The 55047-nt window shown below is 60.6% G+C and carries 57 protein-coding genes (1 of these 57 cut by a window edge); 35 read left to right on the forward strand and 22 right to left on the reverse strand.

The window, feature by feature from the left end:
• Positions 1 to 29 precede the first annotated feature (29 nt).
• Together CRP40_RS07030 and CRP40_RS07035 are read left to right on the forward strand one after the other, a co-directional pair.
• Positions 30 to 1676 carry a GMC family oxidoreductase N-terminal domain-containing protein gene (locus tag CRP40_RS07030; RefSeq protein ID WP_027913297.1) on the forward strand — a complete coding sequence of 549 codons (1647 nt, stop codon included), beginning with the start codon at positions 30 to 32 and terminating at the stop codon, positions 1674 to 1676.
• A 93-nt stretch (positions 1677 to 1769) separates the two neighbouring features.
• Positions 1770 to 3389, forward strand: coding sequence for an MFS transporter (locus tag CRP40_RS07035; RefSeq protein ID WP_027913296.1), 1620 nt, complete (start codon positions 1770 to 1772; stop codon positions 3387 to 3389).
• 179 nt (positions 3390 to 3568) lie between these two features.
• On the opposite strand, the gene CRP40_RS07040 is transcribed toward CRP40_RS07035, so the two are convergent.
• Genes CRP40_RS07040 through glyQ form a run of 4 tightly spaced genes read right to left on the reverse strand, consistent with a single transcriptional unit; the run spans position 3569 to position 7928 of the window.
• Positions 3569 to 4351, reverse strand: a complete 783-nt coding sequence (locus tag CRP40_RS07040) for a lysophospholipid acyltransferase family protein (RefSeq protein ID WP_027913295.1) — start codon at positions 4349 to 4351, stop codon at positions 3569 to 3571.
• 47 nt (positions 4352 to 4398) lie between these two features.
• On the reverse strand, positions 4399 to 4926 hold the full coding sequence (gene gmhB / locus CRP40_RS07045; protein WP_027913294.1) for a D-glycero-beta-D-manno-heptose 1,7-bisphosphate 7-phosphatase: 528 nt from the start codon (positions 4924 to 4926) through the stop codon (positions 4399 to 4401).
• Positions 4927 to 4929: 3 nt separating this feature from the next.
• Positions 4930 to 6984, reverse strand: coding sequence for a glycine--tRNA ligase subunit beta (gene glyS / locus CRP40_RS07050; RefSeq protein ID WP_027913293.1), 2055 nt, complete (start codon positions 6982 to 6984; stop codon positions 4930 to 4932).
• Positions 6981 to 7928: a glycine--tRNA ligase subunit alpha gene (gene glyQ, locus CRP40_RS07055; RefSeq protein WP_027913292.1), complete on the reverse strand. Its 948-nt coding sequence runs from the start codon at positions 7926 to 7928 to the stop codon at positions 6981 to 6983. Before glyQ ends, glyS begins: the two co-directional genes overlap by 4 nt.
• Before the next feature lie 83 nt (positions 7929 to 8011).
• Here glyQ and CRP40_RS07060 point away from each other — a divergent pair, with 83 nt between their 5' ends.
• Both CRP40_RS07060 and CRP40_RS07065 read left to right on the forward strand, forming a co-directional pair.
• Positions 8012 to 8563, forward strand: coding sequence for a DNA-3-methyladenine glycosylase I (locus CRP40_RS07060; protein ID WP_027913291.1), 552 nt, complete (start codon positions 8012 to 8014; stop codon positions 8561 to 8563).
• A gap of 41 nt (positions 8564 to 8604) precedes the next feature.
• The gene (locus CRP40_RS07065) at positions 8605 to 9492 is read left to right on the forward strand and encodes a lysophospholipid acyltransferase (protein WP_027913290.1); all 888 of its coding nucleotides are present in this window, start codon (positions 8605 to 8607) and stop codon (positions 9490 to 9492) included.
• Positions 9493 to 9547: 55 nt separating this feature from the next.
• Here the strand turns inward: CRP40_RS07065 and CRP40_RS07070 are convergent, their stop codons facing one another.
• The 5 genes from CRP40_RS07070 to def are packed head-to-tail and all read right to left on the reverse strand — an operon-like array spanning position 9548 to position 14065.
• On the reverse strand, positions 9548 to 9856 hold the full coding sequence (locus tag CRP40_RS07070; protein ID WP_027913289.1) for a tetratricopeptide repeat protein: 309 nt from the start codon (positions 9854 to 9856) through the stop codon (positions 9548 to 9550).
• A gap of 10 nt (positions 9857 to 9866) precedes the next feature.
• Entirely contained in the window at positions 9867 to 11240 is a 1374-nt protein-coding gene (gene trkA / locus CRP40_RS07075) for a Trk system potassium transporter TrkA (protein WP_027913288.1), read from the reverse strand.
• Positions 11241 to 11259: 19 nt separating this feature from the next.
• A complete protein-coding gene (gene rsmB, locus CRP40_RS07080) occupies positions 11260 to 12570 on the reverse strand; it encodes a 16S rRNA (cytosine(967)-C(5))-methyltransferase RsmB (RefSeq protein WP_027913287.1) in 1311 nt (436 codons plus the stop codon).
• Positions 12567 to 13499: a methionyl-tRNA formyltransferase gene (fmt, locus tag CRP40_RS07085; RefSeq protein WP_027913286.1), complete on the reverse strand. Its 933-nt coding sequence runs from the start codon at positions 13497 to 13499 to the stop codon at positions 12567 to 12569. Before fmt ends, rsmB begins: the two co-directional genes overlap by 4 nt.
• A 59-nt stretch (positions 13500 to 13558) precedes the next feature.
• On the reverse strand, positions 13559 to 14065 hold the full coding sequence (def, locus tag CRP40_RS07090) for a peptide deformylase (protein ID WP_023532616.1): 507 nt from the start codon (positions 14063 to 14065) through the stop codon (positions 13559 to 13561).
• Between the two features lie 207 nt (positions 14066 to 14272).
• Between def and dprA the strand changes: the two genes are divergently transcribed.
• From dprA to CRP40_RS07105, 3 genes are all read left to right on the forward strand, one after another.
• Positions 14273 to 15370: a DNA-processing protein DprA gene (dprA, locus tag CRP40_RS07095; protein ID WP_027913285.1), complete on the forward strand. Its 1098-nt coding sequence runs from the start codon at positions 14273 to 14275 to the stop codon at positions 15368 to 15370.
• A gap of 41 nt (positions 15371 to 15411) precedes the next feature.
• A complete protein-coding gene (locus CRP40_RS07100) occupies positions 15412 to 15969 on the forward strand; it encodes an L-threonylcarbamoyladenylate synthase (RefSeq protein ID WP_027913284.1) in 558 nt (185 codons plus the stop codon).
• Positions 15970 to 16330: 361 nt separating this feature from the next.
• Complete coding sequence (locus tag CRP40_RS07105; protein WP_027913283.1) at positions 16331 to 16636, forward strand: DUF3077 domain-containing protein; 306 nt, start codon at positions 16331 to 16333, stop codon at positions 16634 to 16636.
• A 340-nt stretch (positions 16637 to 16976) separates the two neighbouring features.
• Here CRP40_RS07105 and CRP40_RS07110 read toward each other — a convergent pair whose 3' ends face one another.
• The gene (locus tag CRP40_RS07110; RefSeq protein WP_027913282.1) at positions 16977 to 17954 is read right to left on the reverse strand and encodes an NADPH:quinone reductase; all 978 of its coding nucleotides are present in this window, start codon (positions 17952 to 17954) and stop codon (positions 16977 to 16979) included.
• 134 nt (positions 17955 to 18088) lie between these two features.
• On the opposite strand from CRP40_RS07110, the gene hemF reads away from it, so the two are divergent.
• Positions 18089 to 19000: an oxygen-dependent coproporphyrinogen oxidase gene (gene hemF / locus CRP40_RS07115; protein ID WP_023532527.1), complete on the forward strand. Its 912-nt coding sequence runs from the start codon at positions 18089 to 18091 to the stop codon at positions 18998 to 19000.
• 25 nt (positions 19001 to 19025) lie between these two features.
• Complete coding sequence (gene aroE / locus CRP40_RS07120) at positions 19026 to 19850, forward strand: shikimate dehydrogenase (RefSeq protein WP_027913281.1); 825 nt, start codon at positions 19026 to 19028, stop codon at positions 19848 to 19850.
• Between the two features lie 39 nt (positions 19851 to 19889).
• On the opposite strand, the gene CRP40_RS07125 is transcribed toward aroE, so the two are convergent.
• The 3 genes from CRP40_RS07125 to betC form a co-directional block, all read right to left on the reverse strand.
• Positions 19890 to 21455 carry a SulP family inorganic anion transporter gene (locus tag CRP40_RS07125; RefSeq protein WP_027913280.1) on the reverse strand — a complete coding sequence of 522 codons (1566 nt, stop codon included), beginning with the start codon at positions 21453 to 21455 and terminating at the stop codon, positions 19890 to 19892.
• 91 nt (positions 21456 to 21546) lie between these two features.
• Positions 21547 to 22476, reverse strand: a complete 930-nt coding sequence (choX, locus tag CRP40_RS07130) for a choline ABC transporter substrate-binding protein (protein WP_027913279.1) — start codon at positions 22474 to 22476, stop codon at positions 21547 to 21549.
• Positions 22477 to 22490: 14 nt separating this feature from the next.
• Positions 22491 to 24008 (reverse strand): choline-sulfatase, encoded by a 1518-nt coding sequence (betC, locus tag CRP40_RS07135; RefSeq protein WP_027913278.1) that lies wholly within the window; start codon positions 24006 to 24008, stop codon positions 22491 to 22493.
• A gap of 108 nt (positions 24009 to 24116) precedes the next feature.
• Here betC and CRP40_RS07140 point away from each other — a divergent pair, with 108 nt between their 5' ends.
• Together CRP40_RS07140 and CRP40_RS07145 are read left to right on the forward strand one after the other, a co-directional pair.
• Positions 24117 to 25016 (forward strand): LysR family transcriptional regulator, encoded by a 900-nt coding sequence (locus tag CRP40_RS07140; RefSeq protein WP_027913277.1) that lies wholly within the window; start codon positions 24117 to 24119, stop codon positions 25014 to 25016.
• A 55-nt stretch (positions 25017 to 25071) separates the two neighbouring features.
• Positions 25072 to 25410, forward strand: a complete 339-nt coding sequence (locus tag CRP40_RS07145) for a DOPA 4,5-dioxygenase family protein (protein ID WP_027913276.1) — start codon at positions 25072 to 25074, stop codon at positions 25408 to 25410.
• A gap of 166 nt (positions 25411 to 25576) precedes the next feature.
• Here the strand turns inward: CRP40_RS07145 and trpA are convergent, their stop codons facing one another.
• A complete protein-coding gene (trpA, locus tag CRP40_RS07150) occupies positions 25577 to 26386 on the reverse strand; it encodes a tryptophan synthase subunit alpha (protein ID WP_027913275.1) in 810 nt (269 codons plus the stop codon).
• Positions 26383 to 27600: a tryptophan synthase subunit beta gene (gene trpB / locus CRP40_RS07155; protein WP_023532832.1), complete on the reverse strand. Its 1218-nt coding sequence runs from the start codon at positions 27598 to 27600 to the stop codon at positions 26383 to 26385. Before trpB ends, trpA begins: the two co-directional genes overlap by 4 nt.
• A gap of 108 nt (positions 27601 to 27708) precedes the next feature.
• Between trpB and CRP40_RS07160 the strand changes: the two genes are divergently transcribed.
• Positions 27709 to 28605 (forward strand): LysR family transcriptional regulator, encoded by an 897-nt coding sequence (locus tag CRP40_RS07160; protein ID WP_027913274.1) that lies wholly within the window; start codon positions 27709 to 27711, stop codon positions 28603 to 28605.
• On the opposite strand, the gene CRP40_RS07165 is transcribed toward CRP40_RS07160, so the two are convergent.
• A complete protein-coding gene (locus CRP40_RS07165; RefSeq protein WP_023532474.1) occupies positions 28602 to 28925 on the reverse strand; it encodes a DUF883 family protein in 324 nt (107 codons plus the stop codon). The two genes, CRP40_RS07160 and CRP40_RS07165, sit on opposite strands and share 4 nt — an antisense overlap.
• A 150-nt stretch (positions 28926 to 29075) precedes the next feature.
• Between CRP40_RS07165 and CRP40_RS07170 the strand changes: the two genes are divergently transcribed.
• Together CRP40_RS07170 and CRP40_RS07175 are read left to right on the forward strand one after the other, a co-directional pair.
• A complete protein-coding gene (locus tag CRP40_RS07170) occupies positions 29076 to 29291 on the forward strand; it encodes a dodecin (RefSeq protein WP_023532741.1) in 216 nt (71 codons plus the stop codon).
• Positions 29292 to 29392: 101 nt separating this feature from the next.
• Positions 29393 to 29614, forward strand: coding sequence for a DUF1161 domain-containing protein (locus CRP40_RS07175; protein ID WP_023532365.1), 222 nt, complete (start codon positions 29393 to 29395; stop codon positions 29612 to 29614).
• Positions 29615 to 29737: 123 nt separating this feature from the next.
• On the opposite strand, the gene CRP40_RS07180 is transcribed toward CRP40_RS07175, so the two are convergent.
• Entirely contained in the window at positions 29738 to 30742 is a 1005-nt protein-coding gene (locus tag CRP40_RS07180) for an LLM class flavin-dependent oxidoreductase (protein ID WP_027913273.1), read from the reverse strand.
• Between the two features lie 151 nt (positions 30743 to 30893).
• On the opposite strand from CRP40_RS07180, the gene CRP40_RS07185 reads away from it, so the two are divergent.
• Positions 30894 to 31319 (forward strand): OsmC family protein, encoded by a 426-nt coding sequence (locus CRP40_RS07185; RefSeq protein ID WP_027913272.1) that lies wholly within the window; start codon positions 30894 to 30896, stop codon positions 31317 to 31319.
• Between the two features lie 71 nt (positions 31320 to 31390).
• Entirely contained in the window at positions 31391 to 31624 is a 234-nt protein-coding gene (locus tag CRP40_RS07190; RefSeq protein WP_027913271.1) for a DUF1161 domain-containing protein, read from the forward strand.
• A 29-nt stretch (positions 31625 to 31653) separates the two neighbouring features.
• On the opposite strand, the gene CRP40_RS07195 is transcribed toward CRP40_RS07190, so the two are convergent.
• On the reverse strand, positions 31654 to 32067 hold the full coding sequence (locus tag CRP40_RS07195; RefSeq protein ID WP_023532343.1) for a hypothetical protein: 414 nt from the start codon (positions 32065 to 32067) through the stop codon (positions 31654 to 31656).
• Positions 32068 to 32124: 57 nt separating this feature from the next.
• Complete coding sequence (locus CRP40_RS07200; RefSeq protein ID WP_027913270.1) at positions 32125 to 32538, reverse strand: hypothetical protein; 414 nt, start codon at positions 32536 to 32538, stop codon at positions 32125 to 32127.
• A 66-nt stretch (positions 32539 to 32604) separates the two neighbouring features.
• Between CRP40_RS07200 and CRP40_RS07205 the strand changes: the two genes are divergently transcribed.
• On the forward strand, positions 32605 to 33696 hold the full coding sequence (locus tag CRP40_RS07205) for an aminopeptidase (protein WP_027913269.1): 1092 nt from the start codon (positions 32605 to 32607) through the stop codon (positions 33694 to 33696).
• A 26-nt stretch (positions 33697 to 33722) separates the two neighbouring features.
• Here the strand turns inward: CRP40_RS07205 and CRP40_RS07210 are convergent, their stop codons facing one another.
• Both CRP40_RS07210 and CRP40_RS07215 read right to left on the reverse strand, forming a co-directional pair.
• Positions 33723 to 34379: an HAD family hydrolase gene (locus CRP40_RS07210; protein WP_027913268.1), complete on the reverse strand. Its 657-nt coding sequence runs from the start codon at positions 34377 to 34379 to the stop codon at positions 33723 to 33725.
• A 74-nt stretch (positions 34380 to 34453) separates the two neighbouring features.
• Positions 34454 to 35002, reverse strand: a complete 549-nt coding sequence (locus tag CRP40_RS07215; RefSeq protein WP_023532446.1) for a gamma carbonic anhydrase family protein — start codon at positions 35000 to 35002, stop codon at positions 34454 to 34456.
• A gap of 66 nt (positions 35003 to 35068) precedes the next feature.
• Here CRP40_RS07215 and prlC point away from each other — a divergent pair, with 66 nt between their 5' ends.
• From prlC to trbL, 15 genes are all read left to right on the forward strand, one after another.
• Positions 35069 to 37156 carry an oligopeptidase A gene (gene prlC / locus CRP40_RS07220; protein WP_027913267.1) on the forward strand — a complete coding sequence of 696 codons (2088 nt, stop codon included), beginning with the start codon at positions 35069 to 35071 and terminating at the stop codon, positions 37154 to 37156.
• Complete coding sequence (locus tag CRP40_RS07225; protein ID WP_027913266.1) at positions 37153 to 37434, forward strand: YheV family putative zinc ribbon protein; 282 nt, start codon at positions 37153 to 37155, stop codon at positions 37432 to 37434. The genes prlC and CRP40_RS07225 overlap by 4 nt, the downstream gene beginning before the upstream one ends.
• Before the next feature lie 121 nt (positions 37435 to 37555).
• Positions 37556 to 39562 (forward strand): M3 family metallopeptidase, encoded by a 2007-nt coding sequence (locus CRP40_RS07230; protein ID WP_027913265.1) that lies wholly within the window; start codon positions 37556 to 37558, stop codon positions 39560 to 39562.
• 61 nt (positions 39563 to 39623) lie between these two features.
• Positions 39624 to 40682 carry a PA0069 family radical SAM protein gene (locus tag CRP40_RS07235; RefSeq protein ID WP_027913264.1) on the forward strand — a complete coding sequence of 353 codons (1059 nt, stop codon included), beginning with the start codon at positions 39624 to 39626 and terminating at the stop codon, positions 40680 to 40682.
• Between the two features lie 541 nt (positions 40683 to 41223).
• Positions 41224 to 42174 carry a P-type conjugative transfer ATPase TrbB gene (gene trbB, locus CRP40_RS07240; RefSeq protein ID WP_305955236.1) on the forward strand — a complete coding sequence of 317 codons (951 nt, stop codon included), beginning with the start codon at positions 41224 to 41226 and terminating at the stop codon, positions 42172 to 42174.
• Between the two features lie 13 nt (positions 42175 to 42187).
• A complete protein-coding gene (locus CRP40_RS07245) occupies positions 42188 to 42589 on the forward strand; it encodes a TrbC/VirB2 family protein (RefSeq protein ID WP_050587287.1) in 402 nt (133 codons plus the stop codon).
• Between the two features lie 3 nt (positions 42590 to 42592).
• Positions 42593 to 42904 carry a conjugal transfer protein TrbD gene (locus tag CRP40_RS07250; protein ID WP_023532470.1) on the forward strand — a complete coding sequence of 104 codons (312 nt, stop codon included), beginning with the start codon at positions 42593 to 42595 and terminating at the stop codon, positions 42902 to 42904.
• The gene (locus CRP40_RS07255; protein ID WP_027913263.1) at positions 42901 to 45459 is read left to right on the forward strand and encodes a VirB4 family type IV secretion/conjugal transfer ATPase; all 2559 of its coding nucleotides are present in this window, start codon (positions 42901 to 42903) and stop codon (positions 45457 to 45459) included. The genes CRP40_RS07250 and CRP40_RS07255 overlap by 4 nt, the downstream gene beginning before the upstream one ends.
• Positions 45456 to 46214: a VirB8/TrbF family protein gene (locus CRP40_RS07260; RefSeq protein WP_027913262.1), complete on the forward strand. Its 759-nt coding sequence runs from the start codon at positions 45456 to 45458 to the stop codon at positions 46212 to 46214. Before CRP40_RS07255 ends, CRP40_RS07260 begins: the two co-directional genes overlap by 4 nt.
• A gap of 10 nt (positions 46215 to 46224) precedes the next feature.
• Positions 46225 to 47115: a P-type conjugative transfer protein TrbG gene (trbG, locus tag CRP40_RS07265; RefSeq protein ID WP_023532808.1), complete on the forward strand. Its 891-nt coding sequence runs from the start codon at positions 46225 to 46227 to the stop codon at positions 47113 to 47115.
• Between the two features lie 2 nt (positions 47116 to 47117).
• A complete protein-coding gene (locus CRP40_RS07270) occupies positions 47118 to 47561 on the forward strand; it encodes a hypothetical protein (protein WP_081728179.1) in 444 nt (147 codons plus the stop codon).
• A gap of 6 nt (positions 47562 to 47567) precedes the next feature.
• Complete coding sequence (locus CRP40_RS07275; RefSeq protein ID WP_027913260.1) at positions 47568 to 48965, forward strand: TrbI/VirB10 family protein; 1398 nt, start codon at positions 47568 to 47570, stop codon at positions 48963 to 48965.
• A gap of 23 nt (positions 48966 to 48988) precedes the next feature.
• Positions 48989 to 49768: a P-type conjugative transfer protein TrbJ gene (gene trbJ, locus CRP40_RS07280; protein ID WP_033694858.1), complete on the forward strand. Its 780-nt coding sequence runs from the start codon at positions 48989 to 48991 to the stop codon at positions 49766 to 49768.
• A 10-nt stretch (positions 49769 to 49778) separates the two neighbouring features.
• Complete coding sequence (gene trbK, locus CRP40_RS07285) at positions 49779 to 50024, forward strand: entry exclusion lipoprotein TrbK (RefSeq protein WP_027913259.1); 246 nt, start codon at positions 49779 to 49781, stop codon at positions 50022 to 50024.
• Positions 50025 to 50039: 15 nt separating this feature from the next.
• Positions 50040 to 51743 (forward strand): P-type conjugative transfer protein TrbL, encoded by a 1704-nt coding sequence (gene trbL / locus CRP40_RS07290; RefSeq protein WP_050587286.1) that lies wholly within the window; start codon positions 50040 to 50042, stop codon positions 51741 to 51743.
• 31 nt (positions 51744 to 51774) lie between these two features.
• Here trbL and CRP40_RS22285 read toward each other — a convergent pair whose 3' ends face one another.
• Positions 51775 to 52086, reverse strand: coding sequence for a hypothetical protein (locus CRP40_RS22285; RefSeq protein ID WP_241194853.1), 312 nt, complete (start codon positions 52084 to 52086; stop codon positions 51775 to 51777).
• On the opposite strand from CRP40_RS22285, the gene CRP40_RS07300 reads away from it, so the two are divergent.
• From CRP40_RS07300 to CRP40_RS07310, 3 genes are all read left to right on the forward strand, one after another.
• Positions 52079 to 52684: a hypothetical protein gene (locus CRP40_RS07300; protein ID WP_027913257.1), complete on the forward strand. Its 606-nt coding sequence runs from the start codon at positions 52079 to 52081 to the stop codon at positions 52682 to 52684. The genes CRP40_RS22285 and CRP40_RS07300 overlap by 8 nt on opposite strands.
• Before the next feature lie 348 nt (positions 52685 to 53032).
• Positions 53033 to 53491: a hypothetical protein gene (locus tag CRP40_RS07305; RefSeq protein WP_027913256.1), complete on the forward strand. Its 459-nt coding sequence runs from the start codon at positions 53033 to 53035 to the stop codon at positions 53489 to 53491.
• A gap of 60 nt (positions 53492 to 53551) precedes the next feature.
• Positions 53552 to 55047: the 5' portion of a DUF2235 domain-containing protein gene (locus tag CRP40_RS07310; protein ID WP_050587285.1), read on the forward strand. It continues 199 nt past the right edge of the window; 1496 of the gene's 1695 nt are visible here — the first part of the coding sequence; it begins with the start codon at positions 53552 to 53554; its stop codon lies off the right edge, out of view.

Genomic DNA, 55047 nt, shown 5'->3' on the forward strand with positions numbered 1-55047 from the left:
AAGAACAAAAACAGGCCCTGAGGTCCTCTATGTCATCAGTCGATTCTGCCTACGACTATGTGATCGTGGGCGCCGGCCCCGCTGGCTGCTTGCTGGCGAACCGGTTGTCTGCCGACCCGTCATGCCGGGTACTGCTACTCGAAGCCGGTGGGCGGGACAACTATCCCTGGATACACGTGCCGGTGGGCTACCTGTACTGCATTGGTAACCCCCGCACGGACTGGTGCTTCAAGACCGAGGCGCAGCCTGGGCTGCAAGGTCGGTCGCTGGGCTACCCCCGTGGCAAGGTCCTGGGCGGGTGCTCCTCCATCAACGGCATGATCTACATGCGTGGCCAGGCGGCTGACTACGATCACTGGGCTAGCCTAGGCAACCGAGGCTGGGCCTGGAAAGACGTGTTGCCGCTGTTCAAGCAAAGCGAAAGCCACCATGGCGGTGCCAGCGAATACCATGGTGCCAGCGGTGAATGGCGTGTAGAGCGCCAGCGCTACAGCTGGCCGATCCTCGACGCCTTCCGCGATGCAGCCGAGCAGGCGGGTGTTGCCAAAATCGATGACTTCAACACCGGCGACAACGAAGGCTGTGGATATTTTCAGGTCAACCAGCGTAGCGGTGTTCGCTGGAACGCATCCAAAGCGTTTCTGCGCCCCATTAAGCACCGCGCCAATCTGACTGTTATGACCGATGTGCAGGTGGATCAAGTGCTGCTAGGCAACACGCGCGCCCGCGCTGTCAAAACCCGTTGGCAGGGCCGCTGGCACGAGTTCTCGGCGCGACGAGAGATTGTGCTATGCGCAGGTGCAGTAGGCTCACCCGGCATCCTGCAACGCTCGGGCATTGGTCCGCAGCAGTTGCTGGAGGACTTGGGTATCGGGGTGCGCCATGCCATGCCGGGTGTAGGCAGCAATCTGCAGGATCACTTGCAGCTACGGCTGATCTACCAGATCGGCAACGCACGTACCCTCAACCAGATGGCCAATAGCCTGTGGGGCAAGATGGGCATGGGCCTGCGCTACCTGTACGATCGCAGCGGTCCGCTGGCCATGGCGCCAAGCCAGCTGGGCGCTTTCGTGCGTTCGAACCCCGACCAGGCCACTGCGAACTTGCAGTACCACGTGCAGCCTCTGTCCCTGGACCGTTTTGGCGAGCCGTTGCATCCGTTTCCAGCCTTCACGGCTTCTGTGTGCAACTTGCGGCCACTGAGCCGCGGGCGTATCGATATTCGCAGTGCAGACATGCACAGCGCGCCGCTCATCGACCCCAACTACCTCAGCGACCCCCAGGACCTGCGTGTCGCCGCCGACGCTATCCGTCTCACCCGGCGCATCGTGCAGGCCCCTGCCCTCGCAGCCTTTGCGCCCGAAGAATATCTGCCTGGACCTGCCCTACAAACTGAAGAACAGCTGCACGAAGCGGCGGCCAAGATAGGCACGACGATTTTCCATCCCGTAGGGACATGCCGCATGGGCAATGGCCCCATGGATGTGGTCGATGACCAGCTTCGTGTCCATGGCATCCCCGGCCTTCGTGTGGCAGACGCATCGATCATGCCCCAGATAACGTCGGGCAATACCTGTTCACCTACCCTGATGATCGCTGAAAAGGCGGCGCAGCTTATTTTGAAAGGAGCAGCCACAACGACCTTCCTCAACCAGGATGCACTACCAACACCCTGAAGGGGTGTGCAATACGGCAGCGCGTAGTCGGACGCTGTCGGCAGTGGAACAACAAGAATAATCACTGTGGCCTGCGGGCCGAGGACAGCAACGATGTCGGATTACATCCAAGAGCAGGATGCGGCCGCCAGCCGCCCCAGTCGTCGTGAAGAGCGCAAGATCATTTTCGCGTCATCGCTCGGTACGGTGTTCGAGTGGTACGACTTTTTCCTCTACGGCGCCCTGGCTGCCGTCATCAGCAAGCAGTTCTTCGCGGGCGTCAACGACACCACCGCGTTCATCTTCGCACTGATGGCGTTTGCCGCCGGCTTCCTGGTGCGACCGTTTGGTGCCCTGGTATTCGGCCGCTTGGGGGACATGATCGGTCGCAAGTACACCTTTCTCATCACCATCGTGCTGATGGGGCTGTCCACGTTCGCCGTTGGCCTTTTGCCCACCTATGCCAGCATTGGCATCGCGGCGCCGATCATCCTGGTCGTGTTGCGCATGCTGCAAGGCCTGGCGCTGGGCGGTGAGTACGGCGGTGCAGCCACCTACGTGGCCGAACATGCGCCACCTGGCAAGCGGGGCTTCCATACTGGGTTCATCCAGTCCACCGCCACCTTGGGACTGTTGCTGTCATTGCTGGTGGTACTGGGCAGCCGTTATGTAAGTGGCGATCAGTTCGAAACCTGGGGCTGGCGCCTGCCGTTTCTGCTGTCCATCGTGCTGCTGGGGATCTCGACCTGGATTCGAATGAGCATGCACGAGTCCCCGGCCTTCGTGAAAATGAAGGCACAGGGCAAGATCAGCAAATCGCCGATTCGTGAGTCGTTTACGTCCTGGCCCAACCTGAAGGTCGTGCTCACTGCGCTGTTCAGTATCAATGCGGGCCAGGCTGTCACCTTCTATACGGCACAGTTCTACGTGCTGTTCTTCATGACCCAGATGTTGAAGATGGACCCGGCCCAGGCCAACACCTTGCTGATCATCAGCGTCGTGATCGGCGCGCCGTTTTTCGTGTTCTTTGGCTGGCTGTCCGATCGGATCGGGCGCAAACCGATATTGATGCTGGGCCTGCTGTTGGCCACGGTGCTCTACTTCCCGTTGTTCAAGGCCCTTAGCTTCTACGCCAACCCGCAGATCGACACCGCCAGCCGCCAGGCCCCCATCGTCGTGACCGCTGACCCGAAAGGCTGCACCTTCCAGTTCGACCCTGTGGGCAAGGCGCGCTTTGATAGCCCCTGCGACAAAGTAAAGACCTTCCTGGTCAAGCAAGGCTTGCCCTATAGCTCGGTAAGCGTTGACGGCAGCGAAGTGGTCGTGAGCATCGGCGACAAGACCATCAATGGCTATGACGAGGCGGCCATGCGCGCGGCGGTCGAGCAGGCAGGGTACCCCGCCAAGGCTGACCCGGCCCAAGTCAACAGCGTGATGGTGGTGGTGTTGATCGTGGCCATGATCCTGATCGCCACGATGACCTACGGACCGCTGGCTGCCGTGATGGTCGAGCTGTTCCCTACGCGTATCCGGTACACCTCCATGTCCTTGCCGTATCACATCGGTAATGGCTGGTTCGGCGGTTTCCTGCCCACGGTATCGTTCGCCCTGGTGGTTTACACCGGCGATATCTTTTACGGGTTGTGGTACCCGGTACTGGTCACGGGCATCAGCCTGATAGTGGGCATCTTCTGTCTCAAAGAGACCAAGGACGTGGATATCGACAAGGTGTGATTCGCTGAACCACCCCACAAAAAAACCGGCTCTAAAAGCCGGTTTTTTTATGCCGTGAAAAAACTTATGCACGTTTTTAGGAAAAATCAACAAAGAGTAAATATGTAGCTAATTCATAGGGTTAGCTTATTTTTGCAACAGCTAATCCATAATTTGCTCACATGTTATCCACAAGCCGCTCAGGCCTCGGCTTGCGTGCTTTCTTCGACCTGCGCAAGCGAGCCCAGGGCCCGTTGGGTGGCTTCGTTCCAGGCCTGGGCGCGGTCATTGAGCTCGGCAATGGCGCGAGGGCCTGTGCCGTTGGCGTACATGGGTTCGCCGATCACCACTTCGATGGTGCCAGCGTGCTTGCCCCACCCATTCTTCGGCCAGTACTTGCCGGCATTATGGGCAATGGGCAACACCGGGAGCCCAGCGTTTACCGCCAGCGCCGTCCCGCCCCGGGAGAACTTGCCCACCGTGCCAAAGGGTACGCGTGTGCCCTCCGGGAAGATCAGAACCCAGGTTTTCTGCTTGAGCAGTTCATCGCCTTTCTTGGCCACTTGGCGCAATGCTTCCTTGGGGTTGTCGCGGTCGATGGCAATGGGACGCAGCATGGCCATGGCCCAGCCGAAGAACGGCACATACAGCAGCTCACGCTTGAGCACCTGGCTGAGCGGAGAGAAATACTGAGACAGGAAAAATGTCTCCCAGGTGCTCTGGTGATTCGACAAAATCACACAGGGCTCGGCTGGCACGTTTTCAGCGCCGGTAATCTTGTAATCGATGCCTACGATGACGCGTGCCAGGAAAATAGCGCAGCGGCACCAGTACACATTGATGAATTTGTAGCGCTTGGGGAACGACAGAAACGGCGCAATGAAGAAGCTCAGCGAGCACCAGAGCAGCGAACTGGTACCCAGCAGCAGGTAAAAAAGAAAGACTCTGATCGCCTGCAGGATCGACATAGTGGTTTGTACCATTGCGGGACCTGCCCGCTTTTAGAAAAGTGCGCCCAAGGGCGCACCGTTTAGATAAGTGCCCTGGCGATGGCAGCCAGATCGTCATAAATCAGGGTTGAAGCCGGAACGCCCTTCTCAAGGGTACGTTCGCCTTTGCCTGTCTTTACCAGAACAGGTTGTGCATCGACGGCCAGCGCAGCCTGTAGGTCACTTTGGCTATCGCCCACGAACCAGATGCCCTCAAGGCTTGCCTGGTAGTGCTCGGCGATGGCCCGCAACAGGCCCGGCTTGGGCTTGCGGCAATCGCAGCCTTCATCGGGGCCATGCGGGCAATACACGATATGCCCCACCTCACCGCCCTGCTCGGCCACCAGCATGCGCAAGCGCGCATGCATGGCCTCAAGGGTCGCGAGCGGGTAATAGCCACGGGCGATACCGGACTGGTTGGTGGCCACGGCCACCGTCCAGCCCGCTTTGCTCAACTGCGCGATCGCCTCGATGGCGCCAGGGATGGGCACCCATTCATCCAGCGACTTGATGTAGGCGTCGGAGTCCTGGTTGATGACCCCGTCACGATCGAGAATCAGCAGTTTCAAGGCTTACCCCAGCAACGAAATGTCGGCCACGCCCAGGAACAGCCCACGCAGACGGCTGAGCAGGGCATATCGGTTGGCACGTACCTTGGCGTCCTCGGCATTGACCATCACAGCCTCGAAGAAGGCATCGACCGGATCACGCAGGGCGGCAAGGCGCGCCAGCGACTCGCTGTACTGACGTGCAGCAGCCATCGGTTGCACAGCCTGATCGGCTTGCTGGATGGCCGAGTACAGCGAGAACTCGTTGGCATTGTCGAAGTACTTGGGCTCGACCTGTTCGGCGATGGCGCCTTCTGCCTTGCTCAACAGGTTCGACACGCGCTTGTTGACGGCGGCCAGTGCCTCGGCTTCGGGCAGCTTGCGGAAGGCCTGGACCGCCTGGACGCGCTGATCGAAGTCCAGTGCGGAACCTGGCTGAAGCGCGCGAACCGCGAGGTAAGTGGCGACGTCGATGCCTTCGTCTTCGTAACGGGCACGCAGCCTGTCGAAGATGAACTCCAGCACCTGGTCAGCCAACCCGGCAGCCTTGACCTTGGCCCCGTACTGCTTGACCGCGAACTGCACGGCACCGGTCAGGTCCAGGTCCAGCTGCTTCTCGATCAGGATGCGCAGCACGCCCAGTGCGGCGCGGCGCAGGGCGTACGGGTCCTTGCTGCCGGTGGGCAGCATGCCGATGCCGAAGATGCCCACCAGGGTATCGAGCTTGTCGGCGATGGCGACGGCAGCACCGGTCAGGGTCTGAGGCAATTCGGCGCCTGCACCGCGCGGCATGTATTGCTCGTTCAGCGCCAGCGCCACATCCTGCGGTTCGTCGTCGTTGAGCGCGTAGTAGTAGCCAGCGACGCCTTGCATCTCTGGGAACTCACCGACCATTTCCGTAGCCAGGTCGCACTTGGACAGCAAGCCGGCACGCGCGGCTCGTTGCGCATCGCCGCCAATCAAGGGCGCAATGAACGCTGCCAGTTTCGATACCCGCTCGGCCTTGTCATAGACCGTACCCAGCTGGGCCTGGAACACCACGTTCTTCAAGCGCTCGTTGAAGGTTTCCAGCGGTTGCTTCTTGTCCTGCTTGAAGAAGAACTCGGCGTCGGTCAGGCGTGGACGCACGACCTTTTCGTTACCCTGCACGATCTGCTTGGGGTCGCGGCTCTCGACGTTGGCCACGGTGATGAAGCGCGGCAGCAACTTGCCTTCGCTGTCGAGCAGGCAGAAGTACTTCTGGTTGTCCTGCATGGTGGTGATCAAGGCTTCTTGCGGCACCTCCAGGAAACGCTCTTCGAACGAGCACACCAGCGGTACCGGCCACTCCACCAGCGCGGTCACTTCGTCCAGCAACGCGGGTGGCACGATGGCGGTGCCTTCCTGCTGCATGGCCAGCTCGGCGGTACGTTTGGCGATCAGGTCGCGACGCTCGCTGAAATCGGCCAGCACATAGGCCTTGCGCATGTCCTCGACATAGTTGGCCGGGGCGCTGATGGTGACGCTTTCCGGATGGTGGAAGCGGTGCCCGCGCGATTGGCGGCCGGCCTTCTGGGACAAGAGGGTGCAGTCGACCACCTGATCGCCCAGCAGCATCACCAGCCATTGGGTCGGACGCACGAACTCTTCACGGCTTGCCGCCCAGCGCATGCGTTTAGGGATAGGCAGGTCGTTGAGCGAGTCTTCGACGATGGTCGGCAGCAGGCCCGCGGTCGCTTTGCCGGGGATGTGCTGGGAGAAGCGCAGCTTGGGGCCGCTACGGTCGATGTCGGCCAGCTCCACACCGCACTTCTTGGCAAAGCCCAGTGCAGCCTGGGTCGGCTCGCCTTCTGCGTTGAAGGCCGCCTGCAGGGGCGGGCCGTCGATGTTGATGCTGCGGTCAGGCTGCTGCACATCGAGTTGGCGGATCAGCACGGCCAGGCGGCGCGGCGCGGCGTAGACCGATTTGCCGGTGTAGTTCAGGCCTGCAGCTTGCAGGCCTTTTTCGATGCCGGCCAGGAACGCGTCGCCCAGGGTCGCAAGGGCCTTGGGTGGCAGCTCTTCGGTGCCCAGTTCTACCAGGAAATCTTGAGCACTCATTGTGCAGCCTCCAGCTTAACCAACACTTCGTCACGCAGTTCGGGGGTCGCCATCGGGAAGCCCATGCGCGCACGGGCCTGCAGGTAGCTTTGCGCCACGTCGCGGGCCAGGGTGCGCACCCGCAGGATGTAACGCTGGCGCTCGGTCACCGAGATGGCACGGCGGGCATCGAGCAGGTTGAACGTATGGGATGCCTTGAGGACCATTTCATAGGTCGGCAATGGCAGTTCCAGCTTGATCAGGCGGTTGGCTTCACTTTCGTAGAAGTCGAACAACTCGAACAGTTTCTCGACGTTGGCGTGCTCGAAGTTGTAGGTCGACTGCTCCACTTCGTTCTGGTGGAACACGTCGCCGTAGCTGACCTTGCCGAACGGACCATCGGCCCATACCAGGTCGTAGACCGAGTCCACGCCCTGGATGTACATGGCCAGGCGCTCCAGACCATAGGTGATTTCACCGGTCACCGGGTAGCACTCGATACCACCGACCTGCTGGAAGTAGGTGAACTGAGTCACTTCCATGCCATTGAGCCAGATTTCCCAGCCCAGGCCCCAGGCCCCGAGGGTTGGCGATTCCCAGTTGTCTTCGACGAAGCGAATATCGTGCACCAGCGGGTCCAGACCGATGGCTTTCAGCGAGCCGAGGTACAGCTCCTGGAAGTTGGCCGGGTTGGGCTTGAGCACTACCTGGAATTGATAATAGTGCTGCAGGCGGTTGGGGTTTTCGCCGTACCGCCCGTCGGCAGGGCGACGGCTTGGCTGCACGTAGGCGGCGTTCCAGGTTTCTGGACCCACCGCGCGCAGGAAGGTGGCGGTGTGGAAAGTGCCGGCGCCTACTTCCATATCGTAGGGCTGAAGCACCACACAACCTTGCTCGGCCCAGTAGTTCTGCAGGGCGAGGATCAGGTCTTGGAAGGTACGCACGGCTGGCGTAGGCTGGCTCACGAAATTCACCTGTATCTGGGGATGCGGATGTAAAGAGCGGGAGTATAACCTGATTCGCCTCGCCCTCTACTCATTGGAGCCTTATGCCACGCTGCTTTTGGTGTACCGACGATCCGTTGTACCAGGCCTACCATGACCAGGAATGGGGAACGCCCCAGCGTGACCCGGCGTTGCTGTTCGAGATGCTTTTGCTCGAAGGGTTCCAGGCAGGCCTTTCCTGGATCACCGTGCTGCGCAAGCGCGAGCGCTATCGTGAAGTGCTGGAGGGTTTTGATCCTGCGAAACTCGCGGTGATGAGCGACGAGCGCATCGAGGCGTTAATGCAGGATGCCGGCATCATCCGCAATCGGCTCAAGCTCAAGGCTGCCAGGCGCAATGCCCAGGCCTGGCTGGCTGTGGATAACCCGGCCGAGTGGCTGTGGTCGTTCGTCGGTGGCGCCCCGAAGATCAACCATTTCAGCACCCGCAGCGAAGTCCCGGCGGTCACCGAACAAGCCCAAGCCATGAGCAAGGCGTTGCGCAAAGCCGGCTTCACCTTCGTCGGCCCGACCATCTGCTATGCCTTCATGCAGGCGACCGGCATGGTCATGGACCACACCACCGACTGTGATCGCTACGCCGACTTGTCCCACTGAAGGGTTACAATGCCCGTCTTGCTGAAATAAGGAACTCGCCTGTGGAAAAGTTCAAGGGCGCCCTGATGGTCGGGGTGCTGCGACTGTTCGCCAAGTTGCCTTGGGGTGCGGTGCAACGCGTCGGGGCCGGCATCGGCTGGCTGATGTGGAAAATACCCAATGGCTCGCGCAACGTGGTGCGCATCAACCTGGCCAAATGCTTCCCCGAGATGGACCCGGTTGCCCGTGAGCAACTGGTCGGCCAGGCCCTGCGGGACATCGGCAAATCCTTCGTCGAAAGCGCCTGCGCCTGGATCTGGCCTCCACACCGCTCGTTGGAGTTGGTCAAGGAAGTGCATGGGCTTGAAGTGCTGGAGCAGGCCCTGGCTTCTGGAAAGGGCGTTGTGGGCATCACCAGCCATTTGGGCAATTGGGAAGTGCTGAACCACTTCTACTGCAACCAGTGCAAGCCGATCATTTTCTACCGGCCCCCCAAACTCAAGGCGGTGGACGACCTGCTGCGCGAGCAGCGTGTGCAGATGGGCAACCGTGTGGCGCCTTCGACCAAGGAAGGCATCCTCAGCGTGATCAAGGAAGTTCGGCGCGGCGGCCAGGTCGGCATCCCGGCCGATCCCGAGCCGGCCGAATCGGCGGGTGTATTCGTTCCCTTCCTGGGCACTGAAGCGCTGACCAGCAAGTTCGTGCCGAACATGCTCGCCGGCGGCAAGGCAGTCGGGGTTTTCCTGCATGCCCTGCGCCTGCCTGACGGGTCAGGCTTCAAGGTGTTTCTGGAAGCCGCGCCGGAGGCGATGTACAGCACCGACGTGAACGAGTCGGCGGCCGCGATGAGCAAGGTGGTCGAGCGCTATGTGCGCGAGTATCCCAGCCAGTACATGTGGAGCATGAAGCGCTTCAAGAAGCGTCCGGCGGGTGAGGCGCGCTGGTATTGAGGCGCGCATCGCCGGCAGCGGCTGTCTGGCAGCCGACGTGTCGGCGACAGCGCACTCAGCGTTTGTCGAGTTTCTTGAGAAACACCGTCATTTCTTTCTCGGCCTGCTTGTCGCCATGGGCCTGCGCCGCCGCGATGCCATCTTCCCAGGCCTTGCGCGCCGCTGGCAGGTCCCCTAGTAACTGGTAGGCCTTGCCCAACAGCTTCCAGGCTGCCGAATAGGTGGGGTCCTGCTCGACACAGCGAGCCAGGTGCACGGCAGCCTGGGCACCATCGCCTTCGTCGAGCCACGCCTTGCCCAGGCCAAAGCGCAACAACGGGTTATCCACACCCTTGGCCAGCATCTTTTCCAACGATTGGCGCATGTCCCGCCTCCTAGAAGAAACTCAAGCCGACGTGGAACAGCTTCTCCACATCCCGAATGTGTTTCTTGTCCACAACGAACAGGATCACATGGTCACCTGATTCGATGACTGTCGTGTCGTGCGCGATCAGCACACTGTCGTGGCGAATGATGGCACCTATGGTCGTCCCCGGGGGCAGGGTAATGTCCTCGATCGCCTTGCCCACCACCTTGCTCGACTTCGCATCACCGTGGGCCACAGCCTCGATGGCTTCGGCTGCACCACGACGCAGCGAGTGCACGCTCACGATATCGCCACGGCGCACATGCGCCAGCAAGGTACCGATGGTGGCCAATTGCGGGCTGATGGCGATGTCGATTTCACCGCCCTGCACCAGGTCCACATAGGCCGGGTTGTTGATGATCGTCATGACCTTGCGCGCACCCAGGCGCTTGGCCAGCAGGGACGACATGATGTTGGCTTCGTCATCGTTGGTCAGGGCCAGGAAGATATCGGTGTCGGCGATGTTCTCTTCCAGCATCAGGTCTTTATCCGATGCGCTGCCCTGCAGCACCACGGTACTGTCCAGCGTATCGGACAGGTACCGGCAGCGTGCCGGGTTCATCTCGATGATCTTCACCTGGTAGCGGCTTTCGATGGCTTCGGCCAGGCGCTCGCCTATCTGCCCGCCGCCGGCGATGACGACACGCTTGTTGGTTTCATCGATACGGCGCAGCTCGCCCATGACCGCCCGGATGTCCTTCTTGGCGGCGATGAAGAACACCTCGTCATCGGCCTCGATCACCGTATCACCGCGCGGTGTGATCGAACGGTCACGGCGGAAGATCGCCGCCACCCGGGTTTCCACATTGGGCATGTGCGCGCGTATCTGGCGCAGCTGCTGGCCGACCAGCGGGCCGCCGTAATAGGCCTTCACGGCCACTAGCTGCGCCTTGCCCTGGGCGAAGTCGATCACCTGCAACGAACCGGGCTGTTCGATCAGGCGCTTGATGTAGTGGGTGACGACCTGCTCCGGGCTGATCAGCACATCGACCGGAATGTGGTCGTTGTCGAACAGCTCTTCACGGGTCAGGTAGGCCGACTCGCGCACCCGGGCGATCTTGGTCGGTGTGTGAAACAGCGAGTAGGCCACCTGGCACGCGACCATGTTGGTCTCGTCGCTGTTGGTCACGGCAACCAGCATGTCGGCGTCCTCGGCGCCGGCCTGACGCAACACCGTCGGCAGCGACCCGCGCCCCTGCACGGTGCGGATATCCAGGCGATCACCCAGGTCGCGCAGGCGGTCGCCATCGGTGTCGACCACGGTGATGTCGTTGGCCTCGCTGGCCAGGTGCTCTGCAAGCGTCCCGCCCACCTGGCCGGCGCCCAGGATGATGATCTTCATCCGCTACTCTCCAGTGTGCTCAACCGCGCGAGGCGGCAATCTTGATCAGCTTGGCATAGTAGAAACCGTCGTGGCCGCCTTCCTGAGCCAACAACTGGCGTCCATGCGCCTGGCGCAGGCCCGCTTCGGTGGCCAGGTCCAGCTCGCGTGCGCCTGGCGTGCGTGCCAGGAACGCGCCGATGACCTTGGTATTCTCGGTCGGCAGGCTGGAGCAGGTGGCGTACAGGAGCATGCCGCCCACCTCCAATGTCGGCCACAGGGCATCGAGCAACTCGCCTTGCAAGGCCGCCAGCGGCGCGATGTCTTCGGCCTGGCGGGTGAGCTTGATGTCTGGATGACGACGGATGACGCCAGTCGCCGAGCAAGGCGCGTCCAGCAGGATGCGCTGGAACGGTTTGCCGTCCCACCAGCTGGCCGTGTCGCGGGCATCGCAGGCGATCAGCTCGGCGTCGAGCTTCAGGCGGTCGAGGTTTTCCCGCACGCGTACCAGGCGCTTGGCTTCAAGGTCGATGGCCACCACGTGAGAGAGCCCGGCTTGGGCTTCAAGCACATGGCAGGTCTTGCCCCCAGGGGCGCAGCATGCGTCGAGCACGCGTTGACCGGGCGCCAGGTCCAGCAGGTCGGCGGCCAGTTGCGCGGCTTCGTCCTGGACACTGATCCAGCCCTCGGCAAAGCCTGGCAGACCGCGTACGTCCCGCGGTTCGGCCAGCACGATACCGTCACGGCTGTACGCGCAGGCCTGGGCCTGGACGCCTGCATCGGCGAGCAGCTTCAGATAGCCGTCGCGGCTGTGGTGGCGGCGGTTGACGCGCAGGATCATCGGCGGGTGCGCATTGTTGGCGGCGCAGATGGCTTCCCACTGATCCGGCCAGAAGGCCTTGAGCGCCTTCTGCAGCCAGCGTGGGTGCGCCGTGCGCACCACAGGGTCGCGCTCCATGTCGGCCAGCATCGCTTCGCCGTCGCGCTGAGCACGGCGCAGCACGGCGTTCAGCAGCCCCTTGGCCCAGGGTTTTTTCAGCTTGTCGGCGCAGCCTACGGTTTCACCAATGGCGGCGTGAGCCGGGATGCGTGTATAGAACAACTGGTACAAGCCAATCAGCAACAATGCCTGCACGTCGGCATCGGCGGCCTTGAAGGGCTTTTGCAACAGCTGCGCTGCCAGCAGGTCCAGGCGCGGCTGCCAACGCGCGGTACCAAAGGCCAGGTCTTGGGTCAGCCCGCGGTCGCGGTCCTCGACCTTGTCCAGTTGCGCGGGCAGGGAGCTGTTCAGGGAGGCCTTGCCGCTGAGCACAGCGGCAAGGGCACGGGCGGCAGCCAGGCGTGGGTTCATTGGCCGAGCACCTTGCCTGGCGTGAATTTCTCTTTGCGGCTGTTGAACAGGTCAGCGAAGGCCAAGGCTTTACCGCCAGGCAACTGCAGGCGGGTCAGGCTGAGCGCCTGCTCGCCGCAAGCCACCACCAGGCCGTCTTTGCTGGCCGCCAGGATTTCACCGGGTGCGCCCTGCCCTGTGGCCAGGCACGCACCCAGCACCTTCACGGTTTCCCCGTCGAGCGTGCTGTGGCAAATCGGCCAGGGGTTGAATGCCCGGATCAGGCGCTCCAGCTGTTCAGCGGGCAGCGACCAGTCCAGACGCGCCTCGTCCTTGTTCAGCTTGTGCGCATAGGTGGCCAGGGCATCGTCCTGTACCTCGCCGTGCAAGGTGCCATCGGCCAGCCCGGCGATGGCCTGGATGACGGCCGGCGGTCCCATTTGCGCCAGGCGATCGTGCAGGCTGCCGCCGGTATCAATGGCGTTGATCGGGGTGACGACCTTGAGCAGCATGGGGCCGGTGTCCAGGCCCGCTTCCATGCGCATGACGGTTACGCCGCTTTCGGCATCGCCCGCCTGCACGGCCCGCTGAATCGGGGCCGCCCCGCGCCAGCGTGGCAGCAGGGACGCATGGCTGTTGATGCAGCCAAGGCGCGGGATGTCGAGCACCGCCTGGGGCAGGATCAGGCCGTAGGCAACCACGACCATCAGGTCGGGTTCCAATGCTGCTAATTGTGCCTGGGCCTCGGCATTGCGCAGGCTCGGCGGCTGCATCACCGGGATGTCATGGGTTACGGCCAGCGCCTTGACGGCGCTGGGCATCAGCTTTTGACCGCGGCCTGCCGGGCGATCGGGCTGCGTGTAGACGGCCACGACTTCGTAAGGGCTGTCGAGCAGGGCCTTGAGGTGTTCGGCGGCAAACTCGGGAGTGCCTGCAAAGACGATGCGCATGGTGTTCTCGCTGCAAAAAGAAAAAGGCTTGCCGGAGCAAGCCTTCTGGGAGGTGGGAATCAGGCTTGCTGGCGGTGCTGTTTTTCCAGCTTCTTCTTGATTCGATCCCGCTTGAGCTGCGACAGGTAGTCGACGAACAGCTTGCCATTGAGGTGATCGAATTCGTGCTGCACGCACACCGCCAGCAGGCCTTCGCATTCCAGCTCGAACGGTGTGCCGTCGCGATCCTGGGCCTTGACCCTGACACGCAGGGGCCGGTCTACGTTCTCGTAGAAGCCCGGCACCGACAGGCAGCCTTCCTGGTACTGGCCCATGTCATCGGTCAGTTCCTCGACCGACGGGTTGATGAAGACGCGTGGCTCGCTGCGGTCTTCGCTGAGGTCCATCACCACGACTTGCTGGTGCACGTTGACCTGGGTCGCAGCCAGGCCGATGCCAGGGGCTTCGTACATGGTTTCAAACATGTCGTCGATCAGCTGGCGCAGGGCGTCGTCGAACGCCGTCACCGGTTTGGCGATGGTGCGCAGGCGCGGGTCCGGGAATTCGAGAATGTTCAAAATGGCCATAAGGTCAGGCAGTCACTGTGCGTTTGGTTGAAAACTGAACACACATAATAAAGGGAAACGCGGACTTCGGCACCTGGCAAGCTCGTCTAGGGTGACTATTGGCGTGATAGCCCCCAGCCAATGGACAGCTTTTCAAAGTGTTACTCACAGAGTTATCCACAGGCTGCGCAGCCTGAATCAACCGTTTTGCATCAAGGATGATTGCCGATGTCTGATTGCTCCTTATCCACTTGCCCACCTGCGGAACTGGAGGCGCGCTTGCGCCTGCATTGCCTTCCCGAGACCGGCTTGCGACGCTTTTCTACGCTGATCGAGGCCTTCGGAAGTGCCTCATCGGCGCTCAGTGCCCCCGGCTCGGCCTGGCGCGCACTGGGCATTCCCCATGCCAGTATCGATGCAAGGCGCAGCCCTGAAGTGCGGGATGCGGCCAGTGCCGCAATGCGCTGGCTAGAGCGTCCGGGCCAGCAATTGCTGATGTGGGACAGCCCAGACTACCCCCCGCTGCTCGCCGAAATCGACGACGCCCCGCCGCTGCTGTTCGTGACGGGGAACGCATCGCTGCTCAGCCGCCCGCAGTTGGCGATCGTGGGCAGCCGCCGCGCGACGCCGCCGGCGGTGGACACGGCTGGAGCGTTTGCCAGGTACCTTGCCCAGGCAGGCTTCGTCGTCACCAGCGGCCTGGCAGTAGGCATTGATGGCGCCGCTCACCGCGCCGCGCTGCAGGCTGGAGGGGCCACGATAGGCGTACTGGGCACAGGGCTCGAAAAACTTTATCCACAGCGGCACAAGCAGTTGGCCGAGGCGATGATCGACAACGGCAGTGCACTGGTGTCGGAGTACCCGCTCAACGCCGGGCCGCTGCCGGCTAACTTCCCCCGGCGCAACCGCATCATCAGCGGTCTTTCGTTGGGTGTGCTGGTGGTCGAGGCCAGCTTGGCCAGTGGCTCGCTGATCACGGCGCGGCTCGCCGCCGAGCAGGGCCGGGAGGTCTATGCCATTCCAGGCTCCATTCACCATCCCGGCGCCAAGGGTTGTCACCAGCTGATCCGCGACGGCGCACTGCTCGTCGAAAGCGTCGGGCAGATACTCGAAACCCTGCAAGGCTGGCAGAACCTGCCCCCGGCCCGTGCGGACACGTTCGATCACCCGCTGCTGGCGCTATTGCACGCTGCACCGCAGACCACCGAAAGCCTGGCCCATTGCAGTGAGCAGCCGCTGGCAGAGGTGCTGGCGCAGCTCACCGAACTGGAGCTCGATGGCCGGGTCAGCAATCAAGCGGGGCGTTGGTTTGCCCGCTCGGGCTGAGTAAACTGCGCCCAGGCAACATTCCCAGTGGAGAAACATCAATGGTGAGCAGTTTTCGTGTGCAACAAGCCGCACGTGAGATCCGGGCAGGCGCAGTGATCGCCTACCCGACGGAGGCGGTCTGGGGCCTGGGCTGCGACCCATGGAACGAGGATGCGGTCTATCGGCTGCTGGCACTGAAGTCGCGGCCTGTGGATAAAGGGTTGATCCTGGTCGCCGACAACATCCGCCAGTTCGACTTCCTGTTCGAAGACTTCCCCGAAGACTGGATCGACCGAATGGCCAGCACCTGGCCTGGGCCCAACACCTGGCTGGTGCCGCATCAGGATCTACTGCCTGAATGGGTGACCGGGCAGCACGACACCGTAGCGCTTCGCGTCAGCGACCATCCGGTGGTACGCGAGCTGTGCGCCTTGGTCGGGCCGCTGATCTCCACGTCGTGCAACCCTGGCGGGCGCCCTGCGGCGAAGACCCGGCTGCGGGTGGAGCAGTACTTCCATGGGCAACTGGATCTGGTACTGGGCGGGGCATTGGGTGGGCGGAAGAACCCGAGCCTGATTCGCAATCTGGCTACCGGCGAGGTAGTACGGCCGGGTTGATGCACTTGCTGACCAGGCTTGGGCCGAGTGCCTGAGCCATCCCCACATAACCCCTTGGTTTTTTCTGATTTTTGCCAAGGCGGTTGTTTGATATTCGGTTTGGGAAATATCCTACGAGCCGCGTCCCCTGCCATCACCTTCTCAGTAGGAACCTCTCCCCATAGGCTTCAGCTGTCGCCAAATACCTTGGTGATCGGGTGTGGTAGCCCGGATGCATTCTTTCTATGACAGTCTATGGCGACTGTGCGTGGGAGGCTTTCGAGCCTGCCTGGATTGGAAAATGCCCGGGTCTACCACCCCGCGTACAGTCGCCACCTATTCGCGTGGTAGTGGTACGTGGCGGCGTTAGGAGCATTTTCCAATGAAAAAAATAGTCCCTGATCCACCCCTTCCTTCAACTTCCACCCACCCATTCGGCCGCTGCGACGCAGGTCACCGGCCGCTGTTTGCGGTTAACCCAGACATCTCCGCTGAAGACGCCCTGGTGCATGTCGCCCTGTATCTGCGCTGTGCGTACGAAGCCGGCTACAAGGCCCTGGACCATATGCGCGAAGAAGGTCGTGGCCTGTTCTGGTCCAATCTGCATGCCGTTGAAATGGCAGAAGGTGTGGTCGAGGCCATCTTGAATGGCATCGAGTCGAATCCGCCGTCGCAGAAGAAGGTGTGAGGGCTGACAGGTGTCCGCCTTTAGTTTTTAGCGCCTGTGAGATCGAGCGCCGCCCGCGCGGCGCTTCGCGGGACAAGCCCGCTCCCACATTTGTTGCAACGTGCCGAACCTGTCAGGCCATGGTTGCCCGCCTTGATGTATAGCTTGAGGCAGGCGGCGGCATCAATGCCCGCCTTGAAATCCAGTCATGCCAGCAAGGCTGACAACCATGGACTTACAGGCGTGGTCGCGTTGCAACGGATGTAGGAGCGGGCTTGTCCCGCGAAGCGCCGCGTGGGCGGCGCTCGATCTACAAAAACCAAGGCAAGCACCTGGTCGCCATAACGCGACCTTCTGCCAATCAAGGCAACAAAATAGTAGACCCCACGGTCCGCCGCGCCGACAGCTCGCTCTGGGCCTTGGCCGCTTCGCTGAGCGGGTAGCGTTGCTGGATATCCACCGTCAGTTGGCCGCTGGCAATCATGGCAAAGAGGTCATCGGCCATGGCCTGGGTGTTCTCGGCGTTGTTGGCGTAAGTCGCCAGGGTCGGCCGAGTGACGTACAGCGAGCCCTTCTGCGCCAGAATCCCCAGGTTCACCCCACTCACCGCGCCCGAGGCATTGCCGAAGCTTACCATCAACCCCCGCGGTTGCAGGCAATCGAGCGACGTCAGCCAGGTGTCGGCGCCCACGCCGTCATACACGACTGGGCATTTCTTGCCGTCGGTCAGCTCCAGCACCCGTTTGGCGACATCCTCGTGGCTGTAGTCGATGGTGGCCCAGGCGCCCAAGGCCTTGGCCCGCTCGGCCTTTCCGGCAGAGCTCACGGTGCCGATGAGCTTGGCGCCCAGCGCTTTTGCCCACTGGCAGGCCAGCGAACCAACGCCGCCTGCGGCCGCATGGAACAGGATCACATCGCCAGGCTGCACAGCGTAGGTCTGCTTGAGCAGGTACTGCACGGTCATGCCCTTGAGCATGACGGCGGCAGCCTGCTCGAAGCTGATGGCCTCTGGCAATTTGACCAGGTTGGCCTCAGGCAGCGTGTGCACCTCGCCATAGGCGCCCAATGGGCCCCCGCCATACGCCACACGGTCGCCGACCTTCAACCGTGACACGCCCTGGCCCACGGCCTCGACCACCCCTGCGCCTTCGGTGCCCAGGCCCGAAGGCAGGGACGGCGGCGCGTACAACCCGCTGCGGAAATAGGTATCGATGAAGTTCAAGCCCACAGCATGGTTGCGCACGCGCACGTGCTGAGGCCCAAGGTCGGCGGGTTCGAAGTCCACCCACTGCAGCACTTCGGGGCCGCCGTGCTGGCTGAACTGGATACGCTTGGCCATCTCGTACTCCTGGATTGGGGATCGGGAAAGGGGCTTCTATCGGACGCCTTTGCTTGACTGCCGTCAACTGCGGGGCGCTGGCAGGCGGTGTTATGCTACGCGCCACTTGTTTCCTGCCCGCTCCTGGTGACCCGATGATTAGCCGCACCGAGGCTGTGAAAGCCTATCTGCTCGATTTGCAAGACCGCATCTGCTCAGCCCTGGAACGCGAAGACGGCGGCGCCCGCTTCGTCGAGGACGCCTGGGTGCGCGAAGCCGGTGGCGGGGGCCGTACGCGGGTGATCGGCGAAGGCACCGTCATCGAAAAAGGCGGGGTGAACTTCTCCCATGTGTTCGGCACCGGGTTGCCGCCTTCGGCCAGCGCCCATCGGCCGGAGTTGGCTGGGCGCGGTTTCCAGGCGCTCGGGGTGTCGCTGGTGATCCACCCGCACAACCCGCACGTGCCTACTTCCCACGCCAACGTTCGGTTTTTCATCGCCGAAAAGGAAGGCGAAGAGCCTGTCTGGTGGTTCGGCGGTGGCTTCGATCTGACGCCGTATTACGGCGTGGAGGAAGACTGCGTGCACTGGCATCGAATCGCTGAACAGGCCTGCGCCCCCTTCGGCGCCGATGTGTACCCACGCTACAAGGCCTGGTGCGACCGGTATTTCCATCTCAAGCACCGGGGTGAGCCCCGTGGCATCGGCGGGCTGTTCTTCGATGACTTGAACGAATGGGACTTCGATACTTGCTTCGCCTTCATCCGTGCCATCGGCGACGCGTACATCGACGCGTACCTGCCCATCGTGCAGCGCCGAAAAGGGACGGCCTATACCCCACAGCAACGTGAATTCCAGGAGTTTCGCCGGGGCCGCTACGTCGAGTTCAACCTGGTCTATGACCGTGGCACGCTATTCGGGCTGCAGTCTGGTGGGCGCACCGAGTCCATCCTCATGTCGCTGCCACCGCAGGTACGCTGGGGCTACGACTGGAAACCCGCGCCAGGCAGCGAAGAGGCACGGCTGACCGAGTACTTCCTGCAAGACCGTGACTGGCTCGGCCAGTAAGCCTGTAACCATTCAAGGAGCCGTCATGGACCAGTACGTCGTTTTTGGCAACCCGATCGGCCACAGCAAGTCGCCGCTGATTCACCGCCTGTTCGCCGAACAGACCGGCCAGGAGCTGGAGTACGCCACGCTGCTGGCGCCGCTGGATGACTTCAGTGACTGCGCGCGCGGCTTCTTCAAGCAAGGCAGCGGTGGCAACGTTACCGTGCCATTCAAGGAAGAAGCCTATCGCCTGTGCGACAGCCTTACCCCGCGCGCACGTCGCGCAGGTGCGGTGAACACGCTCAGCAAGCTGGCCGACGGTACCTTGCAGGGTGACAACACCGACGGCGCGGGGCTGGTCCGTGACCTCACCGTCAATGCCGGTGTTGAACTGGCAGGTAAACGCATCCTTGTCCTAGGTGCCGGCGGCGCCGTGCGCGGGGTGCTGGAGCCGCTGCTGGCACACAACCCGCAGTCACTGGTGATCGCCAACCGCACGGTGGAGAAGGCCGAACGCCTGGCCGAGGCGTTCGATGAACTGGGGCCGGTGGTGGCCAGTGGGTTCGCCTGGTTGCAAGAGCCAGTGGACCTGATCATCAATGCAACCTCGGCCAGCCTGGCCGGTGAGCTGCCACCGATTGCCAGCAGCCTGATCGAACCCGGGCGCACGGTGTGCTACGACATGATGTATGGCAAGGCGCCAACGCCGTTCTGCCAGTGGGCCGCCCAACATGGCGCCGCCAAGGTGCTGGACGGCCTGGGGATGCTGGCCGAACAAGCAGCCGAAGCCTTTTATGTGTGGCGCGGCGTGCGGCCGGACACTGCACCGGTTCTCGCTGAACTGCGCCGCCAACTGGCGCGGGGCTGACCGCCAGTTGGGCTATTGAGCGGCGCTGGGTGTGGCTGCTCAGTCCTCGAACCGGATTGGGCAACGCGCCGGGCCTTCGAGCTTGTGCAGCTCTTCGATCACCTGTGGCCTGGCGCCGCGCAAGGTCAGGCTACCGCCTGTTCGCGCCAGCCGCCTCGCCTCGCGGTGCAGCATGTCCACCCCTGAATAGTCGATGAAGTTCACCTGCCGCGCATCCATGACCACCTGCGGGCCTTGGCAGCCTTGCAGGCGTACTTGCAGGTAATGCGCAGCACCGAAGAAGATCGACCCGCCTACACGCAAGATGTCCGCATCGCCTTCGCGGCTCTGGTGAATCCGCGGGCGCGAGGTGCGCTTGAGGTAGAAGAACAGGGAAACCAGCACACCGGCATAGATGGCCGTCTGTAATTCCAAGAGCAAGGTGGCCGCTGCCGTCAGCGCCATGACTGCGAACTCGGCACGGCTGACACGCAGCAATGCGCCAATGGCCTTGCGATCAATCAGCCCCCAGCAAATCAACAGGATGCTGCCTGCCATCGCCGGAATCGGCAGGTGCGCGATCAGGCCGGCACCGGCGACAGCGAACACCGCTACCCACAGCGCCGAGAACACGCCGGCCATGGGCGAGCGTGCGCCTGCGTCATAGTTCAGGCCCGATCGGGTGAACGAGCCCGATGAGAGGTAGCCGGAAAAGAACGCACCGACGATGTTGGAGAGCCCTTGGGCACGTATTTCCTGGTCGGCGTCAATCAGTTGCTCGGAGCGCGCAGACAACGAACGTGCGATGGACAAGCTGGTCACCAGCCCCAGCATGCCAACGGCCACGGCGCTGGGGAGCAGACGCAGTATCAGGTCCACGTCCAGCAGCGGCACGGCACTCAAGGGGGGCAGGCGCCCCTCGAACGCCGGTACACGCGGCACGTGCCCGAACACGCCGGGCAGCAGCCACGCCAGCAGGCTGACGGCCAACAGACTTATCAACAGGCTGGGCCAGCGGGGACGCCATAGTTTCAGCGCTATGCCCATTACCACGGTGAGCGCTCCCAGTATCAAGGACGGCACGTCCATCTCACCGGCATGGCTGGCCAGGTCTTGAGCTGTCTTCAAGGCGGTGGCCTGGCTGGGCAAGTCCAGCCCAAGCAGGTTGGGCAGCTGCCCCAGCGCGATGACCACGGCGGCCCCGAGGGTGAAGCCGATCACTACCGAATGCGAGACGAAATTGACCAAGGCCCCGAAACGCAAAAGCCCCAGCAGTAGCTGGAAGACACCGCCTAAAAAGGTCAGCAGCAGCACAAGGGTGATGTAGTCATCGCTGCCCGCGACCGCCAACGGGCTGACACTGGCGTACAGCACGATGGAAATGGCCGCCGTCGGCCCGCAGATCAGGTGCCAGGAGGATCCCCACAGGCAGGCGACCAGCACGGGGACGATGGCCGCGTACAGCCCATATGCTGCTGGCAGGCCGGCGATCAGGGCGTACGCGATGGATTGCGGCAGCGCAAGGATGGCGCCGCTCAAACCCACCAGCAGGTCCTGACGCAAACTGTGGCGCGTCTGGCGCGGCAGCCAGCCCAGAAAGGGCAGCAGACGTATGAGGCGATGCATAGTGCGATCAAAATCCCCCGAATGGGTCTGTTCTGGAGAAGCGATCTATTTCACGAATCAACCGCAGACAGACCCGCTCCCCATTAACGCGTTACAGCGTTCTTCTTACGGCCGCAACGGCGTCCGCACCCTCTTTGGTGGTCACGCCGGTCAGCCAACCATCCAGTGCTTCGGGATGTGCTCTCACCCAGGCCTTGGCGGCATCGTCGAAGCTGATCTTCTTATCCACAACCTCGGCCATGATGGTGTTTTCCATGTCCAGCGTGAAGCTCAAGTTGCTCAGCAACTTTGCCGCGTTCGGGCAGGCTTGTGGATAACCCTTGCGTGTCAGCGTGAACACGTCGCCTTTGCTGCCGAACCACTTCTCTCCACCGGTCAAGTAATGCATGTTCAGCTTCACGTTCATGGGGTGAGGCGTCCAGCCGAGGAAGGCGATGTACTGCTGTTTCTTGACCGCTCGGTCCACCTGGGCCAGCATGGCCTGCTCACTGGACTCCACCAGCTTCCATTTGCCCAGGCCGAAGGCATCATCCTTGATGATCGCTTGTAGCGAGAGGTTGGCCGGCGCGCCTGAGCCAATGCCGTAGAGCTTCCTGCCAAACTGATCGGCGTGTTTGTTCAGGTCTGCGAAATCGCGTACCCCGCCATTCCACACGTAGTCCGGCACCGCCAGGGTGAATTCGGTTCCTTGCAGATTGCGCGAGAGCTGCTGCACATCCCCGTTGGCGACGAATTTGTCATGGAAGCCTTGGTGCGCAGGCATCCAGCTTCCAAGAAAGGCATCGACCTGGCCGTCCTTGAGCCCGCCATAGATGATCGGCACCGCCAGGCTGTCCACCTTGACCTGGTACCCCAGGGGTTCAAGCAGCAGGCGGGCCACTGCGTTGGTGGTGGCGATGTCACTCCACCCAGGGTCGGCCAGCTTGACGGTTGAGCACTGCGCGTTGTCATCGGCGGCCTGGGCGCTCAGTGTGCCCAGGCTGACGGCTAGCGCGAACAAGGTAGCAGCGAACGTATGCATGGCGGGCTCTCTTTTCAATCCAGTGGGGCGGGCTGTGGATAACGTGCCTTGCGCTCAAGGTCATCAAGATCGATGTGGTTGCGCATGTACTGCTGACTGGCGTCCACCCAAGGTTGGTGGTCCCAGCTGCTCAACTTGCCAATGGCCAGTGCCTGGGCCACCAGACGGCGACGTCGCTGGCTGGCCAGCACTTGCTGGCGCAGGCCGGGTATGTCCCAGCGCTGGCGCGCCTCGGTGACGAACGCCTGCATCAATGCCTGATGATCCGGGCTGGTAGCCAGATTCTCCCGCTCGTACGGGTCGCGGCTCAGGTCATAGAGTAGACAGGGGTCGTCCTCGCTGTACACGAACTTGTAGGAACCACGGCGAATCATCATGAGCGGGCCGACGGTACCCTCGGCCATGTATTCACCAATGACCTCGTCGTGACCGCCCTGCCCTTGCAAATGACCAAGCAGAGAGCGGCCATCCAGGTGAAGGGATTTATCCACAGCCCCACCTGCCAACTCGACCAGGGTGGGCAGCAAGTCGCAGGTCGAGACGGACGCACTCACGCGTCCGGGCGCGAAGCGCTGCGGGGCATGGATCAGTAGCGGTACACGGGCTGACATCTCGAACCAGTGCATCTTGTACCAGAGGCCACGCTCACCCAGCATGTCGCCATGGTCGCCCGAGAACACGATCAAAGTATCGTCGGCGAGGTTGCATTCCTCGAGGGTTTGCAGCAATTGACCGATATTGTCGTCGATATAGCTGCATGCGCCGAAGTAGGCCCGCCGAGCATCGCGGATTTTGTCCACAGGAAGCGGTTTGTTCCAAAGGTCGTAGACCTTGAGCAATCGCTGGGAGTGGGGATCGAGTGACGCCTGGCTATCGGTGTGCCTGGGCAACGGAATATCCACACCTTCGTAGCGATCCCAGTAGCGTTTGGGAATGGTGTAAGGGTCGTGGGGGTGGGTCATGGACACTGTCAGACAGAACGGACGGCCGTCGTTTTCACGGACATGGTCATACAAATACTGACGCGCCTTGAACACCACTTCCTCGTCGAAATCCAGCTGGTTCGTACGCACGCATGGCCCTGCCTGCAGCACCGAGGACATGTTGTGGTACCAGCTTGGTCGCACGTCAGGCTCATCCCAGTTCACGGCCCAGCCGTAGTCGGCCGGGTAGATATCACTGGTCAGGCGTTCCTCGTAGCCGTGCAATTGATCAGGCCCACAGAAGTGCATCTTGCCTGACAGTGCCGTTCGGTAACCCAGGCGGCGCAGATAATGGGCGTAGGTGGGGATATCGGCGGGGAAATCTGCTGCATTGTCATAGGCCCCAATGCGGCTGGGGAGCTGACCGCTGACGAGGGTGAAGCGCGAGGGCGCGCACAGCGGGCTGTTGCAGTAAGCCGAATCGAACACCACGGCCTGAGCGGCCAGGCGAGTGAGGTGAGGCATTTGAAGGGGTGAGTCAGCGTAGATGGGCAGCAGCGGCGCTGCCATCTGGTCGGCCATGATGAACAGGATATTAGGGCGTTTCATGCAAGCTTCCATCGTTGAAGGTTATGCGGAATGCTTGCCTACCACGATGAGGCGGTGCATAACGGGGGTAAAGCCCCTGTCGGGCAATGTGTGGGATTAGCCAGGCTTATGTTCGAGCACCTTGCGGGATTGTCGTTGGATACGTTGCGCGTGTTCGAGGCCGCCGCGCGCTTGCGCAGCTTTACGGCAGCTGCCTTGGAGCTGGGCACCACGCAGCCGGCGATCAGTCAGCAGATAAAACGCCTGGAGGCGCAGCTGGGCACGCGGCTGTTCGACCGTATCTACCGGGGCATCGAGCTGACCGAAGCGGGCCAGGTGTTGTTGGAATATGTCGGCCAGGGGCTGCACACCATGGACGATGGCGTGGCCCGCGCAAGCGGGCGCACACAGCGTGAAGTCCTACAGGTGGCAACGGATTTTGCGTTCGCTGCGTTCTGGTTGATGCCCCGACTGCAGCGCTTTCATGAAGCGTATCCTCAGGTCGATGTGAGCCTGGTGACAGGTGAGCGAAGCCAAGGCATGTTGCGCCCGGATATCGACGTGGCGGTGCTGTTCGGCGATGGGCGTTTTCATCAAGGCGAGAGCCGTTGGCTGTTCGACGAGGAAGTTTTCCCGGTATGCAGCCCTCGTCTGATCCATGGCAAATCCTTGTCTGCTGCGGCCTTGCAGCGTTTGCCGCTGCTGCATCTCAAGGGTGAACAGGCCAGCCGGTGGTTCGACTGGGCAGGTGTATTTCGCGGCTTAGGGGTGACCAGCGCACCGCCTGCGGGGCAGCTACGGTTCGACAACTACACGTTGTTGATCCAGGCTGCCATCGCGGGCCAGGGCATGGCGATTGGCTGGCGGCATCTGGTGGATGGGCTGGTCGATCAAGGGTTGTTGTGTCGACCGTTGGAGGGCAGCTTACGGTCGGCGCGTGGCTATTACGCCGTACTGCCGCCGCGCAAGCGTCGCGGGGCGTTGATCGGACGCTTCGTGGATTGGCTTGAGCACGAGCGTAGCCTCTGAGATGCTGGGCCCGCTTGTTGCATGTTGTCAGAATCGACGCACATCAGGAGTAGCTGTGCAGAGAATCAAGGGTTATCACGCCCACGTGTACTACGATGCCTCGACCCAGGAGCAGGCGCGAGCCTTGTGCGAGGAGGCAGCGGCGCTGTTCCCGGTCGTCATGGGGCGTATGCACACCAGGGCGGTAGGGCCGCATCCCGACTGGAGCTGCCAGCTGGCGTTCGAGCCGGAGCTCATTGGCGTGGTGCTGCCCTGGTTGGCGCTGCACCGCAAGGGGCTGGTGGTGTTTCTGCACCCGCTGACCGGGGATGAGCTGGCAGACCACCGCGATCATGCGATCTGGATGGGAGCGTTGCGGCCTCTGGACTTGTCGGGCTTTGGCGAAGGGCGTTGATTGGGCGATCCCAATCTCAGGAACGTTCTTGCCGGGGCGCCGGACTGGCGCCGATGAGTCGCGGAGCGTGTCCGGAAACCTCTGTGGAAAGTTGAAATCCTGGGACTGCAAAGCAGTCCCAGGATAGCTTCGGGCACCGAGCAACCCTTGAAGCGACAACCATCGGTTAGCGCCGAGCGCCACGCACCCCTTCTGCCAACGCCGAGCACAGGCTCAACACATCGTCTACCGCCTGACCGGGGTTCTGCGCGTGGGCAATCTTGTCGACCAGGGCCGAGCCTACCACCACACCGTCGGCAAGGCGGGCGATATTGGCCGCCTGCTCGGGGGTGCGAATGCCGAACCCTACACTGATCGGCAAATCCGTATGGCGACGCAAGCGTGCAATGGCTTCGGTCACATGTTCGGTAGTCGCCGAGCCTGCACCGGTCACACCGGCCACCGACACGTAGTAGACGAAGCCGGAGCTACGCTGCAGCACGCGGGGCAGGCGCGCGTCGTCGGTGGTCGGGGTCGTCAGGCGAATGAAGTCGATACCCGCAGCCTGGGCCGGGCTGGCCAGTTCGTCGTCATGCTCAGGTGGCAGGTCGACGATGATCAGGCCATCGACACCGGCTTCGTTGGCCTGGGCCACGAACGCTTCCACGCCAAAGCGGTGGATCGGGTTGTAGTAACCCATCAGCACGATCGGCGTGGTCTGGTCATCCACTCGGAATTCGCGGACCATCTGGAGCGTCTTGGCCAAGGTCTGGCCAGCCTCAAGCGCGCGCAGGGTGGCCAGTTGGATGGCCACGCCGTCGGCCATGGGGTCGGTGAATGGCATGCCCAGTTCGATCACATCGGCACCTGCCGCTGGCAGGCCCTTGAGAATCTGGAGCGAGGCGTCATAGCCTGGATCACCTGCGGTGACGAAGGTGACCAGTGCTGCGCGGCCTTCGGTTTTCAGCTCGGCGAAACGTTGTTCAAGACGGCTCATGCCTGTTTCTCCTGGGCGGCCATGTGGTTCATGACGGTGTGCATATCCTTGTCTCCGCGCCCCGACAGGCAGATCACCATCAGGTGGTCCTTGGGCAAGGACGGAGCGCGCTTGATGGCTTCGGCCAGCGCGTGGGCGCTTTCCAGCGCTGGAATGATGCCTTCGAGCCGGCAGGATGCGTGGAAGGCATCCAGGGCCTCGTCATCGGTGATGCTGACGTATTCGACCCGCTTCACTTCGTGCAGGTAGGCGTGCTCGGGGCCGATGCCCGGATAGTCCAGGCCTGCAGAGATCGAATGGGCATCGGTGATCTGGCCGTCGGCATCCTGCAGCAAGTAGGTACGGTTGCCGTGCAGTACCCCAGGCACCCCGCCGTTCAGGCTGGCTGCGTGCTTGTCGGTCTGCACGCCGTGCCCGCCCGCCTCGACACCGATGATCTGAACGCTCGGCTCTTCGAGAAACTCGTGGAACAGGCCCATGGCATTGGACCCGCCACCCACGCATGCCACCAGGCTGTCCGGCAGGCGGCCTTCCTTTTCCTGCATCTGGGCGCGGGTTTCCTTGCCGATGATCGACTGGAAGTCCCGGACCATGGCTGGATAGGGGTGCGGGCCGGCCACGGTGCCGATCAGGTAGAAGGTGTCGTCGACATTGGTGACCCAGTCGCGCAGAGCCTCGTTCATGGCGTCTTTCAAGGTGCCGGTGCCAGCGGTGACCGGCACGATTTCAGCGCCCAGCAGTTTCATGCGGAACACGTTGGCCTGCTGCCGCTCGATGTCGGTAGCGCCCATGTAAATCACGCAAGGCAACCCGAAACGCGCCGCCACGGTGGCGGTCGCGACGCCATGCATGCCGGCACCGGTTTCAGCGATCAGGCGCTTCTTGCCCATGCGCTTGGCCAGCAATACCTGACCGATGCAATTGTTCACCTTGTGCGCGCCGGTGTGGTTGAGTTCCTCGCGCTTGAAGTAGATTTTGGCGCCACCGCAGTGCTCGGTCAGGCGCTCGGCGAAGTACAACGGGTTGGGACGGCCGATGTAGTCGCGTTGAAAATAAGCCAGCTCTTCGAGAAATGCAGGGTCTGCCTTGGCCGCTTCGTATTCACGGGCCAGGTCCAGTACCAGTGGCATCAGGGTTTCGGCCACGTAGCGGCCGCCGAACGAGCCGAACAGGCCATTGGCATCGGGGCCGGGGCGATATTGGGACTGGGTCATGAGACGCTCCAAGGCATAACGAATGAGTGATGGGCTTTACTGTAACCATGACCTGCCCCGATGAAAACCGATAAGATTGCTCTGACTTGTCAGGAAAACTCACACGTAATGGCCAGTGATCTCCCTCCTCTCAATGCGTTGCGCGCCTTCGAGGCAACTGCCCGGCTCAACAGCGTCAGCCAGGCAGCCGAGGCGCTGCACGTCACCCACGGCGCAGTTAGCCGGCAAATCAAAGCGCTCGAAGCGCACCTTGGCGTGGCCCTGTTCGCCAAGGATGGGCGAGGTGTCAAACTCACAGATGCAGGCGCCAGGTTGCGTGACGTCAGTGGTGAGGTCTTTGATCGGCTGCGTGGGGTATGCCGGGAGCTGACCCGCGAAGTGGAGCACGCCCCTTTCGTGCTTGGCTGTTCCGGAAGCTTGCTGGCGCGTTGGTTCATCCCGCGCCTGGGACGGCTGAATGCCGACTTGCCTGAGCTTCGCCTGCATCTTTCTGCCGGTGAGGGTGACCTGGACCCGCGTCGCCCTGGGCTGGATGCGTTGCTGGTCTATGCCGAACCGCCGTGGCCAGCGGACATGCAGGTTCATGTACTGGCGCAGGAACGTATCGGTCCAGTCGTCAGCCCGCACTTCGAGGGCGCTGGGCGACTGCGCAAAGCGGCTGTCAGCCAGCTATTGGAAGAATCCTTGCTGCACACCACCTCGCGCCCGCAAGCCTGGCCTACCTGGGCGTTGGCCAATGACCTCGATGCCCAGGCAGTAAAGTATGGGCAGTCGTTCGAGCACCTGTATTACTTGTTGGAAGCCGCAGTCGCAGGATTGGGGGTGGCCATCGCGCCGGAGCCACTGGTGGCCGATGACTTGCGTGCAGGGCGCCTGATCGCGCCATGGGGCTTTAGCGCAACGCCTGCAGCGTTGGCGCTGTGGGTGCCACGGCGCGCCGCGGATGGGCGCGCCGAGCAGCTGGCGCAGTGGTTACGCGCCGAGTTGGCTGGGCAGAGCGTTTAGTTGCGCTTGCACAGCAGGTAGGCAGCCAGCAGGCCCAGTGCGCCTACTGCCACGCCAGCGGTGGTGTAGGGGTGTTCCTGGGCATAGTCGCGAGTAGCGATGCTGGTCTTGACCGTGCGGTCTTTGACTTCTTCGTAAGCGTCGCTCAGTAGGCTGCGCGAGTGCTTCAGGGCCGTCTCGGCATTGCTGCGGATAGCCTTGAGGGACTTCTGGGATTCCTCGGAGGCGTCGTTCTTGAGGCTTTCCAGGCTCTTCAGGAGGCTCTCGATCTCGGCTTCCATGCTTTCCAGTGATGTTTTACGCAGCGAGTTGCGGGGCATGTTGACTCTCCTTCGCGTTATGGGCTCTAGAGAGTGCGACTATCAAGCGAAGCGAAAGTGCGATCGAACTTTCTGCCGCTGCGCCTGCTCGCAGGTAAACGAGCACTGCGCTGCTAGGCTCAACGTTATCGCCATCCAAGGAGTCAACACATGTCCGATCACCACACGTACAAAATGCTCGAACTGGTAGGTTCTTCCACCACCGGTATCGAAGATGCAATCCAGAATGCCCTGGCCGAAGCCTCCAAAAGCGTGCAGATGATGGAGTGGTTCGAAGTCGTCAGCACCCGCGGCCATATTCGCGACAACAAAGTCGAGCACTTCCAGGTGACCCTGAAGGTCGGCTTCCGTATCACCAACAGCTGATACAGGTCCGGGCTGGATGTGCCTGGCGCCATGGGGTAAGACTTAGACGAGGCGCCTGATGGGCGCCTTTTGCGATTTCATCTGCACAAGGGAAGCAAGTGATGAACAAAGTGGTTCTGGCGTTGGGCCTGATGACCCTGGCGGGCGGCGCGATGGCGGCCGGCAAGCCGTGCGAAGAGCTGAAAGCGGAAATCGCTGCCAAGCTCGATGCCAAGGGCGTGCAAAATTACACGCTGACGGTCGTGGACAAGGGTGATCCCGCTGGCAAGGTGGTGGGCAGTTGTGAAGGCGGTACCAAGGAAATCGTTTACAGCCGCAACTAAGGGCCACCGAACCCCGTGGGTTGACCACGGGGTTCGGGCATACGGCCGTTTGCTCGGCTACCGGCCACCCATCAAGAGGCCAGCCCAGCCCAGTTTCGCTCCACGGCGCGCCCTGCTCAACCGCTAGGCTGGCTGCAGTGCCTGAGCCAGCAACTCGTAGGAGCGTATCCGGTCTGCGTGCTCGTACAGGTCGCAGGTAAAGATCAGTTCATCGGCCCCTGTCTGCTCCAGCAACACGTCGACTTTGGTACGGACCTTGTCTGGGCTCCCGATCATCGCCAGCCCCATGAAGCTGCCCACTGCATCGCGCTCATGCGGCAACCACAAGCCATTCATGGTTTCTACCGGGGGCTTCTGCATCAGGCTCTGACCGCGAATTAGGGCCAGGATGCGTTGATAAACCGATGTGGCCAGGTACTCGGCTTTCTCATCGGTCTCGGCCACTACCATGGGGATGCCGAGCATGACGTAGGGCTTGTCCAGCGTGGTAGAGGGCTTGAAGTGGTTGCGGTAGACCCGAATGGCCTCGTGCATGTAGCGCGGCGCAAAATGCGATGCGAAGGCATAGGGCATACCACGCATGCCGGCCAGCTGGGCACTGAACAAGCTAGAGCCCAGCAACCAGATAGGCACTTCGGTGTCGTATCCCGGTACGGCAATCACCTTCTGATCATCGGTGCGTGGGCCCAGGTAGCGCGACAACTCTTCGACGTCATCCGGGAAATCATCCGCACTGCCGGCGCGGTCGCGGCGCAGTGCATGGGCGGTCATCTGGTCGGACCCTGGAGCGCGGCCCAGGCCCAAGTCGATACGGCCGGGGTAGAGGCTGGCCAGGGTGCCAAACTGCTCGGCCACAACGAGCGGCGCGTGGTTGGGCAGCATGACGCCCCCGGAACCTACCCTGATACGCGATGTACCGCCTGCGAGGTAACCGATCAGCACTGAGGTGGCCGAGCTGGCGATGCCGTCCATGTTGTGGTGCTCGGCTACCCAGAAACGGTTGTAACCGAAACGCTCGACCTGTTGCGCCAGGTCCAGCGAATTGCGCAGTGATTGCGCGGGCCCTTGGTCGGCGCGCACTGGCACCAGATCAAGGGTGGATATTTTCAGATTTCGCAACTGCGTCATGAAGCCTCCGCAATGATGGTTGGCCTGAGGCCTTTTGACTCTGTATGGGCGCAATCGTTGGATTCAATGTCCCCTGTCGGATTGAGCTGAACTCTCATCAGGCTACCAGCCTCTGAATAGATAGGTACTTAACCAATGACCGGGAGGCATCATGAAGAAGACAGCATCGGCAATCTGGGAAGGTGGTCTCAAGGACGGCAAGGGCCAGATCTCCACTGAAAGCGGCGCGCTCAAGAACAATCCTTATGGGTTCAACACCCGTTTCGAAGATACGCCGGGCACCAACCCGGAAGAACTGATCGGCGCCGCCCACGCTGGGTGCTTCTCGATGGCGCTGTCGATGATGCTGGGCGAAGCCAAGCTGACGCCCGAGCGTATCGACACAGCGGCAGAAGTCACCTTGGACAAGCAAAGCGATGGTTTTGCCATCACCGCAGTGCACTTGGTGCTCCGCGCCAAGGTACCAGGGGCGAGCGAAGAGCAGTTCCAGGAAATCGCCAATAAGGCCAAGCAAGGCTGCCCCGTGTCCAAGGTGCTCAACGCCGACATTACCCTGGATGCCAAGCTGGTAAGCTGATCGCTCCAGCCGTGGGCGGTTTGCGGTAATCTGAAAACCCGGCAGCCTCGCTGCCTTTACTGGAGCCGCCCATGATTCGCATCGCTACAACTTTACTGGTCTCCCTGATGACAACTTCGGCACTGGCAGCAATCAAGCCATGCGAGGAGTTGAAGGCAGAAATCGAGGCCAAGATCCAGGCCCAGGGCGTGCCGTCCTATACCCTTGAAATCGTGCCCAACAGCGAAGTGCAGGACCCTAATATGGTGGTCGGCAGCTGCGATGGCGGTGCCCGCAAGATCATTTATCAGAAGAATGATCAGTAAGCCTGCCAACAGCGGGTCATTAAGGAAACCTAAGGAATGCAGAAGACCCTGCTAGGTTCGTTGACGACCACGGTCCTGGCTGAGTCATACAGCAGCACCTGTGGCTCCATCACCGGCGCTCTTGCCTCAAGCCGATAACGCTCCCCTGCCTCGAAGTGATCGTAACGCACCGTCAGGTAGCACGTACGGTCCCTGGGGTCGGTAGAGAACCCGCCCGCGTAGATCTCATAGTCGAAACGTACGATCAGTTCGTGCTTGCCGGGCGTCACCTGAAAATAACGGCCATCGTCCAGGCGCTTGCCATCGAGGCGATCGGCCATGATGACCCTGCCGGGTGTCATGGTGTATAGGTCTACCCAGGCCTGTTTGGGATCTTTGGGCGGTAGGGGGCTGGCACAAGCTCCCAGTGCACTGAGGGCGATCAGCATCATGGGCTGGCGCATGGCAGGGTTTTCCACTTGCAGTGAATATGTGACAAGCATAGCGCTGTTTTGGATGCTTTACGTCCGTTGGCAGCCTGCCGGTTCGCCCTGGCTGACCAGTTTCTGTTGCTGATCATAGAGCTTGATCCAGGGACGGAAGCCGATGCTGCCAGCCTGCAGTTGGTAACGCTCGCCAGCATCGAAGCCCTTGAAGGCTACCTTGACCTGGCAATCACGCCATAGCGGGGCGTCGACGGGACCGATGTTGCTGGGCGCCACCGGGAATTGATAGCGCACGGTCAGCTCATGGTTGCCAGGCGGTACCTGGAAATAACGGTTGTCGTCCCAGTCGCGTGCGTCGACTTTCACCGCGTCCAGGGAGGTCTGCTGGCCTGGTTCAAGGTCGACCCACGCCTGAGAGGGGTCGGGGTCGGGCAATGTCGAACAGGCCGTTGTCAGCAGCAAGGAACCGGTAACCCACAATGCGCGCATGGCGAAACTCCCCTTCGGCACGATAATCTTTAGGCGAATGGGGTTGAGCGAATAAGACGGTAAACGATGCTTGGAATAGTGCTTGCGCAGCGCTCAGACCCTGGGGCACTCGACCGTGTTTTCACCCGGTTTGTTCCGCTACTGGTCGCCGCGCTGCTCAACGGTTGCAGCAGCGCTGGCTACTATGGCCAGCTGGCAGCCGGCCAGTGGGAGCTGCTGCAGGCGCGTCGGCCCGTGACGAAGGTGATGGCTGATCCTGCCACGTCTGTGCCATTGCGCGCTCGGCTGGAGTACGCCCAACAAGCGCGAGCGTTCGCCACCCAGCAGCTGAAATTGCCCGACAACCGAAGCTACACGATGTACGCCGACTTGGGCCGCCCCTACGTCGTGTGGAATGTTTTCGCCACCCCCGAGTTGTCGCTTCAGCCAGTCACCCACTGTTTTCCCATTGCCGGGTGCGTGGCTTACCGCGGCTATTATCGTCAGGACGCAGCACGGGGTGCAGCGGCGTTGATGCGCCAGCAGCACCTTGACGTCTATGTGGGCGGCGTTGAAACCTATTCGACCCTGGGCTGGTTCGATGACCCCATCCTGTCATCGATGATGGGCTGGGGTGAAGAGCGCCTGGCCACACTGATCTTTCACGAGCTGGCTCATCAGCGTGTCTATGTGCAAGACGATACGGCCTTCAACGAGTCATTCGCGTCGTTCGTGGAGCAGCAAGGCACGCGGCAATGGCGGCTCAGCCGTGGGCTGGCGGCCACCGGCGACGACCATGGTCCGCAGCGCGAGCAGTTCATTCGCTTGGTGCTGGCCACGCGGGCACGGCTACAGGCCCTTTATGCGGCGCCCACCGATGATCAAACCAAGCGCTTGGCCAAGCGGGCCGAGTTCGAGCGGTTGCGGCGCGATTACCATTCGCTGCGCGATGGCCCATGGGGAGGCGACAGGCGTTACGACGCTTGGGTCTATGGGCCGATGAACAATGCGAAATTGCTGCCATTCGGACTGTACGACCAGTGGGTGCCTGCTTTTTCGGTTTTGTTTCGCCAGGTCGAAGGTGACTGGGAACGCTTTTATGAGCGCGTCGGGCAACTGGCTTCATTGCCCCTCGCAGCGCGTACTGCAGCCTTGCAAGGGTTGATGCCCAAGGGCTAGGTCGCGCTAGCCGGTTGCCCAGCCCTTCAGCGAGGTTGCCTGTTGAACGCCTCGTGCATCTCGGCCAGGGAGGCGAAATGGAACGCCGGCGCTTCTGCCATCAGTTCCTCGCGGCTTCCGAACCCATACCCTACTGCCACGGCCTGCAAACCGTTGCTACGGGCTCCGATCAGGTCATGCTTGCGATCGCCGATCATGAGCGTGTGCGCCGGGTCCAGCCCTTCTTCGTCCAGCAAGTGGCGAATCAGCTCGACCTTGTTGGTTCGCGTACCGTCCAGCTCGCTGCCGTAGATCATTTTGAAATGCTGATCGAAGGCGAAGTGGCGGGCAATTTCGCGCGCGAATTCCCACGGCTTGGAAGTCGCTATGTAGAGCGTGCGGCCTTGGCCATTGAGGGTCTCGAGCAGCTGCGGCACCCCGTCGAACACGAGGTTTTCGTACAGGCCCGTGACGCGAAAGCGCTCACGGTAGAAGTTGACCGCCTCCCAGGCCTTGGCTTCGTCGAAACCGTAGAACTGCATGAACGCCTGCAACAACGGTGGGCCGATGAAGTGTTCAAGGCGTGAGAGGTCTGGCTCGTCGATACCCAGTTTCGCCAAGGCGTACTGGATGGAGCGGGTGATACCCAGGCGTGGGTCGGTCAGGGTGCCATCAAGGTCGAACAAAATGTTTTGCTGGTGCATAGGGAAGGTTTCCGCTTGAGTGCTGCGCCGCATGCTGGCGGGCAAGCCGTGCCCGCATGGCTGTGGAAAAACGATCAGTCTGGCTGATCGAAGCCCTCGGCCAGGTGCTGGTCCTTGAGCTTCACATAGTTGCCAGCGCTGTAGGCGAAGAAGGCACGTTCCTGGTCGTTCAACAACCGGACCTGCCTGACTGGGCTGCCCATGTACAGGTAGCCACTGACCAGGCGCTTGCCCGGTGGCACCAGGCTGGCGGCGCCAATGATCACCTCGTCCTCGACGATGGCGCCGTCCATGACGGTACTGCCCATGCCAACCAGGATGCGGTTGCCCAATGTGCAGCCGTGCAGCATGACCTTGTGCCCGATGGTGACTTCGTCACCGATGATCAGCGCAAAGCCATCAGGGTTGAACGGGCTGGCGTGGGTGATGTGCAGCACACTGGCGTCCTGCACACTGGTCCGCGCGCCGATACGGATGCGGTGCATGTCGCCTCGCACGACCACCAATGGCCAGACCGAACTGTCTTCGCCGATCTCCACATCGCCCAGTACCACCGCCGAGCGGTCGACGAAGGCCCGCGCTCCGAGCTTGGGATGGTGTTGCTGGAAGCTTCGAATGGCCATGATAGTGTTCCTCATGTGTGCCGATAGGCTGGCTGGCTGCTGCGGTCGGCGTCGATTGTAATTAAGATGGGGCCGTGTTTCTTCTGCCAAGGTATCCAAACCGTGACTGCGAACAACCCGCTTCTGCAATCCCACGATCTGCCGCCCTTCTCGCAAATCCGTGCAGAGCACGTGCTGCCGGCGATCGAAGCGATCCTGGCCGACAACCGTAAAGCCATTGCCAGGATTCTTGAAGAACAAGGCGCAGCGCCTACATGGGCAGGCCTGGTGCTGGCGATGGACGAACTGAACGACCGCCTCGGGGCCGCCTGGAGCCCGGTGAGCCACCTCAATGCGGTGTGCAATAGCCCAGCGTTGCGTGAAGCCTATGAGGCCTGCCTGCCAGCGCTGAGTGCCTACTCCACGGAGCTTGGGCAGAACCGCGCGCTGTTCGATGCCTACCAGGCACTGGCTGCAAGCCCTGAAGCTGCCTCGTTCGATGTGGCGCAAAAGACCATCCTTGAACATGCATTGCGCGACTTCCGCCTGTCGGGCATCGACCTGCCCGCCGCAGAACAGCAGCGCTACGCTGAGGTGCAGAGCAAACTCAGCGAGCTGGGCAGCCGTTTCTCCAACCAGCTGTTGGATGCCACCCAGGCATGGAGCAAGCACGTCACCGACGAAACCACGCTCGACGGCCTGCCCGACTCGGCCAAGGCCCAGATGGCCGCCGCTGCCGCCGCCAAGGACCTCGAGGGCTGGCTGATCACGCTAGAGTTCCCCAGCTATTACGCGGTGATGACCTACGCCAGCGACCGCGCGCTGCGCGAAGAGCTGTATGCGGCCTACTGTACCCGCGCTTCGGATCAGGGCCCGAACGCGGGGCAGTTCGATAACGGTCCGGTGATGCAGCAGATTCTCGATCTGCGCCAGGAGCTTGCCGAATTACTGGGCTACAAGAACTACGCCGAGCTCAGCCTGGCGACCAAGATGGCCGAGTCCAGCGACCAGGTGTTGAGCTTCCTGCGCGATCTGGCCAAGCGCTCCAAGCCCTTCGCCGCCCGCGACCTGGCCCAGCTCAAGGCCTATGCTGCCGAACAGGGTTGTCCTGAGCTGGCCAGCTGGGATGCCGGCTACTTTGGCGAGAAGCTGCGAGAGCAGCGCTACAGCGTGTCCCAGGAAGCACTGCGCGCCTACTTCCCCATCGACAAGGTGCTAGGCGGTCTGTTCAGCATCGTGCAGCGCCTGTACGGCATCGAGATCAACGAGCTCAAGCAGTTCGATGCCTGGCACCCGGATGTACGTCTGTTCGAGATCAAGGAGAACGGCCAGCATGTGGGGCGTTTCTTCTTCGACCTCTATGCCCGCGCCAACAAGCGTGGCGGTGCCTGGATGGACGGTGCGCGTGACCGTCGCGTAACGGCTCAGGGCAAACTGCAAAGCCCGGTGGCCAACCTGGTGTGCAACTTCACCCCTGCCGCGCCGGGCAAACCTGCCTTGCTGACCCATGACGAGGTCACGACGCTGTTCCATGAGTTCGGCCATGGCTTGCACCACCTGTTGACCCGCATCGACCACGCGGGAGTGTCCGGCATCAACGGCGTGGCATGGGATGCGGTAGAACTGCCCAGCCAGTTCATGGAGAACTGGTGCTGGGAGCCCGAAGGCCTTGCCTTGATCTCCGGCCATTACGAAACTGGCGAGGCGCTGCCGCAGGACCTGCTGGACAAGATGCTGGCTGCGAAGAACTTCCAGTCGGGCATGATGATGGTGCGCCAGCTCGAGTTCTCGCTGTTCGACTTTGAGCTTCACGCCAGCCACGGTGACGGCCGTACGGTACTGCAGGTGCTCGAAGGGGTGCGCGATGAAGTGTCGGTCATGCGCCCACCGGCCTATAACCGCTTCCCCAACAGTTTTGCGCACATCTTCGCGGGCGGTTATGCCGCAGGCTACTACAGCTATAAATGGGCTGAAGTGTTGTCGGCCGATGCCTTCTCGCGGTTCGAGGAAGAAGGCGTTTTCAATGCCGAAACAGGCCGGGCGTTCCGCGAAGCGGTGCTGGCACGCGGCGGCTCGCGTGCGCCGATGGTATTGTTCGTCGACTTCCGCGGTCGCGAGCCGTCCATTGACGCCTTGCTGCGCCACAGCGGTCTGGCCGAAGAGTCGGCAGCATGAGCGAGGATGCCGTGAACAAGACCAAGAAGCGCTTCATCGCCGGCGCGGTATGCCCGGCGTGCAGTGAAGCTGACAAGCTGACGATGTGGAACGAAGACGGTGTGCCGCACCGCGAGTGCGTGGCGTGTGGTTTTACCGATACGCTCAATGAGCAGGGCTTGTCGGTACCCAGTGAACTGGGCACGCGGGTCAACCAACAAGCGCCCAAGCCGGCAGCGGCGAAAGTGCAGACCGTGCAGTTCTTTCCCAATCCGAAGCTGAAGAAACCGGCCGATTGACCACCGCACCGCCCGGGTGCAAGGCCCGGGCGGTGGCGGCTGGTGGTAATTAAGAGCGACCTGCACGCTTGCGCAGTCGTCCACGCTTGCATGCTCCCATCATTGAGCAAGGTAACGCGTGATGAGCAACCCGCTTCTGCAAGACGGCAATGTGCCCGTCGACTACCCCTCCATTACAGTCGAAAGCATGCAGGATGCGTTCGACCAGGTCCTTGAGCAGTATGCACAGGGCATTGAGCGCGTGATCAACAGCCAGCCATCGATGCCAACATGGGATGACCTGGTGCTGGCCATGGATGATCTGGACGCCCAGGTGTACGCAGTGCTTTATGGGGTAATGCCCTTTCTGGGCAAAGGGCAGACCTGGAGTGACCCTATCCTGGCGTTTCATATCGCGGCCAGCGCTGCGTTGGACTCAAGGTTTAGCAACGAGCAGCTTCAATCGCTGTATGAACAGCTGGCGCACAGCGATATCGGCGTTAACCTCGATGATCGCCAGCGGGCAACACTGCGCTGGCACTTGGAAAGGTTTCGCGTGAGTGGCGCTTCCCTGCCCACGAGCGACAAGGCGCGGCTGCTCGACCTGCAACGTCGGATAACCGAGCTTGAAGAGCAGTATCTGATTAATCTCGACCAGCCGGACATGATCGTCGATGACGTCACTCAGCTGCGTGGTCTGTCCCAACGCAGTCTCGATGAGTTGAGCGAGCGAGCAAGGCAGCGTGGCAGTAACGGATGGTCCATACCTTGCGAAAGCTGGGCTGCCGAGCGTGTGCTGGAAGAGGCCGAGCTGGGTGCTCTCCGTGAGCAGGTGTATCAGGCTTTTCATGGACGTGGCGTCAATACCGACCTGTCGCAAGATAATGGTCAAGTGCTGCAGCAACTGGCCCTTCTGCGCCATGAACGAGCGACGCTATTGGCGTTCTCCGATCACATGACCCTGAGCTTGGCGCGTAAAAGTGCTGGTTCGCCAGACCAGGTTCGCGCCTTCCTGCAAAGCTTGGCTGCTGGCATGAAGCCCGTGATGCTGCAGTGGCGCTCAGACTTTGAGCGTGACGCTCAGGCATTGGGGCTGGAAGACATGCAGCCCTGGGACCTACGCTTTGCCCAAAAGCAACTGCGAGACGCGGCCAAGATAGTGCCAAAGGACGCGCTGCGCGAATTTTTCCCGATGGCTGCCGTCATCGACGCGTTGGTCCAGCTGGCCAAGCGGCTCTTTGACCTGGAGTTGAGGCCAACCCCTGCCCCCGTATGGGCACCCTCGGTACTGGTGTTCGAGGCATTCCAGGACGACGCACGGATTGGCTTGCTCTACCTCGATGCCGTGCAGCACGCCGGTAAGCAGGCAGAGGCGGTGTTCACAACGTATGTGCGTAACCGCCGGATCGACGCGGAAGGTATTTTCCAGCAAGCGGTGGTGATCGTCTTCAGCGATGTGCCCGAAGGTAGTGCAGGTGCGCAGCCACTGTTGGATCACCTCGCGTTGCGCAAGCTGTATCACGAGTTCGGCCATGCCTTGCACCACCTCTTGGTGCGCACGGACAATCAGATCCAGTCGGGCGTAGTCGAACTCGGTACGGACGGTACGGAGCTCTTCGGCAAGCTGTTCGAACGTTGGGTGTGGAACGCCGCCTATCTCGTCAGCATTTCCTCGCACTATTCGGATGGGCGTCAGATTGACAGGGCGCAGGTCGAGCAGTGCGTCGAGCGCTACAGACGCGAAGCCATCGGCGAAGCCGCGCTTGAGCTGAGCAAGGCCTTGTTCGATGTGGATCTGCACACGAACCCAGCTGACGGGAAAACCCTTCGCCAGCGATTTACTCGATCGCGCGAGCAATGTGGTTACTGGCCTTTGAACGCCCTAGAGCACCCAGCCCACGCCTTCGACCACCTGGTTACCGGCTATGACGCCGGTTATTACGCGTACCTCTGGGCAGATGTATGTGCTGTGGATATCTTCACCCGCTTCGAGCAAACAGGGCTACTTGATCGTGCACTTGGACAGGCGCTGTTCGAGTCATTGATTGCCCCCGGAGCATCGCGCCCATTGCGTGAAGGAGTGATGCAGTTTCTTGGCCGTGAGACAAACCTACACCCCTACCTCCAGTGGCTTCAGGCCGTCGGATGATCGGGCTGGCAATTAGTCGCCAGGCCCTTTACTGTACATGCATACAGTAAAGGGTGTAGCCATGTCATATTCACCTCCGTTGAAGGGCCGCGGCACTGCGCATAACCCGCATAACCGCTTCGGCCCTACCCACTCTTCGCATGAGGACGATGGCTGGTACCAAGATGTACCGGTCACGCAAGGGACCGAAGTGCGGATCGAGACGGCCAAGACGGTTATCAGCCGCAATACCTCACCCGATCTGCCCTTCGACCGGTCGATAAACCCTTATCGCGGTTGCGAGCACGGGTGCATCTACTGCTATGCACGCCCTTCGCACGCCTATTGGGATTTGTCGCCTGGTCTGGATTTCGAAACCAAGCTGATTGCCAAGACCAATGCAGCCGATGTGCTGGCGCAACAGCTGAGCAAACCTGGGTACGTGTGTGCGCCAATCAACCTGGGGGCGAACACCGACCCTTATCAGCCCATAGAGCGCGAATACATGCTGACCCGGCGTTTGCTGGAGGTACTGCTGAAGTTTCGCCACCCAGTGACCATCGTTACCAAGGGCGCCTTGGTTCTGCGTGACCTTGACCTGTTGACTGAAATGGCCAGCTTGCGGCTCGTGCGCGTGATGATCAGCCATACCACCCTTGATGCCGGCCTCAAGCGCATTCTGGAGCCCCGTGCCGCTTCGCCTGCTGCACGCTTGCGGGCCATACGCCTGCTGCGCGATGCCGGCGTACCCGTAGGCGTCCTGTGCTCGCCGATCATTCCCATGATCAACGACTGTGAACTGGAGCAGTTGCTGGAGTCGGCGCAAGAGGCTGGGGCGCAAAGCGCAGCCTACATGATGCTTCGCTTACCGCTTGAGGTGGCCCCTCTGTTTGAGCAGTGGTTGCACGATCACTACCCGCAGCGTGCAGCCCATGTAATCAGCCTTATTCGGCAAAGCCGGGGTGGAGCGCTTTATGACAGCCGTTTCGGTGCTCGTATGCAGGGCGAGGGTATTTTTGCGCAGTTGTTGGCGCAGCGTTTTGACAGGGCTGTACGCAAGCTGAACCTGGAGGGCCGTGAATCTCTGCAACTTGATTGCTCATTGTTCAGCCCACCCGGCAGACAACTTCAATTGCTTTGAACCAATTAACGTAGATGCTGTCTGGCTTGCTCGTTGATATCTAAGTGCCATCATCGTATGGCTGTCTTATATCAACTCACAGCCAACAGAAGCGATGTTTGCGCAGGAGGCAATTGTGAACTGGGCCACAAAAAAATGTTTTGGCTAATTGTGAATTGCCTCTCATTTTTTGTGAAAGGCGATCAGTCAGCGGTAGTGGCGTTTAGCTGCCAGCATTACTGGCGCTCATGGTAGAGACCAGCTACGGCGCGGGTTTCAGAGGCACGCGTGCGGTCAATTCGAAGAACGCTCGTACCAATTTTGTAGGAAAAGACTTACATGGCTGTAAGAGATTTACCATTTCGTTAGCAATTGTTGCTCCGGTAACCTCCGCGCCATTGTGGATCGCCTCTCGTAACTTGAAAGCATCTGGTCAGCCCAGGTGGATATTTCGAGCGAGGCGCGTTTTGCCCCTCATCAGTAGTTGAAGATCTGTAACACACGCTCGGTGGAATACCTTGCGATTGGGTCAGCGTTTAATTCATGGACGAATAGTGTGGATATTGCAGAAACTGTCAGCCTGAAAGATCGCGCCAAGAAAAAACTTGAACGCGATGCCGGCCCGCTGATTATCGACGCGCTCAACCATCCGCAGACCGTCGAGTTGATGTGTAACGGCGACGGTAAGCTGTGGCTCGAACAATTGGGCCAACCGATGAGGCACATTGGCGACCTGCGCCCGGCGCAGGCCGAGTCCATCATCAAGACCGTGGCCGGCTTCCATGGCAAGGAAGTGACCCGCAGCAAACCGCTGCTCGAAGGCGAATGGCCCCTCGATGGGTCGCGCTTCGCGGGCCAGCTTCCGCCAGTGGTGCGCGCCGCCACGTTTGCGATCCGAAAAAAAGCGGTCGCCATCTACACCCTGGACCAGTATGTGGAGTCGGCGATCATGACGCCGGCCCAGTGCGATGCCATCAAGCGGGCCATCCGCGATCACCGCAATATCCTCGTTATCGGCGGTACGGGTACCGGCAAGACCACCCTGGTCAACGCGGTCATCAACGAGATGGTCATCGAGTTTCCCAGTGAGCGGGTATTCATCATCGAGGACACCGGTGAGATTCAGTGCGCTGCCAAGAACTTCGTGCAGTACCACACCACCGTCGACGTAAGCATGACCCACCTGCTCAAGACCTCCTTGCGCATGCGGCCTGACCGCATCTTGGTCGGTGAGGTGCGTGGCGAAGAGGCACTCGACCTGATCGACGCCTGGAACACTGGTCACCCTGGCGGTGCTGCGACCTTGCATGCCAACAGCGCCAGTGAAGGGCTGACCCGTCTTAAATCCCTGGTTTCTCGCAACAAGTCGGCCCCGGCCGACATCGAGCCGCTGATTGGCGAAGCGGTTCACGTCGTCATCTCCATCGCCAGAACCCCAGAAGGCCGCCGCATCCAGGAAATCCTCGAGGTTTCCGGGTACGAAAACGGCCGTTACATCATGCGCAACCTCTAGGAAAACATCGCACATGCAAGCCAACATTTCTCTGTCCCGCATCAATGCCCAAACGTTTGGCTACCTGGCGCTCTGCCTGTTGATGCTCTACGTAATGGTCACCCCGGAAAATGCATTCGCCTCTACTGCCGGTAGCGGCAGCTTGCCCTACGAGAGCTGGTTGGAGTCTCTGCAGAAATCGGTGACTGGCCCAGTCGCCTTTGCCCTGTCGCTGATCGGCATCGTGGTCGCAGGCGGCGTGCTGATCTTCGGTGGCGACCTCAACGGCTTCTTCCGCACGCTGATCTTCCTGGTGCTGGTTATGGCACTGATCGTGGGCGCCAACAACATCATGCAGAAATTCTTCGGCACCTCGGCTGAACTGGCCCAATCGGTACCGATGATGACTGCCCACTCGGTACAAGGGCAGGTCTGAACCATGGCGCTGCGCACCATCCCTATTCGCCGTGCGGGAAACCGCGACAATCTGTTCATGGGTGGCGACCGCGAGCTGGTGATGTTCTCCGGCCTGCTGGCATTCGCCCTGATCTTCAGCGCCCAGGAATTGCGCGCCACGGTAGTCGGGCTGGTGCTGTGGTTTGCCGCACTTTTCATTCTGCGGGTCATGGCCAAGGCCGACCCGAAGATGCGCCCGGTGTACCTGCGTCATCGACGCTACAAGTCTTACTACCCGGCGCGTAGTACCCCGTACAGGGACAACCCGCCAAGTCAGGGAAATCAATACAAATGATCGAAGGTATTGCGTATGCCATCGCAGCCCTCGGTGCGTTGCTGGTCCTGCTGCTGGTCCAGCGTCTCCTGCAGGTCGATGCCGAGCTCAAGCTCAAAAAGCACCGCTCCAAAGATGCGGGCCTCTCAGATCTGCTGAACCATGCGGCGCTGGTCGACGACGGTGTGATCGTCGGCAAGAACGGCGCATTCATGGCTGCGTGGTTGTATCGAGGTGACGATAACGCCAGCAGCACCGACGCCCAGCGCGAGTTGGTATCGCTGCGTATCAACCAGGCCTTGGTTGGGTTGGGCAGTGGGTGGATGATCCACGTCGATGCCGTGCGGCGTCCTGCGGTCAATTATTCCAGCAAGGGTTTCTCGCATTTCCCGGATCGGCTCACCGAAGCGATGGACGAAGAGCGACGCAGCTTCTTCGAGTCATTGGGATCGTTGTATGAAGGTTATTTCGTCCTGACGCTGACTTACTTCCCACCCATGCTGGCGCAGCAGAAGTTCGTCGAGCTGATGTTCGACGATGACACACCGCCGCCAGACCACAAGGCGCGCACGCGTAACCTTATCGAGCAATTCAAGCGCGATTGCACCAGTGTCGAGGGCAGCCTGTCGTCGGTGCTCAAGATGACACGTTTGAAGGCCAATACGCTGGTGACAGAGGAAGGCGCACAGATCACCCATGAGGATCTGCTCAGCTGGGTCCAGTTCTGCGTGACCGGTATAAGCCAACCCGTACAGTTACCAAGCAACCCCATGTACCTGGATGCCATTCTTGGCGGCAAGGAACTGTGGGGGGGCGTGGTACCGAAGATCGGCCGCAACTTCATTCAGGTGGTGGCGATAGAAGGTTTTCCGCTGGAGTCTGCGCCCGGCATCCTGGCCGCGCTTGCCGAGCTGCCCTGCGAATACCGGTGGTCCAGTCGCTTCATATTCATGGATACCCATGAGGCCGTGCGACACCTGGATAAATACCGCAAGAAATGGAAGCAGAAGGTTCGTGGCTTTTTCGATCAAGTCTTCAACACAAACAGCGGCAATATCGACCAGGACGCGCTCTCGATGGTGCAGGATGCGGCTGACGCGATCGCCGAGGTCAACAGTGGCTTGATCGCTCAGGGCTATTACACCAGCGTCGTCGTCTTGATGGATGAGGACCGCCAGCAACTTGAAGAAGCCGCCCGTGGTGTGGAGAAGGCCATCGAGCGGCTTGGCTTTGCCGCTCGTATCGAGACCATCAATACGCTGGACGCGTATCTGGGAAGCCTGCCGGGCCATGGCGTTGAAAACGTCCGTCGCCCGTTGATGAATACGCTGAACCTGGCTGACATGCTGCCCACCAGCAGCATCTGGACAGGCAGCGCCGAAGCCCCCTGCCCACTCTACCCGCCGCTTTCGCCGGCGCTGATGCACTGTGTAACCAGCGGTGCCACGCCGTTCCGTCTGAATCTGCACGTGCGCGATCTGGGTCACACATTCATGTTCGGCCCCACGGGTGCGGGTAAGTCCACGCACCTGGCGCTGATCGCTGCACAACTGCGCCGCTACCAGGGCATGTCGATTTTCGCCTTCGACAAAGGCATGTCCATGTACCCCCTCGCAGCAGGTATCCGGGCAGAAAGTGCCGGGAGCTCCGGGCTTCACTTCACCGTAGCGGCCGACGACGAGCGTCTTGCCTTCTGCCCGCTGCAGTTCCTGGAAACCAAGGGTGACCGCGCGTGGGCGATGGAATGGCTCGATACCATACTGGCGCTGAACGGCCTTGAGACCACCGCTGCACAGCGTAACGAAATTGGCCATGCGGTGATGAGCATGTACCGCGACGGTTCGCGCACCCTCTCCGAGTTCTGCCTGGTGGTGCAGGACGAGAACGTGCGTGAAACCCTGCGCCAGTACACCGTCGACGGAACCATGGGGCACCTGCTCGATGCCGATGAGGATGGTTTGACACTGTCCGACTTCACCGTCTTCGAGATCGAAGAACTGATGAACCTGGGCGACAAGTACGCCTTGCCAGTGCTGCTTTATCTGTTCCGCCGTATCGAACGCGCGCTCAAGGGGCAGCCGGCGGTGATCATTCTCGACGAAGCCTGGCTGATGCTTGGCCACCCCGCTTTCCGCGAGAAAATCCGTGAGTGGCTCAAAGTGTTGCGTAAGGCCAACTGCCTGGTACTGATGGCTACCCAGAGCCTGTCGGATGCCGCCAACTCCGGCATTCTCGATGTCATCGTCGAGTCGACGGCCACCAAGATCTTCCTGCCTAACGTCTATGCACGTGATGAAGACACTTCGTTGCTGTACCGGCGCATGGGCTTGAACGCCCGGCAGATCGAAATCCTCGCCACCGCCGTACCCAAGCGTCAGTACTACTACGTCTCGGAAAACGGCCGCCGGTTATATGACCTTGCCCTGGGTCCGCTCGCCCTGGCGTTCGTCGGCGCCTCCGACAAAGAGTCGGTGGCCGCCATCAAGCGACTGGAAGCCAAGTATGGCAACGGTTGGGTGGACGAATGGCTGGCCGCCCGTGGCCTCAGACTGAATGATTATGGAGTGGCCGCATGAGCTTCGCTGAACGCATGAAAGCGATGGTGCGCAAACGCCCCGCTGAATCTGTCGATACCGTTACCGGCGCCCCGTCGCCGCAAGGCGCAGTACTCGACAACCCCTACCTGACGGCCCGCCGTACCTGGAATGACCATGTCGGCAGCGTCGTGACCTCGCGCCTGATGTGGCAGGTGGTTGCGATCCTGTCGATGATGATCGCCCTGGCCTGTGTGGGCGGGCTGATTCATATCGGCAGCCAGTCCAAGTTCGTGCCCTACGTGGTTGAAGTGGACAAGCTTGGGCAGCCATTGGCGGTAGCGCCGGCGCAGGTGGCGCAGCCAGTCGATCAACGCGTTGTGAAATCGCAAATCGCCAGCTTCATTGCCGATGCCCGCACCGTCACGCCGGACGTGGCGCTGTTGCGCAAATCGATCTTCCGCATTTATGCGCTGCTCAGCCAGAACGATCCGGCTACGCAGAAAATGAACGAATGGCTCAACGGCACCAAGGACTCGAGCCCGTTCGTGCGCGCTGCAGAGGAAACCGTCAGCGTCGACATCCGTTCGGTCATGCAGCAGACCCCGGAGACATGGCAGGTGGACTGGGAAGAAGTCACTCGTGATCGGCAAGGCCTGGTCAAGAGCAAAGTCAACTGGCGTGCCCTGGTAACCACCTATACCGCCGAACCCACTACTCAAACCAGCGAAGAGCAACTGCGGATGAACCCGATCGGGACCTATGTGCGCGACTTCTCCTGGTCTAAGCAACTCTGAAGGACCGACCATGAACCGTTATCTTTGCGCTTTGCTCGCCGCCGCACTGCCTGCGTTCGTTCAGGCCGCGCCCGGCACCAGTCAGGCCGACCTGTACTTCTCGGACGCCAACCCCACCTTGACCCCGCAGGAAAAGGCCGCCCTGGCCATTTCCCAGCGTTGGCAGCAGGCCAGTGCCACTGGCATCAAGCCGGTCGATGGCGGCGATGGTACTGCCCGCTTCATCTTCGGTGCCCAGCAGCCGAGCATCGTCTGCGCCGTGTTGCAGGTGTGCGACATCGCCCTGCAAGCCGGTGAGCAGGTCAACTCGATCAACCTGGGTGACACTGCACGCTGGACCGTCGAGCCGGCCATCACCGGTGTGGGCCCGAGCGAAGTACAACACCTGATCATCAAGCCCATGGACGTGGGGCTGGAGACGTCGCTGGTGGTCACCACCAACCGCCGCACCTACCACTTCAAGCTCCGCTCGCACCGCACCCAGTACATGCCGCAGGTGGCCTTCACCTATCCGGAAGAAGCGCTGGCGAAGTGGAACATGATCAAGCAGCGCGAAACCACCGAGCGCAAGCGCGCGACCATCCCCGAAACCGGCGAATACCTGGGTAACCTGAGCTTCGACTACACCGTCGAAGGCGACACTGCCTGGAAACCCGTGCGGGTTTATAACGATGGCAGCAAGACCATCATCCAGATGCCGCAAACCGTAGCCCAAACCGAGGCCCCGTCGCTGATGGTGGTGCGCAAGGACGGCGGCTGGTTCCGGGATGATGAGACCGTGATGGTCAACTACCGCATCCAGGGCGACCGTTACATTGTTGACACCGTGTTCGACAAAGCCATCCTGATTGCCGGCGTGGGCAAGTCCCAGGACCGTGTCACCATCCAGCGGGGTAAATGAGCATGCGCGCTTGTCTAGCACTGTTCGCCACCCTGTGGCTGGCCGCCTGTGCCAACGGGCCTTATGGCAACTTCGCCGAGCGCACATCGCCTGCGGTCAACCAGCAGCTGGCGCAGGCCACCGTTCGCCAGTTGGCGGTGGTGCACCCGCCTGCCAGCACCCGCTTGCGGTTTGCTCAGGAAACCCGTGATGGCTTCGGTACTGCCCTGTTGAGCACTCTGCGCGCCTCGGGCTATTCCGTGCAGGAGTTCGACCCCAAGGCGCAGCCAGCGCCTGCTGCGCGCGGCGTGGTACCTGCGCTGCCGCTGAACTACGTGGTCGACACCCCCAAAGACACCCAGCTACTGCGGGTGATCCTGCGGGTCGGCCCTGAAACCCTGAGCCGTGCCTATGGCGTACAGAACGATCGCCTGCTGGCTGCTGGCGTCTGGGTTCGCAAGGAGTGACATGGGATGAGTAAAGCTAACGATGCCATGTCCCCGGATGCCTCCCCTGGCAAGCTGAACCGCAGCAGCGGTGTGCGCCGCGTGAACAACTGGCCGATGTACATCATCGGTGCTGCGACCGCTATCTTCCTGCTGATCATGATGCTGGTGGCAGCGGATCGGTCGGGTGAGCAGAGCGAGCCGAAGGACAAGAAGAGTGAAAAAACGGGCAACAGTAGCCTGTTTGCCAGTCAGATCAGCGGTATGGACTCGGACGGGATCATCCCAAGCAAGGCAGAACCGCCAAAAGTGCCAGTGCTCGACAACGCGCCCGCGCGCGAACCTGAGCGGCTTCAGGTGGTGCGCCCGGACAACCTTGATGCGCCGCCATTGCCTCCGCGTGCGTCGCAGCCAGATGTGAATGCGGACGAGTTGCAACGCATTCGCGTAATGAAGGCGCAGCAGTTCCAGGAGGCAGTGCGGGCCAGGAGCACCGTTCAGGTGCAAGCACCGCGTAGCGCAGCATCCTCTCAACCGACTCATGGTCCGCTGGGCCCTCAGGACGCGCTCGCAAACATTGCGGCTGCACGCCAACGGTTGGATGAACAGGCGCGAAGTGATCCAAACAGCGCCTTCAAGGCCCGCATGGCCGAACTGCGTCGTGCAGGCATGGGCGGCGTCGGTGGTGGCGCTGACGGCGACGATGACTCGCCGTTTAGAGTAACGCCTTCATCCGCTCGCAATGCGGGCTACGACCAGTTCGCCGCAGGTGGGAGCGAAGACCGTTGGGCACTGAATTCGAAAGTGGAGGCACCGAGAAGCCCTTACGAGTTGCGCGCCGGCTTCATTATTCCCGCGATGCTGGTGTCTGGGATCAACTCCGACTTGCCAGGGCAGATCATTGGGCAGGTCACTCAGGGCGTCTATGACACTGCGACCGGCAAGCACTTGTTGGTGCCTCAGGGCGCGCGGCTGGTGGGGTCGTACTCCAGCGAGGTGGCCTATGGTCAGGCGCGAGTACTGGTTGCCTGGCAGCGCATCATTTTTCCAGATGGCAAGGCGATGGATATCGGCGCGATGCCTGGAGCGGACGGCCTGGGCTATTCCGGTCTGAGCGATCAAGTCAATAACCACTATGTGCGACTCTTCGGGTCTGCCTTCCTGATGTCCGGCGTAGTGGCCGGGATCAGCTTGAGCCAAGACCAGAACAACAGCAGCAGTTTTGGTGGCGGCAATCAGCGCGAGAGTGCCAGCAGCGCCATGAGCGAAGCACTGGGTCAGCAGTTGGGTCAGGTGACGGCCCAGATGATCGCCAAGAACCTGAATATCGCCCCCACCCTCGAGATTCGCCCTGGATTCCGTTTCAACGTGATGGTCACCAAAGACCTTACGTTTTCCAAGCCTTATCAATCGTTTGACTACTGATGGACTAAGTCAAGGAGAGGACTATGAACAGACCTACCGCGTTTAAATCGGCTCTGGGCTTAGTGGCTGGTATCGGGCTCGCCCTGCAAGCCCATGCTGGGATTCCAGTGATCGATGGAGCGAATGTGGCGCTTAATAAGGTCACTTCTATTGAAAGCATTGCCCAGACTGCAAAGCAGATCGAAGAGTATGCAACGCAGGTTAACCAATACAAGACACAGCTTGATCAGTACGAAAACATGATCAAGAATACTGTCGCCCCTGCAGCTTATATCTGGGATGAAGCGAACAACACGATCAACAAACTGATGCGTGCCCAGGATATGCTGGACTACTACACCAATCAGGCGGGTAGTTTCGATTCCTATTTGGATAAGTTCCAGGATACAAGCTACTACAGGAACTCCCCCTGCTATGGGAGCGGCGGATGCTCAGCTGAAGACGAGGCGGCCATTCAGAAACAACAGGACATGGCCACTGCATCCCAGAAAAACGCAAACGATGGGATGTTCAAGAGCATCAAACAGCAGCAAGAAAACCTGAAAGCGGACGCTCGGCAGCTTGAGAGGCTCCAACAGGCTGCCACCACTGCCGATGGACAAGTGAAGGCCATTCAATATGCCAACCAACTGTCTAGCCAGCAGGCCAATCAGCTACTTCAACTGCGTACCTTGATGCTGGCGCAGCAAACCGCCGAAGCCAACCGTCATGCTGCAGAGCTCGATGAGCGAGCACGTGGCGAAGCCCAGAATCGCAGGCTCACCGATTGGACTTATAAAAAGAGCCCTAAAGATGATTTTTAATGGAGAAGTTATGGAAGTGTTTAGCGTAAAAGCTGCCCTCGTGCTGGTCACTGCCGGGTTGCTGGCAGGTTGCTTTGGCGAAGACGTACCGCAGGCTACGGCTGAAAACTGCTCGCCCGTTATGTACGAAAAAGTCCTTGCAGAACTTTCGAAAGAGGCCAGTAAAAATGAGTTCAAAGCCAACTGTGATAGTTTCTTGTCTTCCAAAAAAATGACGGATTGGGAATTTAAGAAAAGTCCGAAAGACGATTTCTAGTAAGGAATGAGTTTTATGCTTGGCAAACGTCGGGATTTGTTCGTAAACGCCTTGGCTATCCTCGCCATTCTGTCAATCCCGGCGGTGGCTCAAGCGGCGGGCCCCGGGTTAGGCAGCTCGGGAATCATGAACGAAGTGCTCCATCGCTTCCGTGATGCCACCCAGGAATGGTTGCCCGCCATTCAGGCTGCTGCTGAACGGCTGTTTTTGGCACTGACCGTGATTTCCATGGTGTGGACGTTTGGGCTCATGCTGCTCAAAAAAGCCGACATTGGCGAGTTTTTCGCAGAGCTGATCCGGTTTCTGGTGGTGTTCGGGTTGTTTTGGTGGTTACTGAGAAATGCCATGCAGGGCCTCCAATTGGCTGAGAGCATCGTGAGATCATTGAGCGAACTGGGATCGACAACCGGTAATATTGGTACTACTGATCTCCAGCCGTCTACCATTGTCGACATAGGGTTCGAACTCTATGACCGGACAGTTAAAGCGACTGATAAGCTGAGCTGGTACCAAATGGGCCGGCAGATCACTATGGAACTAATGGCAATCGTTGTTCTGGTCGTCCTGGCCGTAGTGGGTATCAACCTGCTAATACTTCTGGCATCGAGTTGGTTCTTATTGTATGCCGGTGTGTTTTTCTTGGGCTTCGGCGGCTCGCGATGGACTTCTGATATCGCCTTGAACTATTACCGAGCGGTATTAGGTGTCGGGGCCCAGCTGTTTTCGATGGTCCTTCTTGTCGCCATTGGCAAACGTTTCATTGAAGACTTCGCTAACCGCATTAGCGACAAAATGGCAGTGCAAGAGCTGGCTGTGATGCTCGTAGTCTCTGTGCTGCTACTTTTACTTGTTCACAAAATTCCGCCCATGATTGCAGCGCTGGTAGGTGGCGCAGGCAGTGCTTCATCGGGCATCGGAAACTTTAGCGCAGGCGCGGTAGTGGGTGCGGCAACTACCGCTGTTTCGATGGCTGGAAAGGGTGCATCTGCAGTCGCCAGCGGCGGGGCAAACCTGATAGGTGGTGCGCAGGCTGTGCATGCCGCATTCAAAGGAGCGCAATCAAGCGTCGCATCTGGCTCCGACATTGGCTCGCGCATGGCTAGCGGTCTTTCCGGCATGTTGGGTGGCGGCACCAATGGGGGCCAAGCGGGTTCACCTGGCGGCAAAAGTAGTAGTTCGGAATCAAGTCCTCTCAGCTCAGTGATGGGCCTGTCCTCATCATCGAGTGCGGGAAGCGTACAAAGCGCCTCCTCTAGCGGAGGCGAACAGTCCTTGACCAGTGCAGGTGCAGAGTCGTTTGGTTCATCTGCTGGCGGGGCGCAAGAGAGTGTCGCTGACGCTGGAGGTGGAAGCACAGCTGGGGGCAGTAACGACTCTGCAACCGCCGCTGGCGCTGCGGTTGCTCAGGGGGCTAGCACCTCTTCCGCCTCAAAAGACGCTGCAGGCAGCACCGCTGGCAGCGGTTCAGCTCAGACCTCCTCAAGTAAGTTGGGTAATGCGGGACGTGTCGCTTTGCAAACCACAGCGAATCTAATCTCAGGTTCAGGCCGTGTGGCGCAGGCGCGCGTAGACAAAAGCTCGGGCGGTAAGCTGGCTCAGGCAGTGAGCAATAGCGGCCAGCGTACATCAGGCAACTTGGACACGCAGTCAAAAAGCCGTGACTTCAACCCCGACGCAGAAGTGAAGAGCTTCAGCGAGCGCAAACAAGATTTGTCCTGACCTGGAGGTCGTTGTGAAGAACTCAATACGCTCAACTCAAATACTGTTGGCCGCCACGCTTGCACTGGCTGTTGTGAGCCCAGCCCAAGCCGGTGACCCATGCGCCACAGTACTGTGCATGTTCGGCAAGCTCAAAGGCGCCGGTGTCGTTGAAGGCTGCGAGGGTCCAGTAGCCGACTATTTCAATATCGTTAAGAGAAAAAAGCATGGTGGTATCAAGTGGAACGATACCGCTAACGCCAGGCAGTCTTTCCTGGATAGCTGCCCAGCAGCTGACTCGGATAAGACCAAAGAAATTAACAACAAATTTGGCAAAGTGATCTAGGCCTACGCGCATGCCCATCGACGCCCCGCCTCCGCTCCCGCCACTCGAAGAGCCGATCGTGTGCTCGGTCATGGCCGCCGTTAAGTACGAGCTGCCCGTGAACATCGTGCTCGCGGTGGCAGCTCAGGAAGGCGGCAAGCCGGGCCAATGGGTGCGCAATACCAATGGCACCTACGACGTAGGCCCCATGCAGTTCAACACCAGCTACCTACGCGAGCTCGCCCGTTACGGCATCACTGCCCAGGATGTGGAGCAAGGTGGCTGCTATGCCTACGACTTGGCGGCTTGGCGCTTGCGCGGCCATGTGCGCAACGACCGTGGCGACTTGTGGACGCGGGTCGCCAACTACCACTCGCGCACCCCCGCCATCAATGCCCGTTATCGCCAGCAAGTGATGCGTCGGGCGGCCTGGTGGGCCGATTGGCTGGATGAGCGCTTCGCCACGCAGCAAGTAGCACAAGGCGCCGTCTTGTCTACTGCCCCGGGCCAAGCGCCTGTCGTTGCGGCGAGCACCTCTTTTGAAGCGACGCCGGTCGTTGAAACGCAGCCAGCCGTGGCCCAGCCTAAGGCAACGACCGCGTATGTGCCGCGAGGTCTGGTGCTGGGCGGCAAATGATAGTGAATGTACTGTGCGGTGACATTTCAATCAGCGCAAACCGTGAGTTGTTCACGTTGTTGGATACGCGTGTAGTGGCCCCAATTTCGGGATTTATCAGTATTCTTCGATCAACTTAGCCGGATGACCCATGCGAATACAACCTGTCAAGAGCCATCCGGAGACGGAGGTCACGGAGGATAAATGAGTAGAACCGACATTCTGAGTACATGGGTTCCCGCCGCTGCAAATAGCGCCATTCAAGGCTGCTGGTCTCGCCTGCGTCTGAGCTGGCTCGCCACGCTGGTCCTGGGAGCGTTCGTGCTCCTGCCGGCTACTTCCTCTGCACTCCAAGCCAAGGAGATTTCCATGCAAGACAATCAAGGCCAATACCAACCCTACACACCTGGCATGAAGCTACCAGAGGGTGTGTTCCCACCTATGCAGGGTTATACACACGAAGATTTGGTAGGCGCTGCAGCCAAGCGTGCCGAGGCCGTGCTCAAGCGTGGTGGCGTGGATCCAACACTGGTACGCGAATCGTTGATAGCGCTAGCCAAGCACTTCAACCAGGCGCTTGAAGCCCAGAATGTCGAGTACCAGATATCGACCTGGTATCAGAAACCTTATGCAAACCCTGCCGATCGCGACAAAAGCGTCGCTGACATGGCGGAGACCTTCGGCGCACTGGCCGTCCGGGCCGCAACTGAATCTCTCAAGGGGTCGCCGTTGCTGGACCAAGACAGGGAGCTGCTTGGTGAATACATCAGCAGTGCCGGGGATGGCGTTCACGATTTGATCGCTGGCCTGGAAAAGCCAGGCGCCTGATCGTTATCCAGAGCGGTACCGAGAGCCCGTACCGCGCTACGAGCACCATAGGGACATGAAATGAGTGATGCCAAGCGCTTTACGGTGTACTTCGATGGCACCGGGAATAACAAAGACCTAAATACGCCGGAAGGTACGCAGACTAACGTCGCGCGCCTTTTTGAACTTGATACGGCCAAGGGCACCAACTTGGCACGCAACTCAGGGCATGTTCCGCAGCAGTACGACACGCAGGAGCGTTCGGGCCAGTCTGAGAAAATCTATTTCGATGGCGTGGGCAGCCAAGGCCAGACATCAGGGCGCTCGCTCATCGAAGGCGCTACCGGGCGCGGCGCACAGGAGCGCGTTGACCAGGCCTACGACGCTATCGTGGCCTTTCATAACAAGTATCCCGGTGAGCAGGTTGACGTAAATATCGTTGGCTTCAGCAGGGGTGCATCGCAGTCCAGGGCGCTCGCTAACAAATTCATTGAAAGCGGCGTGCCTAAGCTCGACGGGCAAGGCAAGCCTACTGGGGATTTTCTGATTCCCCCTGGGCAAGCGCACGTCAACAAGCTGGGGATCTTCGACACTGTGGCCACCGATGGCCTGTCCATTACAGACACGCACCTGGGCAAGAATCTCGAAATCGGCAAGAACGTCGATTCGACTACCCACTTGGTGGCCATGAACGAATACCGAGATACGTTCAGGTTGACCAGTGCGCTGCGCAATGACAATAACGGCAAAATCGAGGAGCTGAAGTTCGCAGGCGCCCACTCGCAGGTCGGTGGTGGCTATCAGAATGACGTGCTGGCCGCGGGTCCTCTTGCCGTGATGTACGATCGCTTGCAGTCGGCAGGCATCGAACTCAAACCGATGCACCAGGAAGATGTGCAACGCGTCGAGCAGTACAATGAATTGATAAAGGATCCGCAGAAGGTCCAAGCAGCGCTCATTGATTCACGCCTGATAAAAGGTGAAAAGGCATTTTCCCAAGACGAGAACGGCGCCTACAAAACCCTCGACAATCAGCCCTTTCCTCTGGAAAGAGGGACGCTCAATGTCTTTGATCGCCAAAGCCGGCCTTTCGATCACGAACCCGATGGCAGGGGCGTGATTTTCGAGAACGACGACAGCCTGAGCCGCAGCAGCGTCACCCGTGGCCTGGAAGGGCTTGGTGGCAGTCTTAAGGCGTTGGGCCAGAATGCGCTGGAAGCCACATCGCGTTTTGTCGGGCTTGATACGCGCAAGCAGGCCAAGCAAGACGGGCTTGACGTCATTGATCAGCTGCAGGCGGAAAGAGCAGCGGCTGCGCAGAAGCAAGTTTCTGATTTGACGGGCGACCTGAAGGCATCGCGCCCCAACGCGACTTACATCGAAGGCATAAAATTACAACCTGTCCCAATTCCCAAAACTGCTTCGCACGCCCAGGAACTGGATCCTCTCTCGCAGCCACGTAACGAGTCGTTCAAAGCGATGGAAGATAAGGCTCGTGCCATGAGCCCATCAGCAACTATTAATGAGGCTTCCCAATCCGAGCGCAAGGCTACCAGCGGTATGGTCGTTGGCATGGA

The organism is Pseudomonas sp. URMO17WK12:I9 (assembly GCF_900230165.1).
In the GTDB taxonomy this organism is placed as follows: Bacteria; Pseudomonadota; Gammaproteobacteria; order Pseudomonadales; family Pseudomonadaceae; genus Aquipseudomonas; species Aquipseudomonas fulva.

What these genes read in the sequence shown, in the direction of transcription:
- CRP40_RS07030 (WP_027913297.1), top strand. Translation starts at nt 30, where the DNA reads ATGTCATCAGTCGATTCTGCCTACGACTATGTGATCGTGGGCGCCGGC.
- CRP40_RS07210 (WP_027913268.1), bottom strand. Translation starts at nt 34,379, where the DNA reads ATGCACCAGCAAAACATTTTGTTCGACCTTGATGGCACCCTGACCGAC.
- aroE (WP_027913281.1), top strand. Translation starts at nt 19,026, where the DNA reads ATGGACCAGTACGTCGTTTTTGGCAACCCGATCGGCCACAGCAAGTCG.
- CRP40_RS22285 (WP_241194853.1), bottom strand. Translation starts at nt 52,086, where the DNA reads ATGGGCATGCGCGTAGGCCTAGATCACTTTGCCAAATTTGTTGTTAAT.
- CRP40_RS07110 (WP_027913282.1), bottom strand. Translation starts at nt 17,954, where the DNA reads ATGGCCAAGCGTATCCAGTTCAGCCAGCACGGCGGCCCCGAAGTGCTG.
- CRP40_RS07235 (WP_027913264.1), top strand. Translation starts at nt 39,624, where the DNA reads ATGTCATATTCACCTCCGTTGAAGGGCCGCGGCACTGCGCATAACCCG.
- choX (WP_027913279.1), bottom strand. Translation starts at nt 22,476, where the DNA reads ATGCATACGTTCGCTGCTACCTTGTTCGCGCTAGCCGTCAGCCTGGGC.
- trkA (WP_027913288.1), bottom strand. Translation starts at nt 11,240, where the DNA reads ATGAAGATCATCATCCTGGGCGCCGGCCAGGTGGGCGGGACGCTTGCA.
- CRP40_RS07215 (WP_023532446.1), bottom strand. Translation starts at nt 35,002, where the DNA reads ATGGCCATTCGAAGCTTCCAGCAACACCATCCCAAGCTCGGAGCGCGG.
- betC (WP_027913278.1), bottom strand. Translation starts at nt 24,008, where the DNA reads ATGAAACGCCCTAATATCCTGTTCATCATGGCCGACCAGATGGCAGCG.
- CRP40_RS07260 (WP_027913262.1), top strand. Translation starts at nt 45,456, where the DNA reads ATGAGCTTCGCTGAACGCATGAAAGCGATGGTGCGCAAACGCCCCGCT.
- def (WP_023532616.1), bottom strand. Translation starts at nt 14,065, where the DNA reads ATGGCCATTTTGAACATTCTCGAATTCCCGGACCCGCGCCTGCGCACC.
- CRP40_RS07140 (WP_027913277.1), top strand. Translation starts at nt 24,117, where the DNA reads ATGTTCGAGCACCTTGCGGGATTGTCGTTGGATACGTTGCGCGTGTTC.
- CRP40_RS07035 (WP_027913296.1), top strand. Translation starts at nt 1,770, where the DNA reads ATGTCGGATTACATCCAAGAGCAGGATGCGGCCGCCAGCCGCCCCAGT.
- CRP40_RS07185 (WP_027913272.1), top strand. Translation starts at nt 30,894, where the DNA reads ATGAAGAAGACAGCATCGGCAATCTGGGAAGGTGGTCTCAAGGACGGC.
- CRP40_RS07165 (WP_023532474.1), bottom strand. Translation starts at nt 28,925, where the DNA reads ATGCCCCGCAACTCGCTGCGTAAAACATCACTGGAAAGCATGGAAGCC.
- trbJ (WP_033694858.1), top strand. Translation starts at nt 48,989, where the DNA reads ATGAACAGACCTACCGCGTTTAAATCGGCTCTGGGCTTAGTGGCTGGT.
- CRP40_RS07190 (WP_027913271.1), top strand. Translation starts at nt 31,391, where the DNA reads ATGATTCGCATCGCTACAACTTTACTGGTCTCCCTGATGACAACTTCG.
- CRP40_RS07125 (WP_027913280.1), bottom strand. Translation starts at nt 21,455, where the DNA reads ATGCATCGCCTCATACGTCTGCTGCCCTTTCTGGGCTGGCTGCCGCGC.
- CRP40_RS07250 (WP_023532470.1), top strand. Translation starts at nt 42,593, where the DNA reads ATGGCGCTGCGCACCATCCCTATTCGCCGTGCGGGAAACCGCGACAAT.
- glyS (WP_027913293.1), bottom strand. Translation starts at nt 6,984, where the DNA reads ATGAGTGCTCAAGATTTCCTGGTAGAACTGGGCACCGAAGAGCTGCCA.
- CRP40_RS07070 (WP_027913289.1), bottom strand. Translation starts at nt 9,856, where the DNA reads ATGCGCCAATCGTTGGAAAAGATGCTGGCCAAGGGTGTGGATAACCCG.
- CRP40_RS07040 (WP_027913295.1), bottom strand. Translation starts at nt 4,351, where the DNA reads ATGGTACAAACCACTATGTCGATCCTGCAGGCGATCAGAGTCTTTCTT.
- trpA (WP_027913275.1), bottom strand. Translation starts at nt 26,386, where the DNA reads ATGAGCCGTCTTGAACAACGTTTCGCCGAGCTGAAAACCGAAGGCCGC.
- CRP40_RS07160 (WP_027913274.1), top strand. Translation starts at nt 27,709, where the DNA reads ATGGCCAGTGATCTCCCTCCTCTCAATGCGTTGCGCGCCTTCGAGGCA.
- CRP40_RS07175 (WP_023532365.1), top strand. Translation starts at nt 29,393, where the DNA reads ATGAACAAAGTGGTTCTGGCGTTGGGCCTGATGACCCTGGCGGGCGGC.
- CRP40_RS07105 (WP_027913283.1), top strand. Translation starts at nt 16,331, where the DNA reads ATGAAAAAAATAGTCCCTGATCCACCCCTTCCTTCAACTTCCACCCAC.
- trpB (WP_023532832.1), bottom strand. Translation starts at nt 27,600, where the DNA reads ATGACCCAGTCCCAATATCGCCCCGGCCCCGATGCCAATGGCCTGTTC.
- dprA (WP_027913285.1), top strand. Translation starts at nt 14,273, where the DNA reads ATGTCTGATTGCTCCTTATCCACTTGCCCACCTGCGGAACTGGAGGCG.
- hemF (WP_023532527.1), top strand. Translation starts at nt 18,089, where the DNA reads ATGATTAGCCGCACCGAGGCTGTGAAAGCCTATCTGCTCGATTTGCAA.
- CRP40_RS07270 (WP_081728179.1), top strand. Translation starts at nt 47,118, where the DNA reads ATGCGCGCTTGTCTAGCACTGTTCGCCACCCTGTGGCTGGCCGCCTGT.
- fmt (WP_027913286.1), bottom strand. Translation starts at nt 13,499, where the DNA reads ATGCGCATCGTCTTTGCAGGCACTCCCGAGTTTGCCGCCGAACACCTC.
- CRP40_RS07170 (WP_023532741.1), top strand. Translation starts at nt 29,076, where the DNA reads ATGTCCGATCACCACACGTACAAAATGCTCGAACTGGTAGGTTCTTCC.
- CRP40_RS07195 (WP_023532343.1), bottom strand. Translation starts at nt 32,067, where the DNA reads ATGCGCCAGCCCATGATGCTGATCGCCCTCAGTGCACTGGGAGCTTGT.
- CRP40_RS07060 (WP_027913291.1), top strand. Translation starts at nt 8,012, where the DNA reads ATGCCACGCTGCTTTTGGTGTACCGACGATCCGTTGTACCAGGCCTAC.
- rsmB (WP_027913287.1), bottom strand. Translation starts at nt 12,570, where the DNA reads ATGAACCCACGCCTGGCTGCCGCCCGTGCCCTTGCCGCTGTGCTCAGC.
- CRP40_RS07305 (WP_027913256.1), top strand. Translation starts at nt 53,033, where the DNA reads ATGCAAGACAATCAAGGCCAATACCAACCCTACACACCTGGCATGAAG.
- trbK (WP_027913259.1), top strand. Translation starts at nt 49,779, where the DNA reads ATGGAAGTGTTTAGCGTAAAAGCTGCCCTCGTGCTGGTCACTGCCGGG.
- trbL (WP_050587286.1), top strand. Translation starts at nt 50,040, where the DNA reads ATGCTTGGCAAACGTCGGGATTTGTTCGTAAACGCCTTGGCTATCCTC.
- CRP40_RS07275 (WP_027913260.1), top strand. Translation starts at nt 47,568, where the DNA reads ATGAGTAAAGCTAACGATGCCATGTCCCCGGATGCCTCCCCTGGCAAG.
- CRP40_RS07300 (WP_027913257.1), top strand. Translation starts at nt 52,079, where the DNA reads ATGCCCATCGACGCCCCGCCTCCGCTCCCGCCACTCGAAGAGCCGATC.
- CRP40_RS07230 (WP_027913265.1), top strand. Translation starts at nt 37,556, where the DNA reads ATGAGCAACCCGCTTCTGCAAGACGGCAATGTGCCCGTCGACTACCCC.
- CRP40_RS07100 (WP_027913284.1), top strand. Translation starts at nt 15,412, where the DNA reads ATGGTGAGCAGTTTTCGTGTGCAACAAGCCGCACGTGAGATCCGGGCA.
- CRP40_RS07225 (WP_027913266.1), top strand. Translation starts at nt 37,153, where the DNA reads ATGAGCGAGGATGCCGTGAACAAGACCAAGAAGCGCTTCATCGCCGGC.
- trbG (WP_023532808.1), top strand. Translation starts at nt 46,225, where the DNA reads ATGAACCGTTATCTTTGCGCTTTGCTCGCCGCCGCACTGCCTGCGTTC.
- CRP40_RS07245 (WP_050587287.1), top strand. Translation starts at nt 42,188, where the DNA reads ATGCAAGCCAACATTTCTCTGTCCCGCATCAATGCCCAAACGTTTGGC.
- CRP40_RS07205 (WP_027913269.1), top strand. Translation starts at nt 32,605, where the DNA reads ATGCTTGGAATAGTGCTTGCGCAGCGCTCAGACCCTGGGGCACTCGAC.
- CRP40_RS07200 (WP_027913270.1), bottom strand. Translation starts at nt 32,538, where the DNA reads ATGCGCGCATTGTGGGTTACCGGTTCCTTGCTGCTGACAACGGCCTGT.
- CRP40_RS07255 (WP_027913263.1), top strand. Translation starts at nt 42,901, where the DNA reads ATGATCGAAGGTATTGCGTATGCCATCGCAGCCCTCGGTGCGTTGCTG.
- CRP40_RS07180 (WP_027913273.1), bottom strand. Translation starts at nt 30,742, where the DNA reads ATGACGCAGTTGCGAAATCTGAAAATATCCACCCTTGATCTGGTGCCA.
- prlC (WP_027913267.1), top strand. Translation starts at nt 35,069, where the DNA reads ATGGGGCCGTGTTTCTTCTGCCAAGGTATCCAAACCGTGACTGCGAAC.